The sequence below is a fragment of the Streptomyces yunnanensis genome (assembly GCF_029011865.1).
GTDB lineage: Bacteria > Actinomycetota > Actinomycetes > Streptomycetales > Streptomycetaceae > Streptomyces > Streptomyces yunnanensis.
The window spans coordinates 2,216,180-2,273,850 of the sequence record NZ_CP095749.1 but is presented as its reverse complement, the minus strand read 5'-3'; the positions used below and the strand labels follow the sequence as shown (position 1 = coordinate 2,273,850).

Genomic DNA, 57,671 nt, shown 5'->3' with positions numbered 1-57,671 from the left:
CACCAGACACCGCTGACAGACCTTGAGCATCCCGGCGGCGTCCTGAACGAGCGTCCCTGCGGGGATGGTCACCGCTTCCGCCGTGGTATCCAGCAGCAGCGTCCGCCGACAAGAAGCGGTTTCGCCGGCCGTCGCCCTCTCGTGCGGGTACGCACCCCGCCCATCGCGCACTGTGGCATGGAGCATTCCCTTGCCGTTGCGAGCCGGGTAGAAGTCCAACGGACGCATCGTCCGGGACGACTCCGGCCTTCTCGGGGGCGGTGGGACCGGCTGCGTGAGGGGGGTGGAGCGCTGATGAGGCTTCGCACCCTTCTGCACGGTCCGGAGGGATCCCGCTATCCCGCGTGCCCGCAGCCGGGCGGCCCGCTCTCGTCGCAATCCGCGCCACGACGCCACCCACTCCGAGCTGTCACACAGCCGCGCCGGTTCCGCCGGCATGACCCGGGTGGCGAAAATATGCTCGATATGGGCGCGCTCCTCAGCGGACGCGGGGCGTAGCCGCGCCTCGGTCTTGGCGTGGTGGCAGTCCAGGCACAGCAGTTGGAGGTTCTCCGGCTCCGGTGAGGGACCGTCGATGTGGTCGACTTCCGCACCAGGCGCTCCACACATCTCGCACGAGCCTGCAGCCCGCTCGATCACGGCCTGCCGAACCTCCGGCCTGGTCCGTATATTCCGGTAGCCGCCCGCGAGAGCTTGAAGGAACTTCATGCGGAACCCATACATGGCCTCGGTATCGTCCTCACGACCCTCGTTCCGCAGCTTGCGCCGGTAGCGGATCGACTCGGCAAGCTGGGCGCAACCGGTGCTGCAGAAGAGCACGGGCCGGTGCGACAGGTCGTCAGGAAGTGGCGCGTCGCAGTTGGCGCAGTGGTCGGACGTGAACTCCATAGCACCCAGCATGACAGCGCATCACTCCGCTTCGGCCTCCGCCTGCACCAGCACGATCGCCCGCCAGTTGGCCGCTTCATCCACGGTCATCCGGCACTCCGCAGCGATATCCTCCGGATACCCGCGGGCCATCTGCGCCAGTCCCAGGAGTACAGAGCTCGTCCATGCTGCCTTCGGGGAGGTAGCGGCGGGGGCGCTCCCAGGCCACTGCCCCACGTCAACGGACTGCCCGCGGTCCGGGCCGCTACGATCGCCCCTTGCACGTACGAGAAGTGGATCCGCAAGACACCATCTGGGAGCAGGACGCCGCCACTATCGGGCGTACATCTGGGAGAGGTCGGCAAGGGTGTCGGACGAGTACGAGCTGGCCGGCGCCGACGCCGAGGAGGTCCTGGCCTGGACCGCGCCAAGGCCGAGGAAACGGGCTCGGCCTACACGCTGTACGTGCGCGTCATCGACGAGGGCAGGCCCGGGCTGGTCCGCCTCAGCGGGGTGGCGGGCGACCCGTTCGCCTGAAATCCTCGCGTCCCGCGATGAGTTCAGGGACTCCGAGCTGTCCAGGGCACCCGACACCCGCGACGTAGCGGTGGACCTTCCCGCCGTAGTAGCCCCACCCCGCATCCGTGTCACGCTCGAGGCAGTCCTCGTGTGTGGTCGTCCTGGCGGTGCTGGCCGGGATCGCCAGGAACAAGCGCGCTTCCACTGACAGGGCGCCACTCACCCACGCTCATCTTCCACTTGTGCCCGCTCCACTGCGGCGTGTCGTTGTTTGTCCAGTTCAAACGGATTGGTTACGCAATCCGCGATCTTCTGCCGCGCTTCCACATAAACTACTTGCGCATCGGGGGGATTCATGTCGTACCCGCAACAGCCTGCTCAGCCGCAGTGAGTGCCGCCGCAGCCGCTACAAAAGAAAAAGACGAACAAGGGCCTGCTGCTGCCGCCCTGGCAAACCTCACGATTCCTCGACTCGCGCGGCGAATCGAGGCTGCTGCCCAGGCCAGGACCACAGGAAGAGAGGCCGACCTGGAGCCCGGGCGTGAGCCGCAGCACGCGGCATGACTGACCAGACCAGCCGAAGAGTGACAACTTTCTCTACGGGTTCAAGGCAGCTCGCTCTCGGCCGCCGCCTGCCACTCTGCCCCTGTCCATGTCTGCGCTCTTGCCTCCGCCCCGCTCCAGCCCAGGGCAGCGTGGTCGCGGTTCCCCGCTCCCCTCCACAGGGCCTGGGGCGCTCGCGCGCGGGCGAAGTCGTGGAGGGAGACGTTATCGGCGAGGAGGTTGACAGGTTGGGCAGTGCGGTCCCGGTACCCCGCCACCCTCGCCAGGGCCTCGGTTGCCCCCGCGCGGTCGACATCGCCGAAGGAGGTGTTGTCGGCGAAGGCGATCAGCCGGTCAACAGCTCACCGCCATACGAACGACCAGCCATGATCGGTGGCGTCTGCCCGGACTTCGAATCGGCGGTTACGGCAACCGCAATTCGCCCCGCATCACCGGCGTGTACGTATGGTTCAAGTCCCCCCTCGGACACCAGAGCGAATAGCCCCTTACCAGGGGCTTTCGTCATTTCTGGGCGGTGGTGTGGCCGACCACGTGCCCAACGGCCCAGCGAATCCCCAGGTCAGACCAGGTATGACAGGCCGAGCCTGTTGGCTCGGGAGGCGGCGAGCTTCCGGGCTCCGTTCTTCCTGCTGTGGCCGTAGCGGGCCGTGGTCGAGCCCCAGTGGAATGCCTTCCTCGCCGCCCTCCGCCGGGCCCTGGCCACCGCACCCGGCCGGCCTGGTACCCCGGCTGCGAAGCCCGCGTCCGCTCCGCCCGTGACCTCCATCCCGATGCGGAGAAGCCCGGCGGTACCCCGCAACGCACCCTCTTCACTGGCCTGGACCTCGCGGACCCGGACGAGTCCACCTTCTCCACCGGGTACTTCGGGCCAGTCCTCGGCGTCGCCGAACTGCCCGGCACCGGAACGCAGTTCCTCGACTCCGCTGTCACCGTCGCCAACGATCGGCTTCACGGCACCCCCGGCGCCAGCCTCATCGCCACCTCGACGCCATCAAAGCCCTCGGCCGCCACCTGGGGAGCCTTCCCCGGTCACCCTCTGGACAACGTGCAGGGCGGCATCGGCGTCGTCCACAACTGACCAGGAATACCGTCCTGACGTACCTCTCTTGGGGCGTTCATTGCTGTGCTCGTGCCGGCCGAGTGGCGTCGGTCAGGTCCTCCAGGAGCACGTCGGCGATCAGTTCCTCGACTACGGCGATTCCGTGCTGTGCCATCGCCGTGGTCAGCTCCGGGTCCCAGGGGGCCGGGGTCAGACGGCCGGGAGGAGGGCCGTGCGGTGTGCGGGCGGCTGCGGCGCGGTAGTCCGCTGCCGTCATGCGCCAGGGCCGGGCGGGCGTCTTGTCCAGGACGTACGCGGCGATGCGGATGCCTTCGCCGTCGAAGTCGCCGTGGTAGCGCAGGGCCGCATCGTGGTCCGCGAGCAGGCGAAGGAGGTTGACGGCCGCGCTGTTGGGCCATCCCGACGTGCAGACGAGTGGCGGGCAGCCCGGCCCGAAACGGCGTAGGGCGAGGGCCAGCACGCTGGGGTTCTCCACGATGTGGACGACCGGCGCGGCCCCCGTGGGGAGGGCGAAGGTGCCTGGGGCGCGCAGCTGGGCGAGGGTGAGGCTGGCCGCCTGCCCGGCCTCGGCGCACGCCCGTGTCACGCGGGCGAGCGGCCCGTCGCCGACGGGTCGCAGCCCGGCGGCGAGGACGGTGGCGGACAGCTCGTCGTCCGCGATGCCGGCACGGCCCCACAGGGCGCGCCGATGCTCTGCGGACTGTGGTGGGTCGGCGCAGTAGAGGGCCGCCAGGGCACGCAGCACCAGGGAGGAGACGCGGGTGCCGTCGTCGAGGGCGTGGGAGTCGCCGTTCAGGACCCGGGCGGCGAAGGCGGGCAGTGGCTCTCCTCGGGCGGGGAGCGCCGCGAGCACTGCGAGCGCGTCGGTGAGCAGGGTGCGGGTTCGCTCCGGTGAGCCGCCGACCAGGCCGGCGGCTCGGCAGGAGGCGGTCCAGTCGGCGAGTGCGGGCTGCGCCCGTACGGTGCTGTGGCCGTCCAACCACGCCCAGAGGGCGGCCCGTTCGTCCTCCTCGCGGCGCCGTTCGGACGCTCGGTCCCTGAGCGGGCCGATCAGTTCGGTGACGACGTCGCGTACCGTGTGGCCGCAGCTCTCGGCCACCGCTTCTTCCAGGCGGGACAGAAGGACGGAAGGGCGCGCGTCCGGCAGGCGGTCCAGGCCGAGGAGGTCGGCGAGGGCTTCGCGTTGGGTGTCGTCGAGGGGGCCGAGGCGCACGCGGGTGACGGGCCGGCCGGAGGACAGGCGGTCGTGGACCGCCTGCCACAGTGGGCGCAGTTCGGTGCGGGCCAGGGCCCGTTCGCCCCGGGGTGTTCCGCTGTGCGTCATGGCGCCGGCTCCGTCGTCACGCTTGACGGCGTGTACCGCTCGTCGGCCATGGCGGTGGGCTGTTGTTCCCGCGACGGTTCCCGCGACGCCGGTGCGTCCTGGGGCGTCTCCAGGTCCGTCCCGTTCCACACGAAGCGGGCGCTGGTGACCGCGTCGTCGTCGGCGCCGGTGAGGAGCTGGTGGACGGCGATGCCGGGCAACTCCCCATAGGTGCACCACTCATGGTCGGAGGTCAGCATGAGGTCCAGGTCGAGCGCGGTGAGCAGGGCGAAGACCTGTCCGCGGTTGACGGTGTCGACGCCGACGAAGACCTCGTCCAGCAGGATCAGCCGCGGTGCCTCGGGTACGGCCTCGTAGTGGGCGGAGACGGCGGCGAACAGCGGCAGGTGGAGGGCGATGGCCTTCTCCCCGCCGGAGAGTGCTCCGTGCAGTTTCTTGGTGAGCGGTTGCCAGCCCGCCCCGTTCGCGCGGTCGAGGCGGACGGTGAACTGGTGCCAGGCGGTGTAGTCGAGTACCTCGCCCAGCTGCTCCTCCCAACTCGCCGCCGTGTCACTTCCTTTGGCCTCCTCGATGCGGGAGCGGAAGAACGTGTGCAGCGCCTCCCGGTCGCCCTCGGTGACCCGCCCCGGGTCCTTGAGCAGCAGCTCGCGGGCGGTGCGGGTGCCGTCGGGGAGGTCCGGACGGATCTGCCACACGAGCTGGACGGCGACGTTGGAGGCGGTGCGGACGTGTTCCAGGTGGCCGTTCATCCGGTCGACGAGTTCGCCGGCCTGGCGGATGCGGGCCGCGAGATGGCGGCGGATGTCGCCGGTGAGGATCTGGTCGAACAGGCGGCGTTCCGCGGCGGTGATGTCGTCGCGGCTGCGGTCGCGCTCCTGCGTCAGCGTGCCGAGCAGGCCCGCCGCCCCGACGCGTACGCCGTCCAGGCTGGCGGTGAAGAGCTGGACGTCCTCGTCGGCCTCCAGGTCCAGGTCGGTGCGGGCGCCGAGGTGCTGACGGGCCTGGTGGACCGCCTCGGACAGGCGGGTGGCGGCGTCGCCGAGGTTGCGTGGGGCGTGTGGGATGTCCGGCCACTTCGCCGCTGTCGCGCGGGCGGCCTCCAGGGTGGCCTTGGCCCCGTCCTCGGCGTGGAGTTCCAGCGTGCTGCCGGCGTCCTCGGCCAGGCCGGCCAGGCACAGGTGGCGGAAGCGGTGTGCCGCGCCGTCTCGGGTTGCGACGGCCTGTTCCCGGCGCTCGGCGTCCCGTTCGCTGGTGGCTCGCAGTTCCCCGATGCGCCGCTCCAGACGGAGCAGGTGTTCGCTCGCGTGCCGTGCTTCCTCACGGCAGCGGCGCAGCGCGTTCCGTGCTTCGGCGACGCGCGCGACGACCTGCCGATAGTCCTCGCCGACGGTGGACTCCACCGCCGTCAGACGCGCCCGCAACCCCTCGGCCTCGGCCTGTGCGGCCGCCGCTTCCTCGGATCGTTCGCGGGCCGTCTGATCCGATCGGGCCGCCTGCGTGGCCAGCTGCCCGGCGCCGCCGGCCGCCGCGACGGCGTTCAGACAGGCGTCCGCCCAGGTGTCGGCGGTGTCCCGGAACGCGTCGACGGCGGTGGACAGTTCGCGCAGACGGCCGCGGTCGGTGGGCAGGCCGTGTTCCGCCGACTGCCGGCTGAGCGCGCGCAGCGTGGCTGCCACGTCGTTCTCGCGTTCCTCCAGGTGTGCGGCGGCGTCGTGGACGGAGTCGTCCCGGGCGGCCACTCGTTCCTCGGCGCGGTCCCGGTCACGGCGCCGGGCGTCGAGCTCCCGGTGGTCGGGGCGGGTCGACAGGTCGGCGTCCAGCCGGGCGCGGCGGGTGGTCAGGGCGCGCAGCTCATCGTCGAGCAGGGCCAGTGAGGCGTTGGTCCGGCTGATGCGGTCGGTCAGTTCGCCGATCCGGCGCTGCCTGGCCCGCTGACGGGCGAGGGCGCCGATGTGGGCGGGCTCCGGTTTGCTCCAGGTGCCCGTCGCGGGTGCGAGGCGCCAGGCGCCCTCCGCGGAGACGGCCGCCGGATGGCCGTCGGGCAGACGCGTGCCGTACGCGATGCCTGCGAGGAGGCGGGTGACGGTTTCGGCCGGGACCGGGAGGTCCTCCTCCGGGCGCAGCACCTCCAGCAGGCTGGTGCCCGGGGCGGACAGGGCCAGGGCCGCCTCGGCCCGGGTGTCGTGGCCGGGTAGCGTGACGCTCTCGTCAGAACCGACCCAGGCGTCCAGCAGGCCCGACGCCTCCAATGCGGCCTCCACTCCGGCCTGGACGGCGACGGGGACGCCCTCGCGGAAGGCGATCAGCCGCCACAGCGGCGCGCCGGCCATCGTCGATCTGTCCGCGGTGCGGGTGGGCGGGGGCGAGGGCGGCAGGTCGGTCTCTCCGCGCAACCGCTCCACCTCCTCCACCAGGCCGTTGCGCTCGTCCAGCAGGGCCCGGCGCACGCCCCGGGCTGCGGACTCGCCCTCGGTGATCTCTCGCTCCACCGTGCGCGCGGCGGCCTCCACTTGGGCCGTCACCTGGGTCTCGGAGGCCGCCTTGGCCACCAGTTCCTCAGGGTCGGCGATCCGGAGTTCCGTACAGCCCGCGGCCCAGACGCGCAGCCGCCCTGCCAGTGCGGCGAGTGCGTCGTCCCAGGCGCGAGCTGCTTCGTCTCGCCGGCCGGCGGCTTCGGCCAGCCGGGTGCGGGTCTGTTCCAGCGTCTCCTCGGCGGTGCCGCGGTCGCGCACCGCCCGCTCGTACGCCTCCATGGCCTCGGCGACGAGTGTGATCTGCGCTCGCCGGGCGGTGACCGCGCCCCGGAGCAGCTGCCGGACCCGCCGGGCCCGGTCCTCGGCCGTCGTTCTGTCGGGCGGTGCGATCTCGGTCGTGCCGGCGGCCCTCGCCGACACCGTTCCGTCGGCGGGCGCGCGTACCTCGTCGAGGAGTGCCTTCGCCTCGTGGTGGACGGACTCCAGGCCCGCCGTCCGAGCGGACCGGTGGGCCTCCTCGGCGGCCTGGTGGGCGTGGTCGTCGAGTGTGCGGGCACGGCGCACCGCCTCGTCGGCGCGCCGCTGGTCGTCTTCCGCCCGGTCGCGCGCGGTCTGTGCGGCGGTACACAGCCGCCCGGCGGTGGCGGCCGCCTCCTCCGTACGGCGGCGCAGCCGGTCCAGTTCCTCGCCCTGCCGGTACGCGTCGCTCTCCCGCAGGCCCTCGATGGTCTCCTCCAGGGCGTGCCCGCGCCGCTCCTGTTCCTCCCGTTGCACCTGGGCCGACTCCCGCCCTTCCAGGGCCCGTTCGTGTTCCTGGGCACTGTGGCGGGCGACACGGGTGAGGTTGTCCATCTCGGTGGTCGCCGAGATCAGTGCGGCGGAACCGGCACGCAGCACCCGTCGGGCGTAGCTGCGCTGGCGGGCCGCGACGGTCTCGGCCGCCGCCACCTCCTCGTCGAGCTGCCTGAGGTGTTCGCGCTGGCGGTCCAGCCGTTCGAAGCCCTCGGCGAGTTCGGCGACCTCGGCCTCGCCCAGCGGGGGCAGGGCGCGGGACAGCAGGGTGGAGAGCAGTGACGGGTCGAGCCGCTCGGACAGTTTGGGTTGGCGCAGTTGGAGCAGGGCGGTCAGCAGTGACTCGTAGCGCTGCTCGCCCATGCCCACGAAGAGCCCTCGCCGTACCGCGGTGCGGTAGTCGGCGGACGAGGCGTGCACCGCGCCGTGGTCGCGCACGGCCTCGGCGAGGGCGGCTCGGGTCAGCGGTTGGCCGGACTCGTTGGTGAGGGACAGACCGTCGGGGTGGGCGATCCGGCCCGTGGTGGTGAAGTAGTCGGCGTGCACCCCGCTGGTGTGCACGCTCGCCTGCAGCCGCGCTCCACAGCCGAACCACTGCTCCGTGCCGTCCTCGCCGATGCGGCGGAACTCCATCCACACGTACCCGACGCGGGTCTTGCCGGAGGCGCCCTCGCCGAGCAGGTTCCAGTGCATGGTGCGCTCCGAACCACCGAAGGTGGACAGCCGGTTGGGGCGCAGGCTGGCGTCGAGGAGGTAGGGCAGCAGCAGCTCCAGGGCCTTGGACTTGCCGGAGCCGTTCTGGCCGCGGAGCAGCAGGCGACCCTGGTGGAAGGTGAAGGTCTCGTCGTAGTAGCGCCAGACGTTGAGAATGCCCGCGCGGTACGGCTGCCAGCGGCCCCGGGCCACGTCCGCCGCGTCCCCGGGCGACTGGGGCGGACCGGCGGGCGCCTCCGGTGTCCGGGGCAGCGGAAGTTCCGTCACGCTCACTGCTCGTCTCCTTCGTCCGGTGTGTCGAACGCGGGCGTCGTACTCGGCGTCGCAGGCGGGTTCGTGCCCGTCGCCTGTCTGTGTCTGCGCCGGTCGTCCGCATCGGTGCTCGTCGTCTCGGCGAGGCGGTAGCGGTACGCCGCCGGGCGCGCGACGACGCGGCCCCCGGCCCGCCGGACCAGCCCGACGTCGCACAACACCCGCACGGCGTCCTCGACCAGCCGCACCGCACCGTCCGCGGACTGGTACGCCTTCGCCCAACGGGGAAAGCGACGGAGGAGATCGGCGCCGGCCTCGGCGAACTGTTCGGGCAGCATTCCCCCGGGCGAGGAGCAGACCGACTCCAGAAGCAGGAGCGCGGCAACCCTGGCGGTGGACGCGTCGTCGGGGAAGCGGAGGTCGGTGGCGAGCGCGTCCGGATCGACGAGCAGGAACCCCTCGGCCCGTTCCTCCAGGACGAAGCCGGCCTGCTCGACCGAGCGACGCAGGATCTGACGTCCGGTCAGGGAGGTGACGTAGGCCAGCTCCTCGTCGGTGAGGTCCACGCGGTAGAGGACGGGGTCGTCGAAGAGGCGGCGCAGGACCGAGTGGCGCAGCCACAGGTTGCGCTGCGTGTCCGAGGCGGCTGCGGGCTCGTTTCGTACTTCCTCCCGCTCGCCGCTACCGGCCGCTTCGGGGGCGCCGCCGTAACGCCGCTCCCGCACCAGCCCGGCCAGCAGCTCCTCGAACCGCAGCGGCACCTCGTCCGGCGGCACGGCCAGCCGGGAGGCTCCGACAGGAGCCGTGGGAAGCCTCATCAGCAAGGTGGTGTCCACTCGGTAGAGCACCTTGGCTTCCGGTGAGGCCACGTACGCCTCGGTCGCGCCGTCCACGGCCCGCAGCACGCCGTACGCCTCCAGCAACTTCAGGACGTCGACGAACGCCATCCGTTCCGGCCGGTGGACCGGGTCGAAGGCGGGCAGCGCCTGATCTGTCGCCGTGGCCTGCACGACGCGGTCGGCGAGCAGGCCGATGGTCGTCATCGGCATCGACAGCAGCTCGGCGGCGGTCACGCACAGCAGCACATAGCGCCGGCGGTCGAACGGCGCCCGGCCGGAACGCGCCCTGCGGGCCGGGCGGGAGCCATCGACACCGGCGCGGACCTTGGCCAGCCGCGCGTACCCGCGGCGGGGCTCCACGACCAGGCTCCAGCCACAGGTGTAGTCGAACCACTTGGCCAGCGGCTCGCGGCGGCGCCGCACCAGATCGAAACCGGGCGGGTCGGCGGCCTCGGTGAGCAGGGGGCGAGCCAGCAGCAGGCGGATGCCGCGGGCCACCTCTTCCCGCTCGGCGGCGGCCAGCTGATTGGCGAGCGTGCTCATCCCGCCACCTCCTGTCGTGCGGCGCGCGACGCCGGGAACGCACCCGCTCCACCCGCCGCCGTGATGCACACGACGTAGTCCGGTCCGGCCAGCACGCCTCTCTCCGTCCGCAGCACGGCGGTGCGGCTGTCGGGAGGAGAGGACAGGGCGATCTCCACCCGGCCGTCGCCGGTGGTCGCGCGCCGCACTCCCATGGCATCCGGCAGGGTGGACATGGCTCGACCCAGGAGGTCGAGCAGCCGGGCGAAGACGGCGGTGTCCAGCTCCTGAAACGAGGACAGTCGCACCGGTCCGTCGGTCGCCAAATCCGCCCATGCGCGGGCGAGTTCGGCGCGTTCCCTGCGGGCCTGCTCGGCGCGCTCCGCCTTGACCGCCGCGACATCCCGCACCTTGGCCGTACGGGTGAACCGCTCGGTCCTGCCGCTGGTACGCAGCAGTGCCGACACCTCCACGGGCGGAGCCTGGGACCACGGCAGCGACGACGGGATCAACTCCGGGTCGGGATGGGCGAGGTGGGCGTGGCGCGCCGAACCCAGGCCGAACGCCGCCGACCACAGCCGGTGCAGATCCTCCTCTCCCGGAGCCGCCGCGAACCAGTGCGCCAGCTCCCGGAAGTCCTGCACGGCACTGGAGGAGCGGCGCCGCGATTCGTTGATCCGCTCCAGGACCTGCAAGAGGGAGACGATGGCCCGCCGGGCGATGTCGTGCAGCTGCTCGATCCGCGGCCGCGCCCCCTCGTCCGGCAGGAACCACGCCCGCAGGCCCGCCCAGCGTGCCCGCCGGCTCTCCAGCCAGCCGGCCGCGGGATCCTCGCCTGCCACCGGTGGCAGCTCGGCTCCCCGCAAGGCCCGCTCCCGCAGCGTGGCTATCCCTCGGGCCTCCACCCGGGCCACGGCAGCGGCCACGGCCTGACCGCGCCGGTCGAGGTTGACCAGGAACTCCTGCAGATACGCGACGGTGGCGGCCTTCACCTCGCGGAACACCTCTAGGTCCGCGCCCTCGGCGCGCAGCAGCCGCTGCAACTCACCGTTGAACGCCTTGGTGTTCTCCACCAGCGCCTCCAGGTGCCCCTCAAGCTCCCGCAGCGTGCTGAAGATCCGGCGATCGGCCGAGGCGGGCTCACCGGCCAGGAGGCACAGCTCGTCGAGACGATCCGCGATCGCCTCCAGCACGGCCGTCTGCAGTGCCCCCGTCGAGGCGAGGACCTCCAGCGCGTGCCGCACCCCGGCGAGCGCGGCCTCACCTCGACGGGTCAGTGAATACTGCAGATTGCGGCGTTCGTACTCCTCGGCGGTGCGGTAGTTCTCCGCGTGGTTCTGGACCACTTCCAGCAGCTCCCAGCGCCCCAGCTGCTTCAGCGCCTCGTGCAGGTCCTCGTCCTCGACCGCCGCCAGCCACCCCACCGCGCGCAGCCCCTCCCGTACGGCGTCGAGCCCCAGCGCCGTTTCCAGGCGCTCGCCGGCCGCACCGAAGGCGTCCAGCACCGCCCCGTACAGATCGGACCTCTCACCCGTGGTGAACCGGAACATCTCCGGTGGAACCCTGCGCACGCCCCTCGCCCTCCTCCGTCACCGGCTCGGCACTGCTCGGCAGCATGTGATCTCCCACCGTAGAGGTCCGCACTGACATTCAGACGTGGGTCCCGGAACAGTCGGATCCGTCGCCCGTGGACTGCCGAAGACGAGAGCCGTTGTTCCGGCCGTCGAGGTGCGCCCGGATCGGCCACGCCCCTCAGCCACCAGACCTCAGCTGCGCAAGGCAAGGACGGTCGATGAACAGGTGTGTCCCGATCGAACCTCGGTGCGTGCCCTACTCTGGCCCGCCATCACCGGTAGAGGCGTTCCGCACAACGGCACGACCGGCCCACGCAATCCCGAGGCCGGAGCGCGGTCAACGGCCGTACGCCCCGCCCCATCGCAGGACCCCGCTCCCGGCGCCTCCCTCGCTGCCGAGAACGAGGCGAGTACCGTGCCCCCACCGAAAAGGGCATCCGGACAGCAGAAGAAGACGCTCGGTGAGCAGCGCCTTGAAGACCTCCTGGCCGCCGCTGGAACGGCGAACCCGCCGAGCATGTGCCCACGGCGAAGGAACTGGCCGACGCCGAGCGGTACTCCTGGGCCAGGATTCCCACGTACGACCACATGCCCTCCGACCGTCTCACCAGCACGCTGAACGGAGGGACCACTCACCGCCAGTCGACCTGGAGAGACACCGCCGGCCCCACCGCGCGACGTGCCGCGCCGGAGTGCGCTCGGGACGGGAACGAAGAGGGGCCGGTCGGCGACGTACGCCTGCACGTCGTCACGGACCTCGTCCGCATCCCACCGGGCCTGGTGCAGAAGGCTCTGCAGCGCAGGCACGCATCCGACGCCGCAGATCTGCCCGGCTGAACCGGTGACCGACCCTCCGCAGCACTTCCTCAAGCTCACTGGCCCACAAGTCAGGCCGCACATCTCCTTGCGCATGCGGATCACGCGCCGGCCGGGTTGCGGGGTGCGCCGCGTGGTGACCACCACCGATCACGCCGCTCACCGCCGAAGGGGCGCTGCCCCTGTCCTGGAAGTCAGACAGGGCCCAGGATCCGGGAGGAAGGCCCCCTACTCCAAGGAGGCGAGAGCGGCTTCATAGTTCGGCTCATGGGAGAGCTCCGAGACAAGCTCCGAGTGAAGGACTGTGTTCTCGGTGTCCAGTACGACGACGGCGCGGGCGGCCAGGCCGGCCAGCCGCCCTTCCTCGATCGCCACCCCGTAGTCGGTGAAGAACTCCCGATTGCGGAAGGCGGACAGGGCGCGGACGTTGTCCAGGGCCTCGGCGCCGCAGAAACGCGCCTGGGCGAAGGGCAGGTCGGCGGAGACGCACAGCACCACAGTGTTGGCGAGGTTCACGGCCTCCGCGTTGAACTTGCGAACGGAGGACGCACAGGTGGGGGTGTCGACACTCGGGAACGTGCTGAGGATCTTGCGCTTGCCGGCGAAGTCCCGCAGCGTGAGGTTCACCAGGCCCGCACCGACCAATGTGAAATCCGGAGCGGTGCTGCCTGGCTTCGGTAGTGTGCCGCCGACCGCGACCGGGTCGCCGTTCACCGTGATGTTAGGCATCAGGAGTCTCCTACTGAAGGAAGAGTGTGCTTGCCTGCATCGCTGACGTCGCCCGGAGTTCGACTCTGGCCCGTCGATGAGAAGCGGAGTCCGTCGTCGGTACGCGGGCCCGTCGACCGACTTCGGGCCGTATCGGCCTTGATCTGGCGGGCCTTACTGTCGCCTGACCCTGAACTGCGGCCGGGCAGCTGGTGAGTTGGCACGATGGCTCACTCGAAATCGCTGACCAGCCCGCCTCGGTAGGGCTGGCGTTCCCCGTACCGTTCTCCGGCCACCTGCGAGGCCAGCGGGTCGAGTTGCGCCAGCTCGTCCGGTGTGAGTTCCAGCTCCGCGGCGGCCGCGTTCTGCTCCAGCCATGTGCGCCGCTTGGTCCCGGGTATGGGGACGACAGGAAGGTCGTGCGTCTGCGACTGCTGATGCACCCAGGCCAGGGCCACCTGCCCGGGTGTCGCCCCCCGGGTTCCGGCGATGGCGCGTATGACGTCGACGAGGGCCGCGTTGCGCCGGGCGTTCGCCGGCTCGAATCGTGGATTGTCCGCACGGAAGTCGTCCCGGTCGTACCGGGTCGTCGCGCTCAGGGCACCCGTCAGGAACCCCCGGCCGAGAGGGGAGTACGGAACGAATCCGATCCCCAGCTCGCGGCAGGCGGGCACCACCTCCGCTTCGACCTTGCGGGACCACAGCGACCACTCACTCTGTAGGGCGGTGATGGGGTGGACGGCGTGCGCCCGACGGAGTTCTTCGGCCGTCACCTCGGACAACGCCAGATGTCGTACCTTCCCGGCTGCGACCAGTTCCGCCATGGCGCCCACGGTTTCCTCAATCGGAGTGTCGAGGGCCACGCGGTGCAGGTAGTACAGGTCGATCGTTTCGACACCCAACCGCTGAAGACTGGCCTCGCAGGACCGCCGTACGTATGCCGGCTCTCCCCGATATCCGCGCTGGATCGGATCGGCGGTGTCCGTTCGGAAGATGCCGAACTTCGTGGCCAGTTCGACCTCATCCCGCCGCCCTGCTATGGCCTTGCCGACCAGCCGCTCGTTCTTTCCTCTGCCGTACAGATCGGCCGTGTCCAAGAAAGTCACACCGAGGTCCAGAGCCCTGCCGATGGTGGCTAGCGATTCGGAATCGTCGGTTTTCCCGTAGAACTCCGACATGCCCATGCAGCCGAGCCCTTGCGCCGATACGTTCAACCCGGCGAGATGTACTCTGCGCATTTCGTCGCTGTTCCTCTCCTTGCCGACTGACTGTCGCGCGGGTCTGAACGGGGCGGGGATCAGCTGAGCTTGGGGTTCAATGGTGCGCCGACGAGTGACTCCGACGGCTTGCCATCCACTCCCACGGGAATGTCACCCACCACCATGACCCGGTGCATGATTCGCGGTATACCGCTTTCGAGATGGGCGGTGTCGACCGGCCCCAGGTGCATGGTGGACCGGTTGTCCCAGAAGGCGACGCTGCCTGGCTCCCACCGGAAACGTACGGTGTATTCGGGCCGTAGAATCTGCTCGGTGAACATGCTGAGCAGACCTTGGCTCTCGAAACGGGAGACGCCGATGATCTGCTCGATGTACTGGCAGTCGATGAACAGCACCCGTTCACCGGTTTCCGGATGTACGCGGACCAGGGGGTGGATGGTGGCCGCCTGGTTTTCCATCAGATGTTCCACGTATGCGTCCCGACCCGGCCGGGGCCGGTAGGTGACCCCGAGGCGGTGCTCGACCCGCAGGCCGTCGGCCAGCCTCTGTACGGCTTCCGACAAGCCGGTGTACGCGGCGGCCAGATTGGCCCACATCGTGTCGCCGCCGTACGAGGGCACCTGTTCGGCCCGCAGGATGGTGGCGGTGGGCGGGTCGATGCGGGGGCTGGCGTCGATGTGCCAGCCGCGCCAGGGCGAATGGCGATTGCGTTCCGTCCATTCGTTGTTGTCCAGCCCGAAAGTCGGGCCGTGTTCGAGGAAGTCGGCGGTCGTCTCGATTTCCGGGTAGTCCTTGGGGGAGACGGAGCCGCGCGCCGGCATCCTGATGAGTTCGCCGAATCGCTGCCCAAAGGCTACGTGTGCAGCGTGGTCGATGTCCTGTTCTCGGAAGAAGACCACCTTCCAGCGCAGCACGGCAGACCTGATTGTTTCGATCACCGAATCGTCCAGCGGTTTTGCGAGATCCACGCCGTAGATCTCCGCGCCGATGTGACCGGAGAGCGGCTGCACTGTCACGCCGGAGAGCGTGGTGTCGGGCATTGTGAGACCCACTCCCTGCTTGATCCAGAATTCCGTCGGATGATGGGAACGAGGGTGTTGATTACCCCCTCGATTCCATCAGACACCTGCCGCGTCGGTCTCAGGTAGGAATCCGCCACCCCCCAGATGTCGTTGGCATCCCCACGCCGACCGTGCTGAGCCTGTCCCAACCCCGGCCGCGCGCATCAGCACGGGCCGGGTAGGTTGACTGGTTCCCGACCGCAGCGTCTTTCTGGCGAGAGAAATGTGCCTCTGATGTGTCGTCGGGGTGTGGTGGATGTGCACGCCGTCGCCTTCGAGACAAGTTGGCAAGGCGTTCTGGTGCCGATGGACGCAGGCAGAGAACACTCGGGAGTCGGCAACCGCTATGTCTGTCCGCGGAAGGAATCCACCGTGAATGACGATGACCGCGCCGGTCCCTCAGGCCACCGAGCCACCGCACGTCGCCCGGCTGTGAGGAGGCTTCGATGACCCGGATGCGGGCGGTCGTGAAGGAAGGGAATTCCGTGCGGGTGCGGCGAGTCCCCGTTCCCGATCCGGCACCGGGAGAGGTGCTCGTCCGCGTCGAAGTCGCAGGGGTGTGCCGCACCGACATCTACGTGGCCCAAGGCCGCATCCCCAGCGCGGACCCGTTGATCCTGGGCCACGAGTTCTCCGGCACGGTCACGCGTACGGGGACAGGCGTCAGCCGGTTCGCGGCCGGTGACCGTGTCGCGGTGATGCCGGTGCTGCCCTGCACAACCTGCGCGCGCTGTGCCCAGGGAACCCCCGAGTGCTGCGCACACCACCGCTTCCTGGGAGTCGCCCGGCACGGCGCCTTCGCCGAGTTCGTAGCCGTCCCCGCCGAGGTGGTGCGCCCCCTACCGGACGGGCTGTCCTTCCGTGAAGGCGCCTACGCCGAGCCGGTGTGTGCGTCCCTGGCAGTCCTCAAGACGGGGATCCGCACCGATGACCTGGGCATGGTCTACGGGGCCAACCGCATAGCCGACCTGACCGCACGGGTGCTGGACAGCGCCGGTTTCCGTCACGTCGCGGCCGCCCGCACGGCTCCGCTCGCCGTGGACGCGTACGACTTCATCGTCGAGACCCAGCCCGTCTCCTCGGCCTTCGAGGAGATGATCCGTGCCGTGCGGCCCGGCGGACGGATCGTCTTGAAGAGCCGACCGGCCGCGCCGGTCAGCATCGACCTCACCGCCGCCCTGCGCAAGGAAGTGATCTTCGAGTCTGCGGCCTACGGGACCTTCCAGGCATCCCTGGAGTTCCTTGTCCGGCACGACGTCTCCGATCTGCTCGGAGACACCCACGCCCTGGAGGACTTCGAGCGGGTTTTCGCCGCCGACGGGGCCGGCGAGCGGCTCAAGACCTTCCTGGCTCCCGGTGCCGGCCTCCAGAGCCGCCGGACCACGGCCTCGCGGGTCGAGGCGGGTGCGTACCCCTCACGTCCCTGACCCACCGGGAGTTTCGACCGACCGAGGAGGATGAGGCGTGACCGTCACCGCAGAGGAACTTTCCGTGTTCGCTGCGTCCTTCAACCCGGCGAACTGGTTCGACGGTGTCCGTGCGCACACTGCCGTCTACCGGGACGAGCGGATCTACGAGCTCGAAATGGAGCGCATCTTCCACTCCTCCTGGGTGTACGTGGGCCACGAGAGCGAGATTGCGGAGCCCGGCGACTACCGGCTGGTGCGGGTCGGACGGCAGCGGATGCTGCTGGTGCGCGGGCACGACGGTGCGATCCGGCTGCTGCGCAACCGCTGCACGCACCGCGGGACAGAGCTGTGTCAGGCGCCTTCTGGCAATGCCAACGCCTTCCGGTGCCACTACCACGGCTGGACTTTCCACAACACGGGCGAACTGGTGGGCGTCTCCTTTCCGGACGGCTATCCCGGCGGCACGGCGAAGCACGGCCGCGATCTGTGGTCGGCTCCCCGTCTGGACAGCTACCGGGGCTTCGTCTTCGCCAGCCTGCGGCCCGACGTCCCCGCACTGCGTGAGCATCTGGGCCCCGCAACCGACTACATCGACGGCTATGTCGACCACGCCGGTGGACGGGAGCTGTGCGTTGACGCGTGCGCGCACACCTCCCGCTATCGGGGGAACTGGAAGCTCCAGGTGGAGAACGGGGTGGACGGCTACCACGCCAACTTCACCCACTCCTCCTTCTTTGCCGTGATGCAGCGCCGCACGGGTAAGCAGTCGCGCTACATCGTGCAAGAGGAGGGCGGCTGCACACGAGACCTCGGCCACGGCCACGTCGTACTGGACCAGAGCGAGGTGGCGGGTGAGGTGCTGAGCCGGAGGCTGGCGACCCTGCCCGGCTTCGACGGCCTGAGCGCTGAGCGGCTGGGGCTGGTGGAGGACGAATACCGCGCGCTGCTGGAGGCGAACGCCGGCCCCGGCTACAACCTCTCCGTCTTCCCCAACCTGCAGTTGATCGGCATTCACATCCGAGAGATCGAGCCGGTGGCCGTCGACGAGACGGTGATCACCCTCAAACCCCTGATGATCAAAGCCGCCCCGCCCGCGATCAACGGGCTGCGACGCCGCTACCACGAACTCTTCTGGGGCCCAGCCGGCTTCGGCACCCCCGACGACCTGGAGATGCTGGGCCGGGTGCACGACGGCAACCGCCCCGTCGACGGTTGGGTCTCCTTCGAACGCGGCACCCACCGTCTTGAGAACGGGGACCACGGACCACGCGCCGCGATCACCGACGAGGTACCGCAACGAGGCTTGTACAGCCAGTGGGCGGCCCTGCTGAGCCAGCCGTTCACCGCTGGACGGAAGTGAGCTGATGACCCACACCGGTATGGATGGCACCGGCACCGAACTCGACCGCGCCGAGCCCTACTTCGCCCTGGCCAGGCACGAGGCGCACCTGCTCGACATGCGGCGGTATGACGACTGGCTGCGGCTGTACGCCGACGACGCGACATATTGGGTGCCCGTCGACCCGGCGGCCACCGACCCCGAAGACAGTCTCAGCATCGTCTGCGACGACCGCAAGCGCATCCTCGATCGGCTGTTCCGGCTCTCCAGCGGGTACGCACACGCCGAGGTACCACCCTCGACCGTGCGCCGTGTCGTGTCCGGATGCGACGTGTCCCCCTGCCCTCATGGCGCAGACGTGGACGTCGTCTCCACCTTCGTCCTGGTGCACGCCAGGCTCGGCCGGCAGGGGGTGATCGCCGGTGACTATCTCCACTGCCTGAGCACGGACGGTCAACGCCCCCTCATCCGGCGCAAACGCGTCGGCCTCTTGGACCCCCATGCCGTCAACGGCCCTCTGGCCTTCCTGCTGTGACCGCCTCCTCCGCCGAGGGCGGTTTCCTGATCGCCAACGAATTCGCGGCGGTCGAAGTGCACCCGGACACCGCCGCCAACGGGCCGCGGCTGCACGTACGCGACATCGAAACCGGAGCCGAGATCTTCCTCGATCCGCTGGACCTCGCGAGTCTGTGCCTGGCGGGGCCGCGAGAGCGGGCGACGTGGCTGCGGTCTGCCGCTTACGAGGCAGCCGATGCCCGTCACGCCGCGCCCTCCCGCACACGCTCCACCCGTCACGAGAACACCGGGGAGACATGACATGCGGCGTGTGACGCTGGGTACCAACGGCCCCGAAGTAGGCGTCCAGGGCCTTGGCTGCATGGGCATGAACGAGTTCTACGGCGAGATCCGCGGCACGGCCACCCGGGCGGAATCCCTGGCCGTCATGAGCCGTGCCCTGGAGCTGGGCGTGACCCTTTTCGACACAGCCGATGCGTATGGGTGGGGCGCAAACGAAGAGCTGCTCGGTTCCTTCCTCAAGCTCGGCCATCGTGATCAGGTGGTGACGGCCACCAAGTTCGGCCTCGTCCCCACCGCGGGCACGCCGGGTCGGCGGAAGATCCGGGGAGACGCGGCGTATGTGCGGCAGGCGTGCGAGGCGAGCCTTCGCCGACTGGGCGTCGAGACGATCGACCTGTACTACATGCACCGGCGGGACATGCACATCCCGATCGAGGAGACCGTCGGTGCGATGGCGGAGCTCGTGGCGGCGGGCAAGATCCGCCATCTGGGGATGTCGGAGGCGACCGCGGCTGAGCTGCGAGCCGCGACAGCAGTACATCCGATCGCCGTGCTCCAGTCGGAATGGTCCGTGTTCTCCCGGGACATCGAGGACGGACCGGTGCAAGCGGCTCGCGAACTCGGTGTCGCACTCGTGCCGTACTCGCCCCTCGGCCGCGGCCTGCTGACGGGGGGCTTCCGCTCCACCGACGACCTCCCCGCCGGAGACCTCCGTCGATCCCATCCACGGTTCATGGGCCACAACGCTTCCATCAACGTCGCGCTGCTCGCCCCGGTACGTTCCCTTGCCCGCGCCCACGCCGCGACTCCGGCCCAGATAGCCCTGGCCTGGGTACAGCACCGGGCTGATTCCTGGGGCCTCACCGTGGTGCCGGTGCCGGGATCCCAGGAGGTCCGTCAAGTCGAGGAGAACGCGGCGGCAGCCGAACTCAAGCTGAATGCGGAGGAGTTGGCCGTCCTCGAACCGCTCGCAGCCCGGGTTGCCGGTGACCGGTACGCCGACATGAGTCACACGTCCGCACGCCGCACATGACACCGCTGGTGCGCCGATCACCGGCCCCGGCACCGCGCCCACCAGAAGGGACGATCACCACGATGACGGACCACTCCGGGACCGGCTCGGCGAGCGTACTGGAGCTCCTGGGCACGCGGATCGCGGGTGTGCGCCACCAGGACCTGACACACCATGGGCACACGGTGTTTCACACCGCGCTGGTCGACACGGTGGGTGTGGCGTACGCCGGCTCCGCTGCCGAGGGGTCCCGGCTGACACGAGCCGCCGCCGGGCCCCTGAGCCCGGGCCCGAGCCTCGTCCTGGGCACGGCCGACCGCGTCAGTGCGCTCGACGCCGGGCTGCTCAACGGCGTGTCCGCGCACGCACTGGACTACGACGATACGAACGCCATCATGGGCGGCCACCCCTCCGCCGTGCTCATCCCCGCCGCACTGGCCCTCGCGGAAGAGCGAGGCTCCTCGGCCGGGCAGGTGGCCGAGGCGTATGCGGCCGGTTACGAGGCCGTCATCCGGATCTCCCGAGCCGTCGGCACCAGCCACTGGGACAAGGGTTGGCACTCCACCCCCACCCTCGGCGTGCTCGGCGCGGCGGCCACCGGAGCACGTCTGCTCGGGCTGTCCCCCCAGCGGTGCGCGACAGCTCTGGCCATCGCTGCCTCGTCGGCCGCCGGGCTCCAGGCCAACATCGGGACCATGGTCAAACCCCTGCACGTCGGCCGTGCCGTACGCGAGGGCCTCTTCGCCGCTCGCCTCGCCGCGCAGGGATGCACGGCCAACCCACGGGCTCTGGAGGAGCCACGTGGCTTCCTGGACCTGTACAGCGGCCCGGGGCGCTACGAACTCGCGGCTGCTGTCCCCGGTGCCGGCGACTCCACCCTGGAGATCAACCGTTGCTCCAACACCGTCAAGGAACACGAGTGTTGTGGCAGCACCCACTCCGCGCTGGAGGCGGCCATCGCGCTGCATCGGAAGCGGCGTTTCGCACCCGAGGACGTGGAACGGATCGACATCGTCGTGGACCGCCGGTGTCTGCCGCACACCGACCGACCCGTCCTACCGGAGCCTCTCGCGGGGAAGTTCAGCCTTCAGTACGTGGTGGCTCGTGCTCTCCTGGAGGGTGGGATCGACTCGGCGCATTTCGAGGACGAGGCGTATCTGAGTCCGCGGATACGACAGTTGATGAACCGGACAAGAGTCAGCGTGGCGGCGGCGTCATGGTCCGGCGACGTGCGCGTGCCGGCAGAGGTGACGGTGTTCACCGTCACCGGCGGCGTCCTTCGCCACATGGCCGAGGACAGCCCTGTGGGCCGAACGGAGGTTCTCCACCCGCCGCACCTTTGGGAGAAGTTCAGCCAGTGCGTCGGTCGCGTCGTCGGGCAGGCTGACGTTTCCCGCGTGGTCTCAGTACTGGAGAGGTTCGCCGATTTCGCGGACGTACGGGATGCCACCCGTGTGCTGGAGGTGTGCCGGCCGACTGAACGAGGTCGTCCGGGCTCGCCGGCGGCGGGCCGGGGCCGCTCGTGACGGCCTCGCGTATCGTCGGCGCGACGAGGACCATGCAGGGCCGCCCGACAGACGCTGCCTGGCACCGACGCGGGGATCAACGGTTGACGCTTCCCGCACCAGCCGAGGTCCGTGCCCTCCTGGACAGGCAGATCCTGAACGCGGCCGACACGTTGTGGCCGCAACGTCCCGTGCGCCTGGGGGCGGTGGTGCCGAGCGAGTTCAGCTTCGTGCGCCGCGTGGACGTGGCGGGCCGACCGTTGTTCGCGAAGGCGTCGCTGCTCGGAATGTCGATGCCTGCCGTACTGCTCGGCGCCGGGGGAGACCTGACGCGTCTGCGTGCCGAGCAGGCCGACTACCTGTCCCGGCCCGGCGAACTGCTGGACCGGGAGGCACGCCAGTTGTCCGCCTTGTCGGGACTTGGCCTACGGGTCGCCGGCGTGGCCGGTTCCACCGGGGGAGTGCTGTTCACCACCCCGGCACCGGGACCGACGCTCAGCGAGGCCATCGAACGTCACCCGCGGCACACCGCCGACCTACTCGCTGCGACGGCACGAGAGCTCCGATGCCTGCGCTGTCCCGCCCTGGGGAGCCGACTGCACGGGGCGGCCATCGCCGAGCAGTCCATCGCCGCCACCTTCTTGCGGAAGTTCAACGGCATCAGCGGGTCCTCCTACTTGATGAGGACGGGCCACGCCCACCACCTGGCACCCATCGTCGCGCGACTGCACGCCCAGCTCAGGCCGGGTGCCGCGGGCCGGCGGGTGTGGTGCTACGGAGACCTCGAACCGGAACACGTCCTGTTCGCGGACGGCCCGGAGTCGCCGCCGACCTTCATCGATCCGAGTCTGTCCCACTCCCTCCCGGGTGCGGACTTGGCGAAGGTCGTCTCCCGTACAGCGCTGCGCCTGGTCACAGGACTGGTTCCGGAGGGCAGGGCGGACGATACGGAGAGCCCCGACCACATCCTGGACGGCGTCGCGGCCCACGTCGAAGCCTCCACGCCACGTGAATCTGCACGAGCCGCCCAGGAGTGGCTGCGCCGCCTGCTCGTCCTGTGGCTGGCCGACACCGTCAACACGCTCAGCACCAGCCTCACGGCCCCAGAGGACTTTCCCCTCCCCGGCCGGTGCATGACGACAGTTACCCGCATCGACGCCGTCTGCACACTGCTGGACCACCTCTCCGTCGCCCTCGCCGACAGGGAACCCGCCTGTTCTCTGTGGCGGCGGGCCCTCGCCGAGACGAGACGGACGGTGGCCTCGGAGAGGTACGGGAGCGCCGCTATCGGGGCGTAGCCTCGGGCTGTTGGACGCGCTTGCCGTCGATGGTGCCCAGCTGAACAACGGCGGGGCCATCGTGCAACTCACCCTGCGAAAACGCCAGTTCACGCAGTGGGAGCGCACGATGGCCCTGTCTCAGCCTGACCTGACATGCCTGCCGGAGTCCCTACGTCCGTCCGACGAACCCGCGCCTACCTGCGCTCACCCGCATGCGGCGTCAGTGGTCGGTTCCAGAACCCGGGCACTACTGGGTGTACTTGGACGGTTTGTCGGCGGTTGGCTTGGGTGCTTCGGTTGGATTGGGTGCTTCGGGGGTCTTGGCGCAATCGCTCCGCTTCTGCTTGTTCTTCAGGTCCTCGTCCTTCTGAAGGCCGGGGTCCTCCTTCACCGTCGGACTCGACGCGTTCATGCGGGCGGCCGCCGCCGTGGCCACCGAGCTGGAATTTCCGGCGTACGTGGACTGCGCACTGGCCTGCGCCTGGGTGGTCTGGATGAAGGAGCCGAGGAAGCCCAGGACGGCCCGCGCTTCGGGCGACTGCTCCTGCACGACCTTGGCGCGGGAGGAAGCCCCGTGGATGGCGCTGTTGAACAGGCTCGTGCTCTTGTCGTCGTATGTGTCGTCGTCGGCGTCCTCGAAGTCGACGCCTGCACCCGGCTGCGGTTTGTCGCTGTCGGTGGTCACGGAGAAGAGCCCCGCGCTCGTGCCCGCGAAGCCGAAGATGTTGTCGAACACCATGGTCGTCACCCCTGGTCGTCGTCGTGGCGGCGCCGCCCGCCGGTCAAGGCTGCTTGTACAGCGCTCGTTCGCTGTCGGTCAGGCTCTCACCGTCGAACATCGTGTGGTCGACCTCCAGGGCGGAGACGACCTCGGCCAGTCCCTTCATGCGGAAGCCGCCGCCGGCCAGGTCGATGTCGCCGATGTCACGGGCGACCACCTGGTCGAGGCCGGGGTAGTCCGCGGACTGGGGAGGAGACAGGACCGCCACCGGCACGTCGTACTTCACCGCGATCAACCCGGAGAAGGTCACCGGGATCTCGTAGGAGTACTGCTTGCGGGTACGCCGCTGCGTGACCATGGTCTGCACGCGGGAGTCCGGCGGGACATCGCCGGAGATCTGCGATTTCGAGTCCCAGGTGGTGGTCAGGGTGCCGCCGACGGAGGCCGTGATGCCCAGCATCAACTGGGCGTTGAGCGTGGCGGTTCCGGTGGCGGTGCCCTGGGTCGTGAACGCCACCGAGTCCGTCACCGAGTTCGTCGCCGCGCTCCGCACGCTCGCCTCGCTGGCGTTGGCGTTGTCCACCCCGACGTTGTCCTTGCTGTTCTTGTTGGTCACCGTGTTCGTGTTCTTGCCGGCCACCTCGTTCTGAAGCTGCTTCTGGAGGTCCATCTTGAGCTGGGTCTGCAGCTGCAGCTGGAGCTGCGCGCTGACGCTGCCGCCGAAGGTGAGCTGGGTCTGTCCCTGGAGCGACCACGTGACCGCGTTCGACACGGTGAAGTCCACCGAGTCGGTGAAGGTCATCTTGGAGTCCTTGCTGCGGTTGGCGTAGGTGCGTGTGGAGAACATGTCGGGTGGGGGCTGGGTGATGTTGCCCCGCTCCTCGATCAGCGGCTCCCCGAGGTTCATGTAGGCGAGCCAGCCCAGCTGGGACGCGGTCCCGGGGAAGGCGCCGAAGCTCGACTTGTTCACGGAGAACCCGACGGGCTTGTGCCGTACACCGTTCTCGTCGACGTAGACCAGGTTGGGGTGGTCCAGGATGGACTTCCAATTCTGCTCGATGTCGAGTTCTCGCAGGTTCTTCTTCGTCAGCGGTTGGCGCTTGGCATGTTCCAGGTTGTATGCAGTGGAAGGCATTCCCCATCCTCGACTGATTCCGGTCGAACCACGCTCGGTGAAGTGGAAAAAATGGATAGCGCACGTTCCGGCAAGCGAAGTTATCACGAGCCGCATTGCCCGGAAAGGTTGCCTCAGTGCATCACGTTGTAATTGGCTGATTAAGGCCACTGGCCGTTGACCCTGCTCCCAACTTGCCGAAGACTACGCCACGTTGAAGCACAGTCGGTCGCTCGATCGATGACTTTTCGATAGTCCTGCCTGCGGGCGTTGTGGCCTCGGCCGTTGCCGCGGGTGAGGGTATTCGCATCGGCCACCCATTCGTTTTCGAATTTATTTCGAATGGAAGTGGCCAGGCTTGCGGTAATGCCGCGCGATAGGCCAGTGCGCCGAGTGCCCGACGCTGTCCTCCACATTCAGAAGAGGTGAGGTTTCCGCGATGTACACCCAAGAACGCACGACGATGTCGAATTTGGTGGTCGGCGGCCCGGTGCCGGTGAACAGCTATGACAACGCGATCGTGGCGGCGCTGATCGAGAATCGGCCGGTCATGCTCGTCCACGCCTTCAACGGCGGCTACCTGCGGCCCGCCGAGCTGGGGGAGAAGAGCCACGACAAGGGGGCCAAGCTGGCCACTGCGCTCGACCCGGCCACCAAGGAGGCGCAAGGCCACCTCTGGTACATCACCCCCGGCGGCTTCTTCGGGCAGCGACCGCTGTACTTCATCGAGAGCGCCGCGGGCCAGGTGTCGCCCAAACCCGCCGGCACGGGCGGAGCCGACTCCGGGCGCGGCGACGACGGCGCGTCGAAGCCGCAGCGCAGGCGCATCACCGTCCACCAGGACGCCCCCCAGAGCACCGCCGACACCGTCCAGGTCGGCCTTCCCGGCCAGGTGGGCGAAAAGTGGCGCGGGAAGAACGGCACGCCCGAGGACACCCAGCTCTGGGTCGTCACGGTGACGCCGTGGGGCGGGATCACGTTCGTGCCGATCACCCACCCCGACGCCATCCTCGGGTTCAAGGACTACGCGGTGACGGCCGACAGCGAGGTGCGTCTCACCTACAACTGGGGCGGGGACTTCACCGGGACGGTCATCAACACGTTCTACCCGCGGCTGCCCAACGAGTGGAACGTGCCGTACCACCACGTCTTCACGTGATCCGCGACCACCGCCGCGCCACCACCGTCCCGAGCCAACGCCCCAACCGCCTGGAAGAGGCACCACGATGGCCGTGCCCACAGAAGAACTGAAGCTGGAGATCGTCAACGCCGCCACGGGGAAGACCCTCGGCACCAAAGCCGCGCCGAGCACGGACGGGACGCTCGTCGTCCGCGACTTCCCCGATGGCGGCCCGAAACCGGAGCAGTGGCAGCTCACCCCTGTCACTCCTGTGCAGTCCGCGCAAGGCGGCCAAGCACAAGACGACCAGGCATATGTAATCCGCAACGCGGCCAACGGCAAGGTGCTCGACGACCCCGCCGCCGCGGACCGCGGCGTCCGCCAGTCGGACGCCGCCGCAGGCAAGAAGAGCCAGCAGTGGCACCTCGTCCCCGTTGAGGGCGAAGCGGGCCTCTACTTCATCAAGGGCGCGACCGACGGCGCCGTTCTCGACCTCGCCGACCCCGGAGAGGGCGACACCCGGATCGTCCTGCGCAAGCACGACGACAGCGCGAAGGGCCAGCGCTGGCGGTTCGTCACGGCCGAGCCGGAGCGCACCAGTGACCTCGTGCTGCGCTGGGCACCACTGAGCCACTGGAACGGCCGCCGGTCCTGGCGGCTGGCCCGCTCGACCGCGCTGCGGCCGACACCCGACGCGACGCCCTCCTTCAGCGACATGCTGCTGGTCCTCAAGCGGTTCGGCAGCGACCAGGACGCCGGCGGGTGGAAGAGCGACGGGGCCAACCTTCCCCAAGCTCTCGGCTTCGCTCGAGCAGGGGATACCCCATCCCCCGGCGGGCAACCGGGCTGGTGGGCCGGACTCGGTGCCCGGTTCCTCGCCGACACCACGGGAACAGGGCGAAAGGACATCGTAGGACTCAAACCCGCGAAGGGGGCTGTGGCGTCGTCCGGCAGAGGCGACGGGACATTCGACGACGACGAACGCGTCCTGCAGCCCGCGCCCTCCGCGAGTCCCGCGGACCTGTGGACCCTCGCGGACACGACGGGCGACGGCAAGCCCGACGTCGTCGTGCTGTCCGCCGACGGTGTCCGGGTGTCCTCCCAGGAGGCGGGCGGGACGTTCACGCCCGCGGGCGGCAAGCTGGTCCTCAAGGCGTTCGGCCACGGCAAGGAGGCCGGCGGGTGGCTTGTCGACAAGCATCCCCGCTTTCTCGCCGACACCACCGGTGACGGCAGGCTCGACATCGTCGGCTGCCACGACGACGGCGTCCGGGTATCGCTCCAGGACGAGAAAGGCACGTTCGCACCGCTCCCCAGCGAACCGGCCCTCAAGGCGTTCGGCTACGGCAAGGAGGCCGGCGGGTGGCTTGTCGACAAGCATCCCCGCTTTCTCGCCGACACCACCGGTGACGGCAGGCTCGACATCGTCGGCTGCCACGACGACGGTGTCTGGGTGTCACGCCAGGACGAGCAGGGAAAGTTCGCCGACCCTGTGCACGTCCTCGACGACTTCGGGACCGGCCAGGGGTGGAGCTCGGTCGAGGAGCACCCCCGGTTCCTGGTCAGGACCAGCGGTGACGGAGCACTGGACATCGTCGGGTTCGGCCCACAGGGCGTCGTCGTCTCACGCGGGCGCGGCGACGGCACGTTCGAGCCCGCGAAACTCGTCCTGAACGACTTCGGGCTCGCCCAGGGGTGGACGGGCAAGAAGCACCTTCGCGTCGTCGCCGATGTCACCGGCGACGGCACCCCGGACATCGTCGGCTTCGGCGACGAGGGAGTCTGGGTGTCGCACAGCCGCGGCGGCGGCCGGTTCGACCAGGCCCAACTGGTGTGCCGCGGCTTTGGGTACAACGAGGACGCGGGCGGCTGGCGGGTCGACCGCCATCCCCGCTTCCTCACCGACATCACCCATGACGGACGCGTCGACATCGTCGGCTTCGGCGGCCCGGGCGTGTACGTGGCCCGGAACCTCTTCCGTCGCTTCAGGACCCGATAACCCCCGGAGGACCTCCACAGCCCCCTCACGGCGACTCGTCATCGGCGTGCCGGAACCGGCCACCCCGACCCGTCGTGCGGCCTGGCGCGCATTCGCCTGCCAGGCCGCACGACGAGCAACCGCAGTAACCGGCCACTGCGGTGCGCCAACTCGTCCCCGTCCGGTCGATCATCCGTAACAGACCGCCTTGAGCCGCCATCTCCACTGTGTGGGAGGCGTCAACACCAGCCGGGGCGTTATGGGTTGCGTGATCGGGTGATGGCACTTGTCGTGTGTGGCAAGGGGACAGAAGGTCAGGATCAGGATCGGGTGAGCTTCAGGCCCCATGTCTGCAGGGCGTAGGGCCGCCCCTTCTCCTGACCCTCGATCAGCGGCACGTCGAGCAGGCTGAAGCCGGCCTTGGTGGCCACGGCGACGCTGGCGGCGTTGTCGGCCTCCAGCTCCAGGATCACCTGGTCCACGCCCAGCTGCTCGAAGGCGTACGCAGCCATGACCCGTACCGCCCGTATTGCCAGTCCCTGGCCACGGTGTGCCGGGCCGACGGCGTAGCCGAGCTCTGTGCCCTCGGGGGCACGTCGCAGCATCACCTCGCCCAGCGGTGCGCCGCCGTCGAGGGTGATGGCGAGCAGGATGGTCGTGCCCTCGGCCCGCAGTTGCCGGTCCCGGTCCAGCCGTGCGCGGGCGGCCGCTTCGTCGAAGGGGGAGACGATCGGCGTCCAGTACGCGATGTCGGGATGGTCGAACAGCTCCGGCATCGCGGCCAGGTCCGCTTCCGTCCAGTCGCGCAGGATGAGCCCCTCCCCCGAGAGCTCGATCCGCTCGGGAAAGGACGACGTGGTGCTGTTCATGGTGAGGGACCTCCCGGTCTGTTCAGGAGGAGGGAGGATAGCCGGGGGCGGGGCGGCGGCAGCGGCCCCGCCACCGATGTCACGCTCGTGTACTGCTGACCTGACGATGATTCGGGTGGACTCAAGCGCGTCCTGCCATGCACCTGTCGCCTATCCAGTAGCATCGTTTTTGCGCATATTTGCGCCTGTTTGGTCGCTATATGTCAGATGGTGGTTGGGTCGACCGAGCGCACCATTGAACGATGCGCCCCTGGGCGGAGGCCATGACGTTGATCTCCCACGACGAGGTCGCAGCAGTGCTGTCGCGTGCGGTCTCTTCCACCGGCACCAGGGGCGACATGGCCACCGTCGCCGCCGTGGTCCGGTCCACCCGGACCCGTCCCCTCATGCCCACGCGCCTGCTGGCAGAGGCGGTCACCCGGGCCGGGCTCTGGCAGCGACTCGACGAACGTGCGGCCGGCGATCCGGGCGGGTTGTCAGTGCTGGTGACGCCGGGGACATCCGCGTACGGCGATCCGACGACCGCCGTCAGCGCCGTGCTCGTGGAGCAGTTGATCGACCTGCTGTGTGACAGGGGCTACCGGAACATCACCGTCGGAGCCGCCCGCTGCGGTCCGGACGTGTGGCTCGAGGGTCCCGGGCTCCTGGAGACCTGTCGCCGGCTCGGCTACGGCGGGCGCACCCAACGAGGCAACGCCTACCGGATCGTGGACCTGTCCGAGGACGTCGAACCGGCGGGGTTCCCCCCTTCCAGTGTGCTGCACGGCAGTGGAATGGCGCGTGCCTGGCTGGAGGCGGACTTCCGCATCAACATCGCGAAGAACAGCACCCACCCGGAGTTCGGGTACGCCCTCTGCCTGGCCAATCTGCTGGGGGTGCTGCCGCAGGCCGACAAGCACCACCACTACCGGGCGCGACGCGACGGCGCCGAGGTCGTGGTGGATCTGCTGCGCTCCTACGCACCGGACTTCCACATCATCGATGCGGTGGTGAGCAGTCACGGGTGTGCCGGATCGTACGTGGGCAAACCACTGGGAACGGGGACGGTCATCGCCGCGCCGGACGGGGCGCTGGCGGACCTGGTCGGTGCCCTGCTCATGCACGTCGACCCCGTCTCGTCGCCGCTCAACGCGCGGGTACTCCGCGACCACGGGCTGCCGGACGGCTATCACCTCGACGGCGACCTGACGCCCTATCAGGGCTGGCGCAACCCGCCGAGAGCCCTGGTCGAGGCGGTGCGCCGACTCGCCCCGGACGGACGGGCGCACCGGCTGTTCAGCATTGCCTCCTGGCAGGTGACCCCGGGCACGGCGGAGGTCACCGATCCCGCGCTGGCACGGCTCTCGCGCCTCCTCACCACGCTGATCCGCGTCGCGGACGAGAACCCGGCGGCTTCCGCAGCCCTCTGCACGGTGGTCGGGGCGGCCGCATCCGCGTCGTCCACCGTACGTGCGTGGCGGACCGGGTTCGGGAAGGAGAGGATCCGGCGGAGGGACGTCTCTCTCGCCGTCGACCCGGACGCCTATACCCGCCGTGACTTCGACCGGATCAACGGCCTCCTCCAACCGTTGGAAGACATCATCGACGCGCTGCCCGCAGATGCCTGGCTGATGCGGTGGCAACACCTGGACCACTCGATCCTCTTCGGTTGCGAACGCACCGTCAACGCGCCGTACGCGGAGTTCGTGCGGCGGGTGGACATCAGCCGGACCATCAGCTACATGACCGACTATCTGGGCGGACGGGTCCATGTGGTGTCCCGCGACGTGCAGGGGCGGCCCACCCGCCAGATCGAACGCAACCTGTATCTGGCGCAGCCCAACTACATGGCGTTCTACGGCGGCCCACCCATCGATGTCTGCAAGCTTGAGAAGATCAGCTACGAGGAGCGGTCGCAGCGGATCGCCTGGCAGACGGTCCACAGCCCGAACGGCTCCGCCGAGTACGACGACGGTTCGGTGGTCTTTCTCCCGGCGGACGGCGGAAACCGGACCCGGATCGTGGTCCGGGTGCGCCAGCGGTTCACGCTGCCGCTGACCTGGCAGGTGTTCCGCCCGGAGACCCGGCCCAAGCTCAGGGAGCCCCTGGTGCAGGACTCCTACCAGCGGTTCTTCACCCGCACGCTCGACAACTTCGAGGCGCAGTACGAGGGGCGGCCGTACCGGATCGGCCGCCCTTGGGAGAAGCATGACGACATGCTGGCCGCCGAGCTGCCCACCCAGCGCCTGACCGAGGCCGCCCGGCTCGTACGGAGCATCACGGCCCAGGCATTGGCCGTGTCGAAGTTGCCGGGTCAGTTGGGGGCGGACGGGTTCAGGCATGTCGCGCCCGGCGACGTCCCGTCCCGTTTCGGGCTGCTGGAGGAGCTCCGGGAAGAGCTGCGTCCCGCGGTCACCGGTTTCTGGCAGGGGCTGCGCGAAGCCGTGGCCCGGGACAGGCGATCGAGGTAGTCGTTGTGAAAGCGTGTGTGACCGGAGCCACCGGACTCGTCGGCGCGCAGGTGGTGCGCTCTTTGTTGGGCGCCGGCCATGAGGTGAGGGCGGTGGTCCGCCGTAGCAGCGACACGCGGCAGCTGCGTGCGCTCGACGTCTGCGTGGTTGACGCGGATCTGCGCGTCCCCGTCACGTTGCGGCCCGCGTTCGAGGACTGTGAGGCGGTGTTCCACTGCGCCGCCGTGTTCGCGTACTGGGACGTGACCCGGGAGGATCTGGCCCGGGCCAACGTGGAGGGCACCAGAGAGGTGCTGCGGGCGGCAGCGGCGGCGGGGGTCCGGCGGGTGGTGGTGACCTCGTCGTCGGTCACCTGCGGCTCGTCCGACGGTCCGGTCTCCCGCGACGAGAACGGGATGCCTGGCGAGGAATATCTGCCGGACTACTTCCTCACCAAGCTGGAGCAGGAGCGGGCAGCGCTCGCGATGGGCACCGAACTGGGAGTGGAGGTGGTGGCCGCCTGCCCGACCATCGTGGTCGGCGGGCCCGACTGGCGGCTGGTCCCGAGCAACGCGCTGCTCACCCGCTATCTGGCCGATCCCCTGCGCACCTCCTACCCGGGCGGATGCAACATCGTCTCCGTCCGCGACGTCGCCGACGGCCACCTACTGCTCGCGGAGCAGGGAACAGCCGGGGAGCGCTATCTGCTGGGCGGCGAGAACTGGGCGTGGCGGACCATCCACCAGACCGTCTCCGAGTTGTGCGGCACCCACGGGCCGTGGGCCACCACCTCGCACGCCGGCGCGTACGTGGCGGCGACGCTGGCGGAGATCCGGGCGGTGCTGAGCGCTCGGACACCTTCGACCACCCGCGCGGAGGCCCGGACCATGGGCCGCTACTACTGGTACGAGCACGCCAAAGCCGCTGCTCTGGGATATACGCCGCGCCCCGCGCGCCAGGCGCTCGCCGAGGCCCTCGGCTGGCTGGTGACCAGCCCGCACGTACCGGACCGGATCAGGTCCGGGCTGCGGCCACATCCGGAGGTCATGGCCGCGCGGGAACTGGTTCCCCGACAACTGGACGAGGACGTCAGGGCGCTGAGCTGACCGCAGCGCCCGGGCACGGGCGGTGGGGCACAGTCAGGCGTCGGTGCCTGTCACAGTACGCCGGCCGTCCGGGACCGCCGTCATCGCTTCGTGCCCCTGGAACGGGGCGAGGGGCCGGCCTTGGCGCCCCCTCCTCCGCCGGGTCTGTCGTCCGGCACCGCTTGGGGTGCAGATGCGCGCAACTGCTCGCAGAGGCGCCGTTCGTGCTCCCGGGCCAGCTCCGCCACGTTCCGGGCGTAGTCGATGCCGAGCCCGCCCAGCGCCGAGGCGAACTTCACGCCCTCGCCGCCGACGAACTCCCAATACACCCTGTTGACGTCGCCCCAGGTGGGTTTGCCGTTGAGCAGCCCGGTCATCAACTCCGCATAGTCACTCCACATCGCGGTCTGGAGTTCGGCAATCCGGACGGCTGCGGTCCGGAAGTGTTCCCAGCTGCGCCGGATTTCGGCGGCCAGTTCTTCGGTCGTCTCAGTGCTCATGGACACTCCTCAGGTCGGCACCGGCAGGGGCGGGGACCGGGCTCAGCAGGGTGCTGTGGTGGAACCCCAGCCGGGGATCGGTCCAGACAGGCAGATCAGGAAGGTATGCGCGCAGCTCCGGCATCTTGACCCGCAGCCGCACCGCGTTGGCCGGATAGTCGTAGACGGTGATCGTGTTGAGCCCGCGGTTGGCGGTGAACAGCAGCTTCTGGTCGGCGGAGAGCTGGCAGGCGTAGACCGAGTCGATCAGCGTGCCGCGCGTGACGCGCAGAGCACCGACGAAATGCCTGCTGCTGGGGACGGGGGACCCCCGGGTGAAAGCGTCGGTGACCTGCCGAGCGGCCTGCCGGGCGGAGCGCATCTGCCAGGACAGTCCCGGCCGTTCGTCGATGACACGGTACGAGGTGAAGTCGGCGAGGTCGATCATGACGATGGTGCCGCTGCCGCCGTTGCAGTAGATCAGCTCGCGGTCGGAGACGCACACGTCCGAGTTGATGTGCGCGGGCACGTTCTGGCCGCAGGTCCAGTGCCGCAGGATCTGCCCGCTGGGGGCGTCGATCTCGAACACGTACTCCTTGAAGTAGGCCATGGCCCATTCGTGCCAGTCCCGGCCCTCTTGAGGATGGACCCGGAAGGACAGTGCGTAGAAGAGGTCCTCGCGCGGATGGCAGGCTACGTGCCAGCAGGTCGTCGGCAGGGGGATTCGCCGGGCGACGCGTTTTTCGAGGTCGAAGATGCCGACCTCGGCGGCCTCTCCCTGACCCGGATGGTCCATACCGCCGTAGACGAGATAGCGGCCGGAGGCGGTGCGTTTCATGGCGTGCGGCAGTTTGAGCAGGTGTTCGCCGATGCGCTCGGCCTTGGTCGGGCGATCGAGGTCCACCAGCCAGAGGCCGTCACCGATCGCGGTGACACCCTGGGTGTTGTCCAGCCACACCATGTGCGTGCTGCTCTTGATGGAGGCATCGGGGGCTTCGAACCGCAGGGTGGAGACCCGCTCGCGCTCGTCCAGCGACTCGACATCGTAGAACAGGATCTGCTGCCCGGCATTGCCGAGAAACCCGAACTTCCGGTCGGGCGTGATGCTGATGGCATGGCCGCCGGCCACACCGTCGTAGTACTGCACACGGTAGGCGTACTCGCCGCTGTCCGGGTTGTAGCGGAAGACGCAGACACCCGCCGCACCCTCCAGCCCGTTCAAACCGTTCCCGTCAAGGGCGATGTGGAAGGCGTAGGGATAGCGGTCGGTAGACGTAGCCATCATGGACAGTCCTACCGTGGTGACACCATGTCGCTTACGGGGGATTCATCCATGCGTCAGCCTCCATGGATCATCGTACGAGGGGTGCGACCAGGCCGCATGTCGTGCGAAATTGACTCAGAAAGCCCGCGGTCGGCGCCGGCCGCCACGGAACGCCCCTTCGGCCTGTGGTGCGGCATTTCCTTGGGGGTGCGGTCACTGGTGCCCCTTACGGCTGAGGGAGTTGGCTTCCTGCGGTAGACGGCTCTCTTCGGTCGAGTAACTCCGCGCATGGCAATCGGGCTTCGGGTCACGTGCGGATATCGCCGAGCAGGCCGGAATGGTGTCGGAAACGTCGAAGGTGAAGGTAGAGCGGAACACGGTCCGGGAACGCAGCCCGTCGATGGGTCGAAGAGGTGGAGCCTGACGTCCCAGCTGAAGCCCGCTCGACCCCAGACCTATTCATTCGCTCTAGTCGAGTATGTCCATCTATGGGGCATGTGTCGAGCGCATGGGATCTCGGGTGCGCTTTTGGGTGAACCCCTGTGTTGGCGGGACCAGCCGGTGCCCCGGATCGGCCCGGTCCGACCTCGTACTCAGCATGGGCACCCAGATGCCTGGGAGAACAGCATGATCCCGGCCGTCGAGAAGGCGATGCGCGAAGCTGACCTCGGCCTCAGCCCCGTTACCGAGGGCAGTGCCGTCCGTGTGCCCCGAGACGCCCCTCGATCATGCCCTGGTGCAAGGCGGTCGGCCTCGGGCGGCGGGCGGCGGCCGGTCCGCCCGGAACCGCCGCGTCGGCGTTGCGATTTCGGCGGCGGGGTGGGGATCGGCCGCGCCCTTCCGCTCCGGTGCCGGGGACCCGACGACGAGATCAATGACGTAGCGACGTGACGGCGCGGCTGCCGCGTTCCGCCCCGAGCGACGGGCACACCGGGCGGATGTGGTCCGGTGGTGGACGGCGCGGCAGGTCCGTGTGCCTCGCCCGAGGCGGTGTCCTCATCGGCTGCCGTCCAGGGTGGCCAGGGCGTGGGCCACGGTGTCGGCGTAGATCTTGCCGCCGCCGGGGCCGGGATGGATGCCGTCGTTGGCGAGGAGGTCGGTGTGGCCGGCGATGGCCTTGTCCCAGTCGGCGACGGCGACGTGGGAGGAGTTTCGCGCGGCCACCGCCTTGACGGCCTTGTTGAGCTTGTCCTGCCAGCCCTGCCTGGGGGCGTGCACGGTGATCAGGACGATGGGCTTGTCCGGGCCGATGGCGTCGACGGCGGACTGGAGGTCTTCGGCGCCGCCGACGCCGTTGGTGCCGAGGCCGATGACCACGGCGTCGCCCAGCGGGCCCTGCTGCTTGTGGGTGTTGATCTCCTTGGCGGCCAGGGAGAGTTGGCGGCCGACCTTGGCGTCGATGTCGATGCCGGGGAACTTCTGCTTCAGCGCCGGGGTCGCGGCGACCATCACCGAGTCGCCGATCGCGTTGATCTTTTCGGTGTGCGCCGCGGTCTGCGGACTGTTCTCCAAGGCGCGTTGTCCGGCCTGGATCTGGTCGGCGGCGCTGTTGCCGTCCATGGGCGCGGTGACCACGCCGCAACCGGCGACCAGGACGGCCGTTACGGCGATGCCTGCCGCGGTCCTGGCCCACAGCACCGCCCCGGCGTGACGGGTGGCGGTCCCGGTCGTCAGGGCGCGGTGCATCCGGCGGGCGGTCGTCCGGAAGCCTTGGCGCCGTATGGGCTCTTCGACGAACCGGTGGGTGAGTGCCGCGAGGGCGATGGACGCGGTGGCGGCGGCGAGGGCGTTCAGTGGCACGTCGCCGGGGGTGCGCTCGTCCGGGGTGGCCAGTGCGAGGGCGGGCAGGTGCCACAGGTAGATGCCGTAGCTGCGCTTGCCGAGCCAGCGCAGCCAGGGGGCGGCGAGTGCCCGGGCGAGCAGGCCGGTGGGCTGGACGGCGGCGAGTACGGCCAGGGCGGCGGCGCATGCGGCGAGGACGAAGCCGCCGGGGTAGAGGGCGTCGGCGTCCTGGGAGGCGGTCCAGGAGAGGATGGTCAGGGCGGACAGTCCTGCGAGGCCGGCGATGTCCGCTGTCCTTACGCTGCACGGCAGTTGGCCGGGGAGCAGTCCCGCGGCGGGCCGCAGCAGGGCCAGGGCGGAGCCGATCAGCAGGGGGAAGAGGTGGCTGTCGGTGCCGAAGTAGACGCGGGAAGCGTCCGTGCCGGGCTCGTACAACAGGGTCATCGCGGCCACCGAGGCCAGGGCCCCGGCTCCGGCCAGTGCCGCCCGTGCTCCGTTGCGGCGCACTACGCGGAGCAGCGCGAGCAGGGCCAGGGGCCACAGCAGGTAGAACTGCTCCTCCAGGCTGAGGGTCCACAGGTGTTGGAAGAGCGGCGGTGGTCCGAAGTGTGCGAAGTAGGAGGCGTCGGTGGCTGTTTGCCACCAGTTGTTGGTGAAGGTGGCGGCGGAGAGCAGGTCTCCGGCCGCGGTGGTCAGCCGGTCGGGACGCAGCACGGTGGCGGCGCAGGTTGTGGTCAGCAGGACGAGGGCGAGGGCGGGCAGCAGACGGCGGGCCCGGCGTGCCCAGAAGCCGCGGAGGTCGATGCGGCCGCCGCGGCGGTGCTCGGCCAGCAGCAGGTCGGTGATCAGGTAGCCGCTGAGGACGAAGAAGACGTCGACGCCGAGGAAACCGCCGGGCAGCCAGGCCGGGTTGACGTGGTAGAGGACCACGGCGGTCACGGCGAGGGCGCGCAGGCCGTCCAGGCCGGGCGCGTACGGGCGGCGGGGCGGCGGGGCGTCCGGGCGGGGCGGGATGAGCCGCGCGGTCTGATCGACGGGGGTGGAGTGGTGGGTGGCCATGGTGCGGCTCACTTCTCTTTCGTGCTCACGGGCGGTAGGGCGGTGTCGTCGCGTACGGCGGTGAAGAGGGCGTCGGCCTCGGGCCGTTTGACCGCGACGCGATTGGGGTCCTTGGGGTACGGGCCGACGGGCAGCGTCCGGAAGGCGATCCGGGACGGTTGCAGGTCCGCCAGGCTGCGGGCCAGGCCCAGCAGGGCCTGCGCCGAGCCCAGTGCCTTGTCGGTGGTCAGTGCGCTGGTCGCGGCGTCGGCGACCTGGTAGAGCCGTACCGGGTCGGTGAGCAGACCGGAGCCGCTCAGCTGCTGGGCGAGCGCGGCCATGAACTTCTGCTGAAGTTTGATCCGGCCCAGGTCGCTGCTGTCCCCGATGCTGTGCCGGGTGCGGACCAGGCCGAGGGCCTGCTCGCCGTCCAGCCGGTGGCGGCCCGCTTCCAGGTCGAGATGGCTGTCCCTGTCGTGGATGGCCTGGTCGGTGGTGACGGTGACGCCGCCCACCGCGTCCACCAGCTTCTTGAAGCCGGTGAAGTCGACGTCCAGGACGTGGTCTATGCGGACCCTGCCGAGTTGTTCGACGGTCTTGACGGCGCAGGCCGAACCACCAACGGAGTAGGCGGAGTTGAACATGGTCGCGGTGGCGGCGCGCGAGGCGCGGCCGTTGGGCAGGGGGCAGGCGGGGCGGGTGACCATGGTGTCGCGGGGGATGCTGACCACCGTGGCTTCGCGCCGTCCCTTGGCGAGGTGGACGAGCATCGCGGTGTCGGAGCGGGCGCCACCGGCGTCCGCGCCGTATTCCGCGTTCTGCCCGGCCCGCGAATCGGAGCCGAGCAGCAGGATGTTGAGTGAACCGTCCGGGCCGCGGGTCGGACGGTCGGACCCCAGGGCGGCGTCGACGTCGGTGGTGGCGAGGTTGGCGTCGAGCCGGGCGTACAGCAGCCAGCCGCCCAGGGCGAGGACGGTGGCGAGGGACGCGGCAGTCAAGGCCAGTCGGCGCCGCTTGAGGCCGGTCCTGGGGCCCGCGCGCCGCCGCCGTCCGCGTCCTCGTGCCGTTCGCCGCCCGGCCCTTGTGTGTGCAGCGCCCATGGTGGAGACCTCCGAGCCTGTGGTGTGCGGATTCGGTCGCGGATGCGGGTCATCCGCGACGGCCGCTGCCATCGTGGGAGGGGGAGATCTCCGCCCGGAGATGGCGGGATATCGGCCGCTGCTCGGGCGTGTATCGGGTCTGCGGGGCGAGGTATCGACTCGGTAGGGCCGTGTATCAGTGGTGTGTCGGTGGCGTATCCGTGCTGGACGCGGCACCGGTAACGGGCCGGGCGGTGCCGCTGATCGGCCGGGCGCGGGTCAGGTCGGTGGGTGTTCGGGGAGCCGTACGGTGGCGATCGCGCCCCCGTCGGCCGCGTTGGCGAAGTCCAGCCCGGCACCGATGACGTGCGCCTGACCGAGGGCGATGGTCAGCCCCAGACCGTGGCCGCGGCCGCGTTCCCGGGCGCCGGTACGGAACCGCTGCGGACCGTCCGCCAGCAGCGCGTCGGGGAAGCCAGGGCCGTGGTCGCGTACGGTGACGACCGCCCCCGACACCCTGACCTCGACCGGCGGCCGGCCGTGCCGGTGGGCGTTGGCCACCAGGTTGGCCACGATGCGGTCCAACCTTCTGGGATCGGTGTCGACCACGGCCCTGCCGGTGACCCGCACCTCGGCCTCAAGCCCCGTCCGCCGCACGCAGTCCTCGACCAGCGGGCCCAGCGGGCACGGCGCGAGATCGGCCTGCTCCGCACCCGCGTCCAGCCGAGAGATCTCCAGCAACTCCTCGATCAGTGTGCGCAGGACCCGCACCCGGTCCCGTACGTAGTCGGCGGCCTCACCCTCCGGCAGCAGCTCGGCCGAGGTGACCAGGCCCATCAGCGGGGTGCGCAGCTCGTGTGCGACGTCGGCGGTGAACTGCTGCTCGCTGCGCAGCCGTTGCTGTAGCGAGGCGGCCATCGAGTCCACCGCGGTGGAGATCTCCGCGATCTCGTCGCCCGGCCGGTCGCCCGCGCCGATGCGTGCGTCCAGGTCGCCGTCCGCGATCCGCCGCGCCGTCCCTGCGGCGTACCGCAGCCGCCGGGCCAGCCGTTCCGCGCTCAGCGCGCCCAGCGGCAGCACGGCACCGACGGCGATCAGCCCGGCCAGGCCCATGGTGGCGTCCAGCAGCTTGAGATTGCGCAGGTCGGCACGCATGTCGACGTCGACGCAGAGCATCCGGCCGCCGACCGGTCGCGCGGCCCACATCACCGGCCCGTACGGGTTCCGGCCGAACGCGGTGCCCTGATGACCTTTGCGCACCAACGCCTTCAGGTCGTCCGGCACGCCCGACGCATCGAGCCGGGCCCCCGTCCCCTGGGTGCCACCGGTCCGGGAATAGGTGGTGACCGCCAGGTCGAGCTGGCGCTGCGCGGTGTCCCGGGCCTGGCTCAGTGCCCGGGCGTAGGTGGCCTGGTGCACCAGAACGCCGATCCCGGCTGCCACGGCGCACACCGCGGCCGCCACCAGCGCGGCGACCTTCCAACGCAGCGACCGCCAGCGCCGGAGGAACCGTAGCGTCCACGTTCTGCGCATCGTCGTCAGCGCCGCATCTTGTAGCCGAACCCACGCACCGTCTCGATCCGCTCGGCACCGATCTTCGCCCGCAGCCGCTGGATATGCAGATCGACGACGCGGCTGTCACCGTCCCAGGTGTACTCCCACACCTCGCGCAGCAGCGTCCGCCGGTCCAGCACGATCCCGGGGTTCGCGGCGAGTTCGAGCAGGAGCCGCAGCTCGGTCGGGGTCAGCGAGACCGGCTTCCCGCCACGGCGCACCTCCATCGCGCCCGGGTCGATCTCCACCTCACCGAAGACCAGCGCGGCGGGTTCCGGCACGTCCTGCGGCTGGCTGTCGTCCTGCGCGGCCGGGTGCGCGGCGAAGCTCGCCCGGCGCAGCAGCGAGCGGATCCGGGCCACCAGCACCGCGCTCTCCACCGGCTTGACGACATAGTCGTCCGCACCCGCCTCCAGGCCCGACACCACATCCAGGGCATCGCCGCGCGCCGACATCATCAGGATCGGGACCAGGCTGAACTCGCGCACCCGGCGGCACAGCCCGATCCCGTCCAGCTCGGGCAGCATCACATCGAGCAGCAGCAGGTCCGGCTCCTGCTCGCGGAACCGCTCCAGGCCGGTGAGACCGTCCTCGGCGACGCACACCTCGTATCCGTAGCGCTCAAGCGCCATACGGACGGTGTTGCGGATGACCTCGTCGTCCTCGACGAGCAGGAGCTGGGTCATGGGGTCCTCACAGCAATCAGGGCAGGCATCAGGAATCAGACCAGGCATCAAAGGGAGCGGGGGCCGGAGTCATCCGACGGGTACGGGAGCCAGCACCCGGCCGTTCCAGCGGTAACGGACTGTCGCCTTCCGGCCCTCGCCGGACTCGTCCACCACCAGGTCCCGGCCGACGGTGGCAGCGGTCACCTGCGACGGCCCCGCGTAGTCCAGTACGCGCCGCACCGAGCCCCCCGAAGCCGTGTACACCCACATCCACGTACGTCCGCTGTCGTCGTCGAAGGCCAGCACCAACTCGGGCTTCCCGTCGCCGGTGAGGTCCACATAGACAGGGGCACGCAACCGGCAGCGCATACCGGGACAGTGCCCCAACGAGCCCTTCACCACCTCGGGCACACCGGGGTCCGCTCGGAGCAGCCGCTCGGGCGGGACCTTGCGCAGACCGCCCTCGGAACCGCCGGGGACGGTGACCTCCGGCACGGGCACGGCGGAAGGGACAGAGACGGGCCCGCCGCGGGACGGCGCGGGGGACCGGCCGGGCCACAGCGGAGAGGCACTCTCCGGGACGGACACCGAAGGAGCCGTGCCGGCATCCCGCGTCCCCTCAGCAGGCGCACAACCCGCCGCCAGCACCATCCCCGCGGACGCCAGCCCGGCCAGGGCCGCGGTGCAGACGGGGACGGACCACCGTCGGCCGAAGCGCAGCATGAGAAATCCAGCAATCGGGGCCTTTGCGGCCATACGGAACACGTGTGTATGAGGACAGACGGGATTATCCGCGGCCGCGTTGCCTCCCCTCCCCGTTTCTCTCCCCGCAATGCGGTCACCCACCGGCCACCACCACACGAGCTGCCCCGCCCGCCGTGCGGTTCCGGGCCGGAGAGCCTGCGCCCGCCTGCGTCCGTCAGCGGCCCGGCCGGTGACCTGCCGCGCGGTGCCTACACTCCTGCTGTGACGATCAAGCGCACCCGCGGACGTGCGCTGGTGCGGTCCGCCGTCGAGGCGGTGCCGGCCGTGGCGGCGATGCTGGCCACGGACCGGATCGTCGCCCGGTTCACCGACGTGCCGGGGAACCGGTGGCTGGCGCTGGGGCTCGGCGCCGCCGGGCTGGGTTGCCTCGCCCTGCGGCGGCGGTGGCGGTGGCCTCGGCATGCCCGCGCACAGGTCGTCTCCATCGTGGGAGTGGACTCCGGCGCCGCCCGCGCGGCGGCCGTCGGGTCGCAACCGACCGGTCTCCCACCCGGTCGGGCAGGCAGGCGCCCGTCTGCCCGACCGGAGAGGACGGATGCCGGCGGGACTCATGCTGTGATGGCGGTCGTTGTGTCGGGTAGGGCCGCGTGTGTGTCGGTGACGGGGTGGGCAAGGCGAGTCAAGCGGGAGCGGAGTCGGAGGAAAGCTGGTCAGGGACGGGCGGCCACCGTGCTGAGATAGTCGGCCACCTGCCGGATCCGGTTGGCATCGGCCTCGGACACGGCGCCGAGGATCTCAGGTGCCAGCGCAACCGGGACGCCCAGCTGCTCCACGCACTCCAGCGCCCTTTGCCGGCACGCCGCGGCGATCGGTTCCGCACCGAAGATGTACGGCAGCCTCATGCCGCGTTCGACGGCGACGAGCAGTGCCATCTGCGCGAAGCGCTCTGCGGCGTCGTCCACCGTCATCGTCTCGATGGGCTTCCGGCCGGGCGCGAAGACGGCGTACGGATCGTGCTCCGGAGCGGGGCCATCCGTGAGGAGCCCGGCCAGGTGGCGGGCGATCGCGGGGGCGCTGTGGAAGCCGTCACGGTAGGTCCCCGTTGCGAAGAACAAGCGCGGCACCGGCGCGCGGCCCAGAAGCGGGAAGGTGTCCAGCGTGACCGGCCGCAGGCCGTAGTGCCAGCGCCGCACGGCCGAGAACGCGATGTTCCGGTCGAACTGCGCGATGTAGCCGGACAGCAGCGGCTGGACGATGCCCAGCCGCGGTCCGGCAGGCGCGTCGAAGTAGACGTGGTTGGTCGCGCCCAGGTACTCGACTCCGTTGCCGAGCGGTACCGCGTGCAGCCCGCAACCGCCGACGAGGGTGGGCGTGCGCACGACATACGGCACGGCCTCGCCCCGCACGCGCTGGGTCTCCAGTGCCACACCCGTTCCGCTCAGCAGCGGCTGCACCGTACCCGGGGGCAGTTGCTCGATCAGGCGCCCACTCGCCGCGCCCGTCGCGAGGACAACGGCTCCCGCGGGGAGCGTCGCTCCCGAGGACAGCCGCACCCCGGTGACCGCGTCCTTGGCCGTCACCAGGGACACCACCTCGTCGGCGACGCGCGTGACGCCGAGCCCTGACGCAGCGGCGTCCAGGGACGCGAGCACATGTCGGGCGTCGACCGCCCCCTCGTTCTCCAAGTACAAGGCGTCCACGGGCTGGTCACCCGCCTCCGCCTCCAACACGCCGATGCCGTAGGGATCCACGTCCTGGAACGGCTCGCCGTGCTCCTCGGCGGCTGCGCGGATCGCCCGCATGCTGCCCACGCCGTCACCCGTGGAGCGCGCCCCCAGAACGACCAGCGTCCCCCGGGTGCTCCTGACCGGAACCGCCACATGCCGCGCTGCCTCCGCGAGCCGCTCCAGCCAGCCCGGCCACAGGCGAGCCGCTTCGCGCGCCAACGCGAACTTCGCTCGGGACGCCGGATGTTCACCGGTACGCCCCGTGACCTCGGCGAAGCAGTTGAGCATCGCTCCCGCCGCCACGGAAGCAGAACCAGGGCGCGCCTCCGAGCCGACCACGACAATCCGCAAGGAGCGGTCCCGCAGCGCCGTCTCCACGGCGACCGACAGGCCCAGCGCGCCGTTCCCCACGATCACCACATCGGCTGTCACGACCATCACCATCCCCGAAAGACAACAGAACAGTCCTGCCGAGTGGAAGGTCGCGAACAAGCCACGGCCGACCGTCCTGTCGTTCGCCTGCGGGTCAAGTGGGGCCGGTCGCACAGTTCCCGTGCCCCCTCCCGAGCCCGACATACGTCAGCAGATGCCACACGTTTGAGCGATGACGGCTCGAAATCCTCTGCGTATCGGAGAGAAGCGGCTGGACTGTCGGAGTAGCTCCAGCTCGGTAGCGAGCGATGTGATCCGTGGGGTAGGGGCATGGGTCCAACTCCCCCTCGGACACAGAGGCGGGGTGTGGTTGAGAACGGGCCCGCCCGCCGGCGGGCACCGCGGCTGGGGAAGCGTGGGCCTCAGCATGAAGGTTGCCTCGGGTGGGGTGTGCGGAGGTGGCGAGTGCAGCGGCGGGCCGCGTAGGCCGTCAGTACGGTTCCCAGGCTGATCAGGCTCATGAGGAGTTGGGGGCGGGTGCCTGGGAGGAGCGCCATGGAGAGCAGGATCGCCAGGAGTGCGGCGATGGTCAGCCAGGTCAGGTAGGGGTAGCCCCACATGCGGAACGTCAGGCGGTGGGGTTCTATGCGCTCGGCGCGGGCGCGGAGGCGTAGTTGGGAGACGGCGATCGTGATGTAGAGGAAGATCAGCACGGCTCCGGTGGAGTCGAGGAGGAAGCCGAACGTCCGGTCCGGCTGGAGGACTTGGGCGCCAATGGACGCGTAGCCCATGACGGTGCCCAGGAGGATGGCCCGGGTGGGGGTGCCGCGGCGGTTGGTGTGCGCGAGGCTGCGCGGTGCTTCCCCGTGTCGGCACAGGGTGGTCAGCATGCGCGACGAGGCGTAGAGGGTGGAGTTGAGCACGGAGAGCAGGGCCGCGAGGATGACCGCGGTCATGACGGTGCCGGCGAACGGGATGCCCATCCGCGTCATGGCCACGGCGTACGGGCTCTCCGGGCCCACCAGGGTGTCCCACGGCACGATCGCCACCACGAGGAAGATCGAACCCAGGAAGAACAGGAGCACGCGCCAGAACACCTGACGGGTGGCCCTGGTGACGGCGGTGCCGGGGTCGGGGCTCTCGGCCGCGGCGATGGTGACGATCTCGGTGCCGCCGAACGCGAAGATGACGACCACCGTCGCGGCGAGGGCGGCACCGGGGCCGTTGGGGAGCAGGCCCCCGTGATCCACGAAGTGGCTGAGGTGCGGGCTGCCGTCGCCGGGCCAGAAGCCGCAGACATAGGCGGCGCCCAGTGCCAGGAACCCCAGGATCGCGCCGATCTTGACGATCGCCAGCCAGAATTCGACGCTGCCGAACGAGCCGGCGGAGACGAGGTTCACCACGGCCATGGCGGTGAGCAGCAGCACGCTGACCGCCCAGTCCGGCACCGCGGGCAGCCAGTCGTGCACGATCCGGCCGCCCGCGATGGCCTCGATGGCGACGATGGCGACGAACGCGTACCAGTAGAGCCAGCCGATGGTGAACCCCGCCCAGTCGCCGAGGGCCAGGCGCGCGTAGTCGGCGAAGGAGCCGGACATCGGGCGGGTGACGACCATCTCGCCCAGCATCCGCATGACCAGGATCACCAGCAGGCCCGCGAGCGCGTAGGAGAAGACGGCGGCGGGGCCGGCACTGTGGATGGTCTGCGCGCAGCCGAGGAAGAGGCCGGTGCCCACCGCGCCGCCCAACGCCATGAGGGTGAGGTGCCGTTGCTTCAGGGCGCGTCCGGCGGGTGCCGGATGAGCGGGACGGTGGTGTCCCGGACCGTCCGGCACATGGCTGCGGTCGGGTGCGTCCGCCGGTCGTCCGGATGCGGACACGGTCATGCTGTCTCCCCCTGGGTGGATGCTCATGGGCGGGTGCTCATGGGCCGGTGCTCACGGGCGAATGCTCATGGGCGGATGCTCAACGAGCGGTCCGGACGGTTTCCGGTTGAACTGCCCCGGCGGGTGTGGCTGCCGCGGGCCCTTCGGTGGCGGGCACGCGGCGGCTGTTCCGGAAGTTGGCGCAGATCAGGATCATCAGGACCATACCTGCGGCGGCGGCGAGCACCGCGGCGCGCACCCCGTCGCTGGTGGCGGTGCGCAGCTCCGCACCGGTGAGCCCGCGGGTGCCGGCGTTGGCGAGGGCGACGAGGACGGCCAGGCCGACGGCGCTGCCGACCTGCTCACCGGTGCTGGCGATACCGGACGCGATGCCTTGGTCGCCTTCGTCCACGCCGGTCATCGCCGCCGCGTACATCGTCGTGTAGACGACGCCCTGGGCCAGGCTGAGCAGGCTCAGGCCCGGCAGGAGTGCGGTGAAGGAGGCGTCGGGGGAGAGCGACAGGGCGAAGGCGACCGTTCCGGCGACACCCAGGACGAGGCTGCCGATGAGGGTGGCGCGCATGCCGAAGCGGGTGGCCAGCCGACCGCCGACGGCCGTACCGACGAGGACCCCCGCGCAGGGGACGACGAAGGCGATACCGGTCTGCATGGCGCTGAAGCCGTGCACGTTCTGGAAGTAGAGGGTGAGGAAGTACGCCAGCACCCCGAAGGTGGCCATGAAGGTGAAGGTGACGGCGGTGCCGGTGCTGAGGTTGCGGTTGCGGAACAGGTGCAGGGGCATGAGCGGGTTCCGGCCCCGCCGCTCGATCACCAGGAAGGCCAGCAGGAGCACGATCGCCGCGGCTCCGCTGATCAGGACGGCGGGGGCGGTCCAGCCGGACTCGGGGCCCTGGACGAGTGCCAGTACGAGGAGGGTGGCCCCCGCAGTACCGGTCAGGGTGCCGTACAGGTCGAACTCGGCGAACACCCGGCCGCGTCGGAGGGTTCCGTCGGCCGGGATCAGCGGGGCGGCCAGCGCGATGCCGAGGCCGGCGAGCGGGACGTTGACGAGGAAGACGGCCTCCCAGCCGAAGGTCTCGGTGAGGACCCCGCCCAGCAGCGAGCCGAGCACCATCCCGCACCCGGCCGCCCCGCCCCAGACGGACAGCGCCCGGTTGCGTTCCCGGCCTTCGGCGAAGAGGGAGGTGACCAGGGAGAGGGTGGCCGGGGTGAGGAAGGCGCCGCCGATGCCCTGCCCGGCCCGGGCGGCCACGAGCAGCCCGGGCGTGGTCGCGAGCGCGCCGGCGAGGGAGGAGACGGCGTACAGCACGAGGCCGAGGGTGAACATCCGGCGCCTGCCGAAGAGATCGCAGGCCCTCCCGCCGAGCAGCAGGAAGCCACCGAAGGCCACCGTGTAACCGCTGACCACCCACTGCAAGTTCTGCGCCGTGAAGTCGACGTCGGTGGCGATCCCGGGGAGCGCCACGAACACGATGTTGTAGTCGAGGCCGATGATCAGGTGGGCGAATGCCAGGAGGGCGAGGGTCAGTCGGGTTCGGCGGACGCGCGGTGCCGCCGGTGGGGCGTCGGCGCGGGCTTCGTGGGGTGCACAGGGCATGGGGGCGTTCCTTGCGGGAGGGCCGGGGGCTGAGGAGACGACGGCGGCCGGGCGGGTCAGGCCGCGGCGGCGGGCCAGGAGGCGAAGGTGCGCATCCCGTAGAGCAGCGGGTCGGCGTCCTCGGGGCGGTCCTGTTCGACGCGGAAGATCTCGCCGAAGATCACCTCGTGGTCGCCGACGCGCAGGGTGCGGGAGACCCGGCAGTCCGCGATGGCGTGCGCGTCGCGCACCAGGTGCGGGCCGCCGAACTCCGCGGAGTTGGCCCACTCCACGGCGTCGAAGCGGCGCGGGTCCCCGGAGGCGAAGAGCGTGGCGGCCGAACGGGCCCCGGCGTGCAGCAGGTTGACCGCGAAGGTGCGCCGCTCCAGGACACTCTCCAGGGTCCTGCTGTTGCGGTTCAGGCAGACCAGCAGGGTCGGCGGATCGAGGGAGACGCTGCTGACCGAGGAGACGGTCAGACCGCGGGGCGGGTCCTCGGGACCGCCGGTGGTGACGACGGCGACGCCGGTCGGGAACGTCGACATCAGGGCGCGGAACTGGGCCGGCGCGATGGTCGCAGGGGTGGCTTCGTGGTTCGCGCGCAGGGTGGGGGCGGTGGGAGCAGTGGGGGCAGTGGGGGTGCTGGCGGAGGTGAGTGTGGTGGTGTCCGTCATGACGGGGTTCGCATCTCCTCGTGGATGTCGTGGGTGTCGTGAACGCTGTGGGTGCTGTGGGTGCTGTGGGTGCCGTGGAACCGGTGGGTGCTGTGGGTCCGGTGGGTCCGGCGGGGTGGTGTGGGCGTCGGGCGAGCGGTGCCCGCGCCGGTCACCACAGCAGGGTCTTCTGCGGGATCTGGCCGCCCAGCAGCAGCTCTCCGGCCGCCTTGAGGTTCTGCACCCCGGCGTCCACGTGCTGGCTCATGGTGCTGACGTCCCGCAGCCAGCGGTCCATCGGCGACCGCTTGCGGTAGATGGCCGAACCGCCCACGAGGGTGTAGAGCCGGTTGACGATCGACCGGGCGACCTCGAACGCCTTGTAACGGGCCAGCGCGGTGGCCACCCGCTCGTCCGGCGTCGGCTGCTGGCCGCGCTCCAGCCGGGCCCACTGCTCCGCAAGGCTCGTGTACACCGCGTAGCGGGCCGCGGCGAGGTCCATCTCCGCGTCGGCGATCGCGGTGGTGAAGCGGTAGTGCGCGGACCACGGGGTGCCGGTGGACTTGTCGGTGCGCGTGGCGGCGAGCTCACGGACGTGGTCGAGGGCGGCCCGGGCGACGCCGAGCGGAACCCCCGGCATGGTGCGGAGGATGGCGTCCGGTGCCGCGTGCAGGGTGCCGGTGCGCTGCGGCTCCAGCAGACTGAAGGTGTGCTCCTCCGGTACGAAGAGGTCTTCGGTGGAGTAGTCACAACTGCCGCTGCCGGCCAGGCCGGTGGTGTACCAGCTGTCGTGGACGCTGAAGTCCTCCCGGCGGGCGATCACGATCCGCCAGTGGACTCCGTCGCCGTCGGGGGCCGACTCCGGCGCCCCGTCGCGATGCACCACGCAGCCGGCGAGCAGCAGGTCGCTGTGCGTTATACCGCTGCCGAAGTGCCACTTGCCGCTGACCCGGAAGCCGCCGGGGACCCGGACGGCCCGCCCGGTGGGGTTCACGAAGCCCGCCGTGATGGTGTCCAGGCGGGGGAAGAGGGCGCGGGCCACCGTGTCGTCGAGGTAGCCGGAGAAGATCCCGGAGTCGGAGCCGATCATCGCGCACCAGGCGGCCGAGGCGTCTCCGGTGGCGATGGCCTCGATGACCTCGGTCTGCTGAACGGACGTCATCTCCGGACCGCCCCAGGATCCGGGCGCCGCCATCCGGAACACGCCGGTGTCGCGCAGGATTTCCACCACGTCTCGCGGCAACTGCCGATTCTGCTCGATCTCTTCGGCGCGTTCCCGCAGCACGGGTGCGGCCTTGCGGGCGCGCTCCAGAATCTCCTGCGCATCGAGCCGGTCCGCATCGGAGATGGCCTGGGACGGGCCGGCGGCAGGCATGCCGGTGACAGTGCTCATGAATTCACTCCGGTATCAGTGAAGGGAAGGGAAGGTAAGGGAATGGGCCGTGCGCGAGGGAATTGGGATGCGTTCGCTGAAAGCGCGGAACGTAAAGAGCATCGGCCCGATCGACAACCGAAGGCTATTTCCGTGCGGTGGTACGCCGCATCCCTCCCCGGCCAGCAATCTCGGATACTCCCCGGGGATACACTTTCGCCCCTCGTGTCACCCCGGGGAGACAGTCGCGCAAGCGCTGCCGAGGTTCCTGTACACCCAAAGTTGACACTGCCGGTCGTACCCTTATGAGCTGCTGCTTTGTGGGGTTTCTCGGGGGCGGTCGGGCGCATTCGCGTCGCTACGATGCGAGGCATGCGTGAATACCCGTTGGAACCCAGTGGCCCCGAGATGCGCGCCATGAGCGAGGCGGCGATGCTCGTCGTCGAGCAGTTCGTCAACGACCTCCCCGAGGCGCCCGCGAAAGACCTCGACGGGGCTTTGGAGTTGGCCGAAGCGCTCCGCGAGGAGGCACCGGAAATCGGCACCTCCTTCGAAAGTCTGCTCAACACCGTCGCGGTCAGCTCGCAGAAGGCGGTCAACAACTCGGGCCCCGGTTTCATGGCCTACATTCCGGGTGGCGGCCTCTATGTATCTGCTCTCGCCGACTTCCTCGCGGCAGGCTTCAACCGATACGTCAGCCTGGCCGCGAAAGCCCCCGCGCTGGCTCAGATCGAGGCGACCGTGGTCCGCTGGCTGTGCGACCTTTTCGACTATCCGCCAGAGGCCCGGGGAGTGCTCACCTCCGGCGGATCGATGGCGAACTTCTCCGCGGTCATAACCGCCCGGAAAGCCAAGTTGGGTGAGAACTTCTCGACCGGCGTGCTCTACACCTCCGAGCAGTCGCACGCCTCCTGCGCCAAGGCCGCCTACCTCGCCGGCTTTCCCCGGGAGCGCATCCGCATGGTGCCGACGGACGAACGCCTGCGCATGGACGCGGACGCGCTGACCGCCATGATCGAGGCGGACCGGGCGGCGGGACTGCGGCCCTTCATGGTCACCGCCTCGGCCGGCACCACCAACACCGGCTCCGTCGACCCCATGGCGCGCGTCGGCGAGGTGGCCCGGGCCCACGACATGTGGTTCCACGTGGACGCGGCCTACGGGGGCCCGTTCCGGATGACCGAGTACGGCCGTCGGCTGTTCCAGGGCATCGAGTCGGCCGACTCGATCACGCTCGACCCGCACAAGGCGTTCTTCATCCCGTACGGCACCGGTGCGCTGATCGTGCGCGAGGGATTCCGGCTGCGTGCGGCCCACCACGTGGAGGCCGACTACCTCCAGGACACCGACGGCCTGGACGAACAGATCCCCAGCGCATCGGAGTACGGCATGGAGCTGTCCCGTGACTTCCGCGGCCTGCGCCTCTGGCTTCCGGTGAAGTATCACGGACTGGCCGCGTTCCGCGCCGCGTTGGAGGAGAAGCTGGAGCTGACCCGCTACCTCTACGACGAGCTGCGCACGACCCCGGGCTTCGAGGTCCCCCTGGACCCGGACCTCACCGCCGTGCCCTTCCGCTATCTGCCCGAGCGCGGCGACCCGGACGCGTTCAACCGCCGGCTGCTGGAAAGGATCAACGACTCCAAGCGCGTCTTCCTCTCCAGCACCCTGCTGGACGGCCAATTCATCATCCGGGCCTGCATCGTCTCGCACCGGACACACCGCGACCGCGTCGAGGAGGCGGTGCGCATCATCCGCTGCGCGGTGCAGGACCTGCTCGCCCTGGACGCCGCAGCGCCGTGGGAACAACCGGTGGCGCGGTGAGGCCGGTGGCCCCCTGGCGGACGTTCAGGGGGCCACCGGCACACAGGCATGTGCGGCGAGCCCGCTCTCGACCGCCACCAGCGCCAGCTGCACCCGGTCACGGGCGCCGAGCTTGGCCATGATGCGGCTGACATAGGTCTTGGCGGTCAGCGGGCTGAGACTCAGCCGCTGTGCGATCTCGGAGTTGGTGAGCCCCTCGCCGATGAGGGCGAGCACCTCGCGCTCCCGGTCGCTCAGCTCCGCGAGCGCCGGCCGGTTGACGGCGGAGCCGTCGTACAGGCGGGGAACGTACCGCTCGATGACCTTCTGGGTGTGCCACGGATTGAGGAACGAGGCGCCCGCGGCGGTCGCGCGAATGCCCTCCAGAAGCTGTGCGGGCTGGGTGTCGACGGGCAGGAAGCCGGCCGCCCCCATGGCCAGCGACTTGAAGAGGTGTTCTTCGTCGTCGTGAATGGTCAGCATCAGCACCCGGACGTTCCGCAGCGCCGGATCGCCGGTGATCTGCCGGGTCGCCTCCAGGCCGTCGGGCTCGCGCAGATGCGTGTCCATGAGCACGACATCGGGCGCGGTGCTGCGCGCCAGGGCCACGACGGACTCCCCGTCGGCGGCGTCGCCGACCACCTCCATGTCGGGCGCGGAGGAGACGAGCAGACAGAAGCCGGCGCGGGCGGCCGCGTGCGCGTCGGCGACGAGGACGCGGATCCTGCTGGGCTCGCGGGGCCTTCTCGGCCCGTGGCTCGCTCTCGGTTCCCTCTGGCCGGACAAGGTCGTCCCCCCTGCGTACGACTGCATCCATCTGACCCAGGGGTGTCCGTCCCGGGCTGTTCTACGGTCAACCTTACCCTCAGGGTTCCGCGGATTACGAGCCTAATCGGGCTAAAATGTTGCGATTCGTTGACGATCACGCTTCAACACCTTGCGAACCACGGAATTCCCTCACTGTCCAGTGGGGAGAAGTTCACGCAGCATGGCCTCGAAGTCCGCCACCGTCGTGGGCTCGTCGCCGAGCAGTGCCTTCAGTAGCAGGCCGTCGTAGGCATGGGTGAAGAGGGTGATCCGGAGCCGGTCGTCGGTGAAGAGCCGGGCGAAGTCGGCGAGCGTGGCCGTCCAGCGGCTGGTGGTGTCGCGGAGTTCCGGGCGCCGGGCCGCGCGCAGGCAGAGCTCGAACTCGGCCAGGAGGTGCGACCGGTCGGCGAGCTGGTCGGCCATGAACAGTGCCAGGCCCCGGATCCTGTCGGTGCCGTCGGCCGCCGGGGGTGCCTCGATCAGTTCCCGGACGCGCGCGGAGTCGGCCTCCATGCAGCTGGTGAGGGCCGCGGTCAGGAGTGCGTCGATGCTGTCGAAGTAGTAGGTGGTCGCCGTGGTGGGCAGGCCGGCTTCCTGGGCGACCGTTCGATGGGTGGCGCCGGCGGCGCCGTCCCGGGCGACCACCCGCACCGCGGCCTCCAGCAGGGCCCGCCGTCGGCGAGCGCCCTTGGCCTTGCGTCCGTCGGTGATGGGCTCGTCGGGGATCGACATGTCGGGTAACTCTCCTGCCTGGGGGTGGGCGCCAGCACCATAACCCGGCCCGCCGGCACACCGCGGGCGCAGCGGTCCCGAACCGCTGCCGACGCCAACTGTGAGGCGAAACAAGCACTTCACGGACCGGCCCGGTTTCCCTGCTCCAGAAACTGGGACTATAGTCCCAGTTGTTGTTCCGTCGTCTGCTCGGTGCCCTCATGCGTGGCGCGCGGCGGCAGGAACGTCCCTGCCTGTTGCCACCGCCCGCACGGGATCACCCCAACCTCTGGACGAAACATGGCAAATCCCTACAGCGAAATCTTCTCCGCTCCCGGCGCGAAGGCGTTCAGCGCCGCCGGCCTCCTCGCCCGACTTCCCTTGCCCATGACCCACATGGGCATCCTGACGATGCTCTCCGAGACGACCGGCCAGTACGCCCTGGCCGGTCTGGTGGCGGGCACCTTCACGTTCTCCATGGCCTTCCTCGGGCCACAGGTCTCCCGGATCGTGGACCGGCGCGGGCAGGGCCGCGTACTGCCGGTCGCCACCGGAATCAGCGTGATCGCGCTGGGCGCCCTACTGCTCTGTGCCACCACCGGCGCCCCCACCTGGACCCTCTTCGTCTTCGCCCTGCTGTCGGGCCTGATGCCCAGCATGGGCGCGATGGTGCGCGCGCGGTGGACGGAGATCTACCGCGGCCGCCCGCAGCTGAACACGGCCTACTCCATGGAGTCGGTGGTCGACGAACTGACCTACGTCATCAGCCCGGCGCTGGCGGTGACGCTGTCCACGGCGCTGTTCCCCCAGGCCGCGCCGCTCGCCGCGGCCGTCCTGCTCGCCGTCGGCGTCGCACTGTTCGTGCCGCAGAAGCGCACCGAACCGCCCGTCAAGCCGCGCACGGAGACCTCCAGCGGCGCACCGGTGGTCTTCTCCGCCCCCGTACTCATGCTCGCTCTCACCCTCCTCTTCGGGGGCGCCATCGCCGGCATGGTCGACACCATGGGCCTGGCCTTCGCCGAACAGCAGGGCAACAAGGCGCTCTCCGGCCTCGTCTTCGCGGTCTACGCCCTCGGCTCCGGAATCTCCGGCCTCGCCTTCGGCGCCCTGAAGCTCCGCATCCCGCTCCCGCGGCTGCTGGTCATAGGCGTGACCGGAACCGCCCTGACCACCCTGCCCTTCCTCCTGGTCGACAACATCGCGGGAATGGCCGCCGTGGTCTTCGTCGCCGGAGTCTTCTTCGCCCCGACGATGGTGGTCATCATGGGCATCGTCGAGCGAACCACCCCTGAGCACCAGCTCACCGAGGCCATGACGTGGATGATCGCCGGCCTGCAGAGCGGCGTCGCGCTCGGCGCGGCGGTCTCGGGAGTCGTCGTCGACGCCTACGGCACCCGCTGGGGCTTCGCCGTCGCTATCGGCGCCGGTGCCGTCGCCCTCCTCCTCGCCCTCACCAGCGCCCCCATGCTGCAACGCCACCTTGCGCAACGGGAGGGTCTCCCCGCCAGTCCCACCGATCCAGCCAATCCAGCCGATCCCACCAACGAACACAACGAACACAACGCACGCGACGCACGCGACGCACGCGACGAACACGACGAACACGACGAACACGACGCACACGGCGAACACAACGACCGTGGCAATTGCGGCACTGAGCCCCATCGCTCCCAGGTTCCTTCGGGCAACTGACAACGCCCGGGGCGCGTACGGCGCCAAGGTGCCCGACCGGCGCGGCCGGTCGACCGAACAGGCGCGCCGGCGCTCTGCGGCGACCACGACGTGGTGCGCGTTCACGACCCATTACGCTGACGAACTCGCTGCCGCGGCGGCGCGGAACCACGGGAGGACTGCCGCATGAGCGTGCGCTTCGACGCCAACCGGGAGCGGGCCACCGTCCGCTGCGACCAGTGCCCGGGCCAGCCGATCCTGCCCACCCACCGGGAGGAGACCGACCCGCGCCGGTGCGTGCGCTGCCAGGGCGAGCACCGCTGGCTGCCGCAACCCCACCCCGAGGACCATCTGTGCCAGGTGTGCCGGCGCGAATGCCCCACCTGCCAGGCCCCTACCCGCGACGGGCAACGCTGCCGGACCTGCCGAGGGATGTGCCGGACCTGCTCCACGCCGCTGCCGGACCGCGGTTCCCCGGCCGACCAGGTCGTCCACGTCGCCCCGCAGCGCCGCAAGGACCACCGTCACCGGTGGCCGCTCACCTTCTTCCCGCGGACGTGGGACTGGGACCAGTGCGACGCCTGCCAGGACGCGGGCACGGCGGGTGATCCGGTGCGCGCGGTCCTGGCGGCGCTGCCCGACAAGGTGCTCCGCGCCTGCGGCGGCGCCATCCCGCCCACCGTCATGGACACCATCCACACCGAGCTGCAAACCCGCACCCCGCGGCAGTTGGCGGCACGGGTGGAGCGGCGCTGGTGGGGGAGTTGGGCCGGACGCCCCCTCCGACGTGAGGCCGAGGCGAACCAGGAGGGATACCGGCCCGACGACGTCGCCGTGTGGCTACTGGCCCCCACTGCGTGCGCAGGCCGGTGCGAGGACGGCTGGCACCTGGCCGACCAGCCAGGCCGCGACGACGCACCGTGCACCGTCTGCCGAGGCGGACGACTCCTTGCGTCACGGCGCGAGCGGGACGACGCCGAGGAGTTGGAGCCGGGCTCGGCCGCGAACCGCACCACCGCCGAGGCCGTCGCCTACCGGCCACCGATGCGCGAGTGCACCGGCCAGGACGGTGCCTGCGGCGTACCCGTCACCGCCCCCCACACCCGCTGCCCAGCCTGCGCGGACTGGCCCTGGTGCGCCTGCCACCGACGCCGCTACGACCCCCACAAGTCCACTGCCTGTAGGGCCTGTTCGACGCGGCAGTGAATCCACAGCAGTGGGCTGCGGTCCACGCCACGAGAAGTGGTCGCCGGCGGGATGCTGGAAGCGGGAGTGCGAAGGAAGCCGCTTGTGCGGCCTGTCTCTTGAGACGATGACGGGCCAACCAGAGGGGGCACCAGATGACCAAGCAGATCGATGGTTCCGGCGCATCCGTCGCTGAACAACTCCGTCGTCAGCGAGACGAGGCATCCACCCTGGTGCCCACCCCTTGGCCGGACTTGACGCAGCTCGCCGAGCTCAACTTCCGGCACAAGGTCGGCATCATCGCGCAGCGGGGAACGCGTGAGGCGAAGGTCGGCCGCGACGTTGCGGTCCATGCCGCCCATACCGGCCTCCCCGTTGTCCTCTTCACGGGATACCCGCCCTCGACGCAGCCCAAGACGCTCGTCGTCAAGGAGATCCCCGACCCGACCGACTCCCACGTGAACGCGGCGGCAAAGATCCACATCGAGGGCCGGACGCCACGCCTCATCGTCATCGAACGATACGAACGCCTGACCCGGGAGCCGCACGAGCCGTCCAGCGACCCCATGCACGACCTCATCGACGATGTCTCCGAAGAGGAGTCGTGGGGAGACCGTCTGATGTGGACCGTCCGCAACATCCGCGTCAACATCCCTGTGCTCCTCACCACGGTCGTCGACGAGGTACCGGACCTCGCCCGGCCACTGGGCCGGTGGCTTCACATCGACCACCCGGCCAACGTCATGACCGACGTGTGCAAGCCGACGATCGTGCTGGCACGCTCCGGTTCGAAATCGGTGGAAGCACGCCTTGAGGTCGACCCGCACGAATACCGCTCCGGAGAACGCTCGACACTCGCGTGGAAGCCACTGCCTCGCTCATCCTGACCGGTCCGCCTTGGGCGGGAACCCCGCGACGTGGGCCGGCACCGCGGCGCCGTACGGGTGGGGCGCGTACCCGTCCCGGAGGACCAGCGCGCAGTCAGACGTGGTGATCCGCAACCGCGAGCCGTCGGTCAAGAACGCGCGGCCGATGCCGTGGACGACTCCGAGCTCGACGTTCGACTTCGCCCGGCTACGCGACCAGGAACCGGCCGCCTCGGGCTGCGGCGTTCATCCGGTGGTGCCGGATGTCGGTGTCGGCCGGGGCTGGAGCTGGGTGAGGTTGTCCATCATCAGTCCGAGGGTGAAGTCGAACCGGTCGTGTCCGGTGCCGGAGGTCAGCTCAGCGGCATGGCGTCGGGTCTGCGGAAACGTGTCGGCCGGCAGCGCGGTGAACCGGCGGATCAACTCCTCGCGGCCAAGGACCCACTCCTGGTCGGGGTGTTTGCGCCGCTGCTGGACCAGCGACTGCTCCAAGGCGTAGGCGCTGACGTAGAGGGACAGAGCATCGAGCGCCCAGGCGGCGCTCCGCGGTTCGATTCCGCCGGCGAGCAGGATCGCCAAGAGCCCTTCCCTGACCCGCAACGTGGAGAGGTTGGTCGGGACCACGCCGAGCGCGGCACGGGAGACTCCGGGGTATTTCAGGTACTGGTCGCGGAGCTGCGCGTACACGTCGAGGATCTGCCTGCGCCACGTGGCAGGGTCCGGTTCGGGCAGCACGACCTCGGAGCAGAGCCGGCCGACGAGAAGATCGTCGATGTCCTCTTTGCTCACGATGTGCGCGTACAGCGACGACGGCCCGGTGGAGAGTACCGCGGCGACTCGACGGATGGTCAGTGCGTCGTAGCCCTCGGTGGCCACGACCTGTAGGGCGGCGTCGGTGATCCGGTCGATCGTGATGGGCTTTTTGCGCGGGGACGCAGCTGAGGGCTCCCCAGCGGGCTGGGCGTGACGAGCTGCTCGGCGTTGCCGGGGATCGGAGGGCATGCCGATCACTATAGCTTGACACGATCTAAGTTCGCCTCGTAGAACTTAGATCGTAGACGAAGAACTAAGTTCGTCTCTGCGTGGTTGGCGTACCCCCTGCTCAGGTCCTGAGCAGGGTTCGGACAGTCTGTTCAGGAGGTGCGTGATGCGAGTTTCCGTGGTCGGAGCCGGTCTGGGGGGTCTGTGCCTGGCGCAGGGTCTGCGCCGTGCCGGGATCGAGGTCGACGTGTACGAGCGGGACCCGGCGATCACCGCACGATTTCAGGGGTACCGGCTCGTACTGGACCCGGTCGGATTCGAGGCGCTGCGTAGCTGTCTGCCACGGCAGTGGCACCCGTTGCTGGACGCGGTCGTCAGTGACGCCTACGTCGAGCGACTGGCCTTGGACGCCCAGCTGAACAAGATCGGCGAACTCGGCCCTGCCAGGAGCGGGATCGTGGTCGACCGGCAAGTACTCCGGCACCTGCTGCTGACCGGACTGCCTGTGCACACCGGGGCCGCGCTGACCGGTTACGAGGTGTTGGACGACGGCAGGGTCGAAGCCCGGTTCGCGCAACGCGATCCGGCAACCGCTGATCTGCTCGTCGGGGCGGACGGGATCGGCTCCGCGGTCCGCCAGGTGCTGACGCCGCAGACCACCCCGAGGGACACCGGCGTTCGGTTCGTGATCGGCCGCACGCCGCTGACGGAGCAGTTCGCCGGCCTGTCCCGGGCCTACGGCGGGAAGATCGTCGGGGGCGGAGTGAGTCTGTTGCTCGGGGCGATGCGGTTCCCCGTTCCGCCAAAGGAAGCGGCGGAGAAACTGGCACCCGAAGTCACGCTCCCTGACATCCATGACTACGTGCGCTGGGCCATGATCCTCCCGCCGAACGGCTCTCTCGGCACCGTGACGGCACAGGAAGCCGCGCTGTCCAGGATGAAAGGTTGGCATCCGGACCTGCAGGCGCTCATCGAACAGGCCGACCCGGACAACAGCACCCTGCTGTCCATCGGGGTGGTCGAGCCAGGTGAGCGCTGGGCGCCCGGTCCGGTCACGCTGCTCGGTGACGCTGTCCACGCCACCTCTCCGACCGGCGGCAACGGTGCGAACACCGCTCTGCGCGATGCCGACCTGCTGGGCCGCTGCCTGATCGAGGCAGCCGAGGGTCGTCAAGATCTTCTCTCCGCGGTCGACAGCTACGAGCGGCAGATGTTCGCGTACGGGGGCGAGGCAGTGCGCCACAGCCTCGCCGCGCTACCCGCCTTCATCCCGAACCCGGACCGACCCGGGCCGGCATAGGTTCTTGCGGGGCCTGCTGTTCAGTTCGGCGGCAACGGCGTCGAGGCGATCGCGGGAGTGGACGGACAAGTCGGTGCCCTCGGAGAGGTACTGCCGCAGCAGGCCGTTGGCGTTCTCGTTGGATCCGCGCTGCCAGGGGCGGGCGGCAGCATGTCGACGGACGAACTCTCGACGTGCCAGCCGAATCAGTCACGTCCGAACGCCGGGGATGAAGAGGGTGATGTCGTCGG

General features: G+C 69.9%; 44 protein-coding genes and 1 pseudogene (1 of these 45 cut by a window edge). 18 read left to right on the top strand and 27 right to left on the bottom strand.

From position 1 onward, the window contains the following. Positions 1-888: the 5' portion of an HNH endonuclease gene (locus tag MOV08_RS10030; RefSeq protein WP_275307123.1), read on the bottom strand. 288 nt of this gene lie to the left of the window's left edge; the window shows 888 of its 1,176 coding nt (coding positions 1-888); it begins with the start codon at positions 886-888; the stop codon falls past the left edge of the window. 1,723 nt (positions 889-2,611) lie between these two features. Between MOV08_RS10030 and MOV08_RS10025 the strand changes: the two genes are divergently transcribed. Next, positions 2,612-3,028 (top strand): hypothetical protein, encoded by a 417-nt coding sequence (locus MOV08_RS10025; protein WP_275307121.1) that lies wholly within the window; start codon positions 2,612-2,614, stop codon positions 3,026-3,028. Positions 3,029-3,065: 37 nt separating this feature from the next. Here MOV08_RS10025 and MOV08_RS10020 read toward each other — a convergent pair whose 3' ends face one another. The 4 genes from MOV08_RS10020 to MOV08_RS10005 are packed head-to-tail and all read right to left on the bottom strand — an operon-like array spanning position 3,066 to position 11,498. Then, a complete protein-coding gene (locus MOV08_RS10020) occupies positions 3,066-4,334 on the bottom strand; it encodes a TIGR02679 family protein (RefSeq protein ID WP_275307120.1) in 1,269 nt (422 codons plus the stop codon). Next, complete coding sequence (locus MOV08_RS10015; protein ID WP_275307119.1) at positions 4,331-8,587, bottom strand: TIGR02680 family protein; 4,257 nt, start codon at positions 8,585-8,587, stop codon at positions 4,331-4,333. The genes MOV08_RS10020 and MOV08_RS10015 overlap by 4 nt, the downstream gene beginning before the upstream one ends. After that, on the bottom strand, positions 8,584-9,948 hold the full coding sequence (locus MOV08_RS10010; RefSeq protein ID WP_275307117.1) for a TIGR02678 family protein: 1,365 nt from the start codon (positions 9,946-9,948) through the stop codon (positions 8,584-8,586). Before MOV08_RS10010 ends, MOV08_RS10015 begins: the two co-directional genes overlap by 4 nt. Beyond that, positions 9,945-11,498, bottom strand: a complete 1,554-nt coding sequence (locus MOV08_RS10005; protein WP_420834145.1) for a TIGR02677 family protein — start codon at positions 11,496-11,498, stop codon at positions 9,945-9,947. The genes MOV08_RS10010 and MOV08_RS10005 overlap by 4 nt, the downstream gene beginning before the upstream one ends. A 522-nt stretch (positions 11,499-12,020) precedes the next feature. Here MOV08_RS10005 and MOV08_RS10000 point away from each other — a divergent pair. After that, complete coding sequence (locus MOV08_RS10000) at positions 12,021-12,338, top strand: hypothetical protein (protein ID WP_275307116.1); 318 nt, start codon at positions 12,021-12,023, stop codon at positions 12,336-12,338. A 207-nt stretch (positions 12,339-12,545) separates the two neighbouring features. On the opposite strand, the gene tpx is transcribed toward MOV08_RS10000, so the two are convergent. From tpx to MOV08_RS09985, 3 genes are all read right to left on the bottom strand, one after another. Next, positions 12,546-13,046 (bottom strand): thiol peroxidase, encoded by a 501-nt coding sequence (tpx, locus tag MOV08_RS09995; RefSeq protein WP_275307114.1) that lies wholly within the window; start codon positions 13,044-13,046, stop codon positions 12,546-12,548. Positions 13,047-13,255: 209 nt separating this feature from the next. Continuing rightward, complete coding sequence (locus tag MOV08_RS09990) at positions 13,256-14,239, bottom strand: aldo/keto reductase (RefSeq protein ID WP_338057152.1); 984 nt, start codon at positions 14,237-14,239, stop codon at positions 13,256-13,258. Between the two features lie 83 nt (positions 14,240-14,322). Next, on the bottom strand, positions 14,323-15,285 hold the full coding sequence (locus tag MOV08_RS09985; RefSeq protein WP_275307112.1) for a TauD/TfdA dioxygenase family protein: 963 nt from the start codon (positions 15,283-15,285) through the stop codon (positions 14,323-14,325). Positions 15,286-15,752: 467 nt separating this feature from the next. Between MOV08_RS09985 and MOV08_RS09980 the strand changes: the two genes are divergently transcribed. The 7 genes from MOV08_RS09980 (at position 15,753) to MOV08_RS09950 (ending at position 22,667) form a co-directional block, all read left to right on the top strand. After that, a complete protein-coding gene (locus MOV08_RS09980; protein ID WP_275307110.1) occupies positions 15,753-16,733 on the top strand; it encodes a zinc-dependent alcohol dehydrogenase in 981 nt (326 codons plus the stop codon). 37 nt (positions 16,734-16,770) lie between these two features. After that, a complete protein-coding gene (locus tag MOV08_RS09975; RefSeq protein ID WP_275307109.1) occupies positions 16,771-18,075 on the top strand; it encodes an aromatic ring-hydroxylating oxygenase subunit alpha in 1,305 nt (434 codons plus the stop codon). A 4-nt stretch (positions 18,076-18,079) separates the two neighbouring features. Next, positions 18,080-18,589 carry an aromatic-ring-hydroxylating dioxygenase subunit beta gene (locus MOV08_RS09970; RefSeq protein ID WP_052286649.1) on the top strand — a complete coding sequence of 170 codons (510 nt, stop codon included), beginning with the start codon at positions 18,080-18,082 and terminating at the stop codon, positions 18,587-18,589. Then, on the top strand, positions 18,586-18,870 hold the full coding sequence (locus MOV08_RS09965; RefSeq protein ID WP_275307108.1) for a hypothetical protein: 285 nt from the start codon (positions 18,586-18,588) through the stop codon (positions 18,868-18,870). The genes MOV08_RS09970 and MOV08_RS09965 overlap by 4 nt, the downstream gene beginning before the upstream one ends. Position 18,871: 1 nt before the next feature. Then, positions 18,872-19,885 (top strand): aldo/keto reductase, encoded by a 1,014-nt coding sequence (locus MOV08_RS09960; RefSeq protein ID WP_275307107.1) that lies wholly within the window; start codon positions 18,872-18,874, stop codon positions 19,883-19,885. Positions 19,886-19,947: 62 nt separating this feature from the next. Beyond that, on the top strand, positions 19,948-21,390 hold the full coding sequence (locus MOV08_RS09955; protein ID WP_275307106.1) for an MmgE/PrpD family protein: 1,443 nt from the start codon (positions 19,948-19,950) through the stop codon (positions 21,388-21,390). A gap of 83 nt (positions 21,391-21,473) precedes the next feature. Then, positions 21,474-22,667, top strand: coding sequence for a phosphotransferase (locus tag MOV08_RS09950; protein WP_275307105.1), 1,194 nt, complete (start codon positions 21,474-21,476; stop codon positions 22,665-22,667). A 229-nt stretch (positions 22,668-22,896) separates the two neighbouring features. Here the strand turns inward: MOV08_RS09950 and MOV08_RS09945 are convergent, their stop codons facing one another. Then, entirely contained in the window at positions 22,897-23,388 is a 492-nt protein-coding gene (locus MOV08_RS09945; protein ID WP_275307104.1) for a hypothetical protein, read from the bottom strand. A gap of 43 nt (positions 23,389-23,431) precedes the next feature. After that, positions 23,432-24,505 carry a hypothetical protein gene (locus tag MOV08_RS09940; protein ID WP_275307103.1) on the bottom strand — a complete coding sequence of 358 codons (1,074 nt, stop codon included), beginning with the start codon at positions 24,503-24,505 and terminating at the stop codon, positions 23,432-23,434. 418 nt (positions 24,506-24,923) lie between these two features. Here MOV08_RS09940 and MOV08_RS09935 point away from each other — a divergent pair, with 418 nt between their 5' ends. Next, the gene (locus MOV08_RS09935) at positions 24,924-25,643 is read left to right on the top strand and encodes a hypothetical protein (protein WP_275307102.1); all 720 of its coding nucleotides are present in this window, start codon (positions 24,924-24,926) and stop codon (positions 25,641-25,643) included. 67 nt (positions 25,644-25,710) lie between these two features. Further along, the gene (locus MOV08_RS09930; RefSeq protein WP_275307100.1) at positions 25,711-27,603 is read left to right on the top strand and encodes an FG-GAP-like repeat-containing protein; all 1,893 of its coding nucleotides are present in this window, start codon (positions 25,711-25,713) and stop codon (positions 27,601-27,603) included. Positions 27,604-27,902: 299 nt separating this feature from the next. On the opposite strand, the gene MOV08_RS09925 is transcribed toward MOV08_RS09930, so the two are convergent. Next, positions 27,903-28,451, bottom strand: a complete 549-nt coding sequence (locus MOV08_RS09925) for a GNAT family N-acetyltransferase (RefSeq protein ID WP_275307099.1) — start codon at positions 28,449-28,451, stop codon at positions 27,903-27,905. A 242-nt stretch (positions 28,452-28,693) separates the two neighbouring features. On the opposite strand from MOV08_RS09925, the gene MOV08_RS09920 reads away from it, so the two are divergent. Both MOV08_RS09920 and MOV08_RS09915 read left to right on the top strand, forming a co-directional pair. After that, the gene (locus MOV08_RS09920; RefSeq protein WP_275307098.1) at positions 28,694-30,901 is read left to right on the top strand and encodes a DUF362 domain-containing protein; all 2,208 of its coding nucleotides are present in this window, start codon (positions 28,694-28,696) and stop codon (positions 30,899-30,901) included. A 17-nt stretch (positions 30,902-30,918) separates the two neighbouring features. Next, positions 30,919-31,986 carry an NAD-dependent epimerase/dehydratase family protein gene (locus MOV08_RS09915; protein WP_275307097.1) on the top strand — a complete coding sequence of 356 codons (1,068 nt, stop codon included), beginning with the start codon at positions 30,919-30,921 and terminating at the stop codon, positions 31,984-31,986. Positions 31,987-32,066: 80 nt separating this feature from the next. On the opposite strand, the gene MOV08_RS09910 is transcribed toward MOV08_RS09915, so the two are convergent. From MOV08_RS09910 to MOV08_RS09855, 12 genes are all read right to left on the bottom strand, one after another. After that, entirely contained in the window at positions 32,067-32,465 is a 399-nt protein-coding gene (locus MOV08_RS09910) for a hypothetical protein (protein WP_275307095.1), read from the bottom strand. Continuing rightward, positions 32,455-33,729, bottom strand: a complete 1,275-nt coding sequence (locus MOV08_RS09905; protein ID WP_275307093.1) for a hypothetical protein — start codon at positions 33,727-33,729, stop codon at positions 32,455-32,457. The genes MOV08_RS09910 and MOV08_RS09905 overlap by 11 nt, the downstream gene beginning before the upstream one ends. A 975-nt stretch (positions 33,730-34,704) precedes the next feature. Then, entirely contained in the window at positions 34,705-36,561 is a 1,857-nt protein-coding gene (locus tag MOV08_RS09900; RefSeq protein WP_275307092.1) for an acyltransferase family protein, read from the bottom strand. After that, the gene (locus MOV08_RS09895; protein ID WP_275307091.1) at positions 36,558-37,526 is read right to left on the bottom strand and encodes an LCP family protein; all 969 of its coding nucleotides are present in this window, start codon (positions 37,524-37,526) and stop codon (positions 36,558-36,560) included. Before MOV08_RS09895 ends, MOV08_RS09900 begins: the two co-directional genes overlap by 4 nt. A 360-nt stretch (positions 37,527-37,886) precedes the next feature. Beyond that, positions 37,887-39,140: a sensor histidine kinase gene (locus tag MOV08_RS09890; RefSeq protein WP_275307090.1), complete on the bottom strand. Its 1,254-nt coding sequence runs from the start codon at positions 39,138-39,140 to the stop codon at positions 37,887-37,889. Between the two features lie 5 nt (positions 39,141-39,145). Continuing rightward, entirely contained in the window at positions 39,146-39,847 is a 702-nt protein-coding gene (cseB, locus tag MOV08_RS09885; protein WP_275307089.1) for a two-component system response regulator CseB, read from the bottom strand. Positions 39,848-39,916: 69 nt separating this feature from the next. Next, entirely contained in the window at positions 39,917-40,330 is a 414-nt protein-coding gene (locus MOV08_RS09880; RefSeq protein ID WP_159030828.1) for a hypothetical protein, read from the bottom strand. Between the two features lie 914 nt (positions 40,331-41,244). After that, positions 41,245-42,693 carry an NAD(P)/FAD-dependent oxidoreductase gene (locus MOV08_RS09875; protein WP_275307088.1) on the bottom strand — a complete coding sequence of 483 codons (1,449 nt, stop codon included), beginning with the start codon at positions 42,691-42,693 and terminating at the stop codon, positions 41,245-41,247. 362 nt (positions 42,694-43,055) lie between these two features. Next, positions 43,056-44,519: an amino acid permease gene (locus MOV08_RS09870; protein WP_275307087.1), complete on the bottom strand. Its 1,464-nt coding sequence runs from the start codon at positions 44,517-44,519 to the stop codon at positions 43,056-43,058. Between the two features lie 79 nt (positions 44,520-44,598). Further along, positions 44,599-46,116, bottom strand: a complete 1,518-nt coding sequence (locus MOV08_RS09865) for an MFS transporter (RefSeq protein WP_275307086.1) — start codon at positions 46,114-46,116, stop codon at positions 44,599-44,601. A gap of 56 nt (positions 46,117-46,172) precedes the next feature. Beyond that, on the bottom strand, positions 46,173-46,769 hold the full coding sequence (locus MOV08_RS09860; RefSeq protein WP_275307084.1) for a flavin reductase family protein: 597 nt from the start codon (positions 46,767-46,769) through the stop codon (positions 46,173-46,175). Positions 46,770-46,920: 151 nt separating this feature from the next. After that, on the bottom strand, positions 46,921-48,141 hold the full coding sequence (locus MOV08_RS09855) for an acyl-CoA dehydrogenase family protein (RefSeq protein WP_275307083.1): 1,221 nt from the start codon (positions 48,139-48,141) through the stop codon (positions 46,921-46,923). A 351-nt stretch (positions 48,142-48,492) separates the two neighbouring features. Between MOV08_RS09855 and MOV08_RS09850 the strand changes: the two genes are divergently transcribed. Continuing rightward, positions 48,493-49,941, top strand: a complete 1,449-nt coding sequence (locus tag MOV08_RS09850; RefSeq protein ID WP_275307082.1) for a pyridoxal phosphate-dependent decarboxylase family protein — start codon at positions 48,493-48,495, stop codon at positions 49,939-49,941. A gap of 24 nt (positions 49,942-49,965) precedes the next feature. Here MOV08_RS09850 and MOV08_RS09845 read toward each other — a convergent pair whose 3' ends face one another. Together MOV08_RS09845 and MOV08_RS09840 are read right to left on the bottom strand one after the other, a co-directional pair. After that, positions 49,966-50,643 (bottom strand): LuxR C-terminal-related transcriptional regulator, encoded by a 678-nt coding sequence (locus MOV08_RS09845; RefSeq protein WP_275311744.1) that lies wholly within the window; start codon positions 50,641-50,643, stop codon positions 49,966-49,968. Between the two features lie 234 nt (positions 50,644-50,877). Then, positions 50,878-51,459 (bottom strand): TetR/AcrR family transcriptional regulator, encoded by a 582-nt coding sequence (locus MOV08_RS09840; RefSeq protein WP_275307081.1) that lies wholly within the window; start codon positions 51,457-51,459, stop codon positions 50,878-50,880. Positions 51,460-51,738: 279 nt separating this feature from the next. On the opposite strand from MOV08_RS09840, the gene MOV08_RS09835 reads away from it, so the two are divergent. From MOV08_RS09835 to MOV08_RS09825, 3 genes are all read left to right on the top strand, one after another. Then, positions 51,739-53,130, top strand: coding sequence for an MFS transporter (locus MOV08_RS09835; protein WP_275307080.1), 1,392 nt, complete (start codon positions 51,739-51,741; stop codon positions 53,128-53,130). A gap of 165 nt (positions 53,131-53,295) precedes the next feature. Beyond that, a complete protein-coding gene (locus MOV08_RS09830) occupies positions 53,296-54,315 on the top strand; it encodes a hypothetical protein (protein ID WP_275307079.1) in 1,020 nt (339 codons plus the stop codon). 134 nt (positions 54,316-54,449) lie between these two features. After that, on the top strand, positions 54,450-55,181 hold the full coding sequence (locus tag MOV08_RS09825) for a hypothetical protein (RefSeq protein WP_275307078.1): 732 nt from the start codon (positions 54,450-54,452) through the stop codon (positions 55,179-55,181). Positions 55,182-55,406: 225 nt separating this feature from the next. On the opposite strand, the gene MOV08_RS09820 is transcribed toward MOV08_RS09825, so the two are convergent. Then, entirely contained in the window at positions 55,407-56,162 is a 756-nt protein-coding gene (locus MOV08_RS09820; protein WP_275307076.1) for a TetR/AcrR family transcriptional regulator, read from the bottom strand. 145 nt (positions 56,163-56,307) lie between these two features. Between MOV08_RS09820 and MOV08_RS09815 the strand changes: the two genes are divergently transcribed. Beyond that, positions 56,308-57,441, top strand: a complete 1,134-nt coding sequence (locus MOV08_RS09815; protein WP_275307075.1) for an FAD-dependent oxidoreductase — start codon at positions 56,308-56,310, stop codon at positions 57,439-57,441. Here the strand turns inward: MOV08_RS09815 and MOV08_RS09810 are convergent. Beyond that, positions 57,397-57,579, bottom strand: a pseudogene (locus MOV08_RS09810) (IS30 family transposase); the annotation flags it as partial. The gene MOV08_RS09815 and the pseudogene MOV08_RS09810 overlap by 45 nt on opposite strands. Positions 57,580-57,671 lie beyond the last annotated feature (92 nt).

Excerpts from the sequence above, each read along its gene's own strand:
- MOV08_RS09910 (WP_275307095.1), bottom strand. The coding sequence starts at position 32,465 with ATGAGCACTGAGACGACCGAAGAACTGGCCGCCGAAATCCGGCGCAGC.
- MOV08_RS09930 (WP_275307100.1), top strand. The coding sequence starts at position 25,711 with ATGGCCGTGCCCACAGAAGAACTGAAGCTGGAGATCGTCAACGCCGCC.
- MOV08_RS09985 (WP_275307112.1), bottom strand. The coding sequence starts at position 15,285 with ATGCCCGACACCACGCTCTCCGGCGTGACAGTGCAGCCGCTCTCCGGT.
- MOV08_RS09865 (WP_275307086.1), bottom strand. The coding sequence starts at position 46,116 with ATGCCCTGTGCACCCCACGAAGCCCGCGCCGACGCCCCACCGGCGGCA.
- MOV08_RS10010 (WP_275307117.1), bottom strand. The coding sequence starts at position 9,948 with ATGAGCACGCTCGCCAATCAGCTGGCCGCCGCCGAGCGGGAAGAGGTG.
- MOV08_RS09970 (WP_052286649.1), top strand. The coding sequence starts at position 18,080 with ATGACCCACACCGGTATGGATGGCACCGGCACCGAACTCGACCGCGCC.
- MOV08_RS09820 (WP_275307076.1), bottom strand. The coding sequence starts at position 56,162 with ATGCCCTCCGATCCCCGGCAACGCCGAGCAGCTCGTCACGCCCAGCCC.
- MOV08_RS09815 (WP_275307075.1), top strand. The coding sequence starts at position 56,308 with ATGCGAGTTTCCGTGGTCGGAGCCGGTCTGGGGGGTCTGTGCCTGGCG.
- MOV08_RS09840 (WP_275307081.1), bottom strand. The coding sequence starts at position 51,459 with ATGTCGATCCCCGACGAGCCCATCACCGACGGACGCAAGGCCAAGGGC.
- MOV08_RS09920 (WP_275307098.1), top strand. The coding sequence starts at position 28,694 with ATGCGCCCCTGGGCGGAGGCCATGACGTTGATCTCCCACGACGAGGTC.
- MOV08_RS09830 (WP_275307079.1), top strand. The coding sequence starts at position 53,296 with ATGAGCGTGCGCTTCGACGCCAACCGGGAGCGGGCCACCGTCCGCTGC.
- MOV08_RS09935 (WP_275307102.1), top strand. The coding sequence starts at position 24,924 with ATGTACACCCAAGAACGCACGACGATGTCGAATTTGGTGGTCGGCGGC.
- tpx (WP_275307114.1), bottom strand. The coding sequence starts at position 13,046 with ATGCCTAACATCACGGTGAACGGCGACCCGGTCGCGGTCGGCGGCACA.
- MOV08_RS09955 (WP_275307106.1), top strand. The coding sequence starts at position 19,948 with ATGACGGACCACTCCGGGACCGGCTCGGCGAGCGTACTGGAGCTCCTG.
- MOV08_RS09905 (WP_275307093.1), bottom strand. The coding sequence starts at position 33,729 with ATGATGGCTACGTCTACCGACCGCTATCCCTACGCCTTCCACATCGCC.
- cseB (WP_275307089.1), bottom strand. The coding sequence starts at position 39,847 with ATGACCCAGCTCCTGCTCGTCGAGGACGACGAGGTCATCCGCAACACC.
- MOV08_RS09940 (WP_275307103.1), bottom strand. The coding sequence starts at position 24,505 with ATGCCTTCCACTGCATACAACCTGGAACATGCCAAGCGCCAACCGCTG.
- MOV08_RS09855 (WP_275307083.1), bottom strand. The coding sequence starts at position 48,141 with ATGAGCACTGTCACCGGCATGCCTGCCGCCGGCCCGTCCCAGGCCATC.
- MOV08_RS09870 (WP_275307087.1), bottom strand. The coding sequence starts at position 44,519 with ATGACCGTGTCCGCATCCGGACGACCGGCGGACGCACCCGACCGCAGC.
- MOV08_RS09945 (WP_275307104.1), bottom strand. The coding sequence starts at position 23,388 with ATGGTGTTCGACAACATCTTCGGCTTCGCGGGCACGAGCGCGGGGCTC.
- MOV08_RS09980 (WP_275307110.1), top strand. The coding sequence starts at position 15,753 with ATGACCCGGATGCGGGCGGTCGTGAAGGAAGGGAATTCCGTGCGGGTG.
- MOV08_RS10020 (WP_275307120.1), bottom strand. The coding sequence starts at position 4,334 with ATGACGCACAGCGGAACACCCCGGGGCGAACGGGCCCTGGCCCGCACC.
- MOV08_RS09835 (WP_275307080.1), top strand. The coding sequence starts at position 51,739 with ATGGCAAATCCCTACAGCGAAATCTTCTCCGCTCCCGGCGCGAAGGCG.
- MOV08_RS09925 (WP_275307099.1), bottom strand. The coding sequence starts at position 28,451 with ATGAACAGCACCACGTCGTCCTTTCCCGAGCGGATCGAGCTCTCGGGG.
- MOV08_RS09860 (WP_275307084.1), bottom strand. The coding sequence starts at position 46,769 with ATGACGGACACCACCACACTCACCTCCGCCAGCACCCCCACTGCCCCC.
- MOV08_RS09960 (WP_275307107.1), top strand. The coding sequence starts at position 18,872 with ATGCGGCGTGTGACGCTGGGTACCAACGGCCCCGAAGTAGGCGTCCAG.
- MOV08_RS09890 (WP_275307090.1), bottom strand. The coding sequence starts at position 39,140 with ATGCGCAGAACGTGGACGCTACGGTTCCTCCGGCGCTGGCGGTCGCTG.
- MOV08_RS09850 (WP_275307082.1), top strand. The coding sequence starts at position 48,493 with ATGCGTGAATACCCGTTGGAACCCAGTGGCCCCGAGATGCGCGCCATG.
- MOV08_RS09825 (WP_275307078.1), top strand. The coding sequence starts at position 54,450 with ATGACCAAGCAGATCGATGGTTCCGGCGCATCCGTCGCTGAACAACTC.